This is a genomic window from Streptomyces toyocaensis (genome assembly GCF_000725125.1).
GTDB lineage: Bacteria > Actinomycetota > Actinomycetes > Streptomycetales > Streptomycetaceae > Streptomyces > Streptomyces toyocaensis.
Window position 1 is genome coordinate 1 of the sequence record NZ_JFCB01000017.1, and the last position, 57,671, is coordinate 57,671.

The following is a 57,671-nucleotide window of genomic DNA, read 5'->3' on the forward strand; positions in this document are numbered from 1 at the left end:
GGGCGCGGCGGGCTGGGCCGGCGCGGCCTGCTGGACCGGGGTGGAGGTTCCCGCGGCCCCCGCGGCCGCGGTACCCGCCGGAGCCGAGGTCGCAGGCGCGCCCGGCTTGTAGTCGGCGAAGAAGTCCCACCAGGCTCGGTCCACCGAGTTCGGGTCCTGGAGGTACTGCTGGTAGATCTCGTCGACGAGCCATTCGTTGGCACCGAAGGCCGCAGCGGGGTTCCTACCCGCTTGGTCGGTGTCGGTCGAGATGCTCGAGTTACTGGGGGACTGTGGCGACACGGCGTCAACCGCCCTCTTCCGCTTCGCAAGATGATGGACAGCGGAAATAAAGGCTACGCCCCCCGGAGCGAGAAGGTCAGGCCGGGCCCGTTCATCGTCGTGCAAGTCACATCTGTTCGTGTGTTTCGGCGCATGAAATGGCGGGAAACAAGCGAGGTTCCGGCTCTTCCAGGGGTATGCGGCATCGCTCGGCCCCGACCCGGCACGCAGCTCGCGCGGGCCTGAGCCTGGTCACACGTGTCCGTCAGTGCGAACACCGATGGATCGTGCGGCTCCGCTGCGAACTTTACGTCAACTCGGTACGGACGACGCTCCCGGAAGAGTGATGAGAATCCGGCAGCCCCGCTCGGATTCGGCCACTCCGATCCGGCCGCCGTGCAGATCCACGGCCCAGCGGGCGATCGCCAGTCCGAGACCGGTGCCCCCGTCGCTGCCCGGACCGTGCGGGCGGTTCACATTGCCGCGGTTGAAGCGCTCGAAAACGCGGTGCCACTCGGTGCGCGGAATGCCGGGCCCCTCGTCGAGCACCTCCAGCTCCAGCGACTCCGGCTGGGTCCCGCGCCGCGCCCGGACCGTCACCCGGCCGTGCGGCGGGCTGTGCTTGACCGCGTTGTCGATGAGGTTGGCGACCACCTGGTGGATCCGCTCCGGGTCGGCGTGCGCGACGAGTTCCGGCGGCGACACGTCGAGGTGCAGGTGGACGTCCGTACGGGTGTGGCTGCCCGACCCGGAGGCCATGCCCGCGCGGGCCGAGGCGACCATGTTGGCCTCCTTGAGCACCCCCGACAGGTACGGCCACACCTCGAAGCGGCGCTTCTTCAGCGGGACGACCCCGTTGTCCAGGCGGGACAGGTCCAGGAGGGTCTCCACGAGGCGTCCGAGCCGCTCGGTCTGCTTCAGGGCCGTGCGCATCGTCTCGGGATCGGCCTGCGTGACGCCGTCGACGATGTTCTCCAGCACCGCGCGCAGGCCCGCGATGGGCGTGCGCAGCTCGTGCGAGACGTTGGCCACCAGCTCCTTGCGCTGGCGGTCCTGGGCCTCCAGCTCGTCGGCCATGACGTTGATCGTCTGGGCCAGGTCGCCCAGCTCGTCCCGGCGGTTCTCGCGCACCCGGCGGGTGTAGTCGCCGTGCGAGATGGACCGGGCCACGGCGTTCATGTCGTCCAGTGGGGCGGTGAGCGAGTGCGCCACGAACTGCGTGATGAGCAGGGTGGCGATCATCGAGAAGACCGTGATGAAGCGCAGTTCCGTCTTGGTGTGCACCGCGATCACCGACAGCCCCGTGGTGATCAGGACCGAGACGACGACCAGCGCGCCCAGCTTGGTCTTGATCGAGAACGGGCGCACACCGCCCCAGGGCCGTGATCCCCCGGGGCCCCCGCGTCGGGCCGGCCCCCCGCTCATGGCGTCGGCGTCTCCAGGGCGTAGCCCACGCCGTGCACGGTGCGGATGCGCTCGGCGCCGATCTTCCGGCGCAGCGCCTTGATGTGGCTGTCGACGGTCCGGGTGCCGGAGGCGTCCGCCCAGTCCCAGACCTCGGCCAGCAGCTGCTCACGCGAGAGCACCGCGCGGGGCGTGTTCGCCAGGCACACCAGGAGGTCGAACTCGGTGGGCGTCAGATGGACGTCCTCGCTGCGCACGCGCACCCTGCGCTGGGCGTGGTCGATCTCCAGCTCGCCCAGGCGCAGGATGCCGCTGCGCGGCGTGGTGGCCGCGAGCGCCGCGCGCTCCATGCGGCGCAGCAGCACATGCACCCGGGCCGCCAGCTCCCGCATGGAGAACGGCTTCGTCATGTAGTCGTCGGCGCCGACGCCCAGCCCGACCAGCATGTCGGTCTCGTCGTCCCGCGCGGTGAGCATCAGCACCGGGACCGGCCGCTGGGCCTGCACGCGCCGGCAGACCTCCAGGCCGTCGAAGCCCGGCAGCATGATGTCGAGGATCAGCAGGTCGGGCTGCCAGGCCTCCGCCGTGTCGACCGCCGACGGGCCGTCGCCCGCCGTTTGCACCAGAAATCCCTCGGCGCGAAGGCGGGTCGCGATGGCGTCCACGATCGTCGCGTCGTCCTCGACCACCAGAACCCGGCGCTGCGCGCCGGGGGTGGTCGTCGCCGTGCCGTTGTGGGAGGTGTGTGTCTGCTCCATCGCCCGCCCCTGAGGTGTGCTTTTTCCGGAATCCGTGGGGTGATCCGTCGTCTGCGCATCACTGCGATTGACGCTTGAATGATCCGCGTCAGGGCAGCAGCGTACGGGGATGCACCGCGGCTTTGCTATTCAGGGCGGACGCCGATGTGCACGACGTCCGGAACGCCCCGGGCAACGGGGATCTCTTCGGTACGCACCTGACGGAACCCGGCATTCCGCAAGGTTCCCTCGAATTCCGGGGACGGCTTGGCGGACCAGAGCGCGAGCACCCCGCCCGGACTCAACACCCTTGCGCAGGCCGACAGTCCGGCCGGTGAGTACAGCCCTTCGTTATCCTCGGTGACGGTCCAGTCGGGCCCGTTGTCGATGTCGAGACACAGCGCGTCGAACGTGTCGGACGTCTCATGGAGGTGGCGGACGAGATCCGCCTCGACGATCCGGACGCGGGGGTCGGCGAGCGCCCGGCCGGAGAGCGCGGACAGCGGTCCCGCGCGGTGCCACTCGACGACGGCGGGCTCGCGTTCCACCACGGTGATCCGTCCCCAGCGGGACTGCCCGGCGGCGTGTGCGAGCGAGAAGCCGACCCCCAGGCCGCCGATCAGGACGTGCGGACCGGCCGCGCGCTCTTCGAGGGCGGCCAGGGCGGCGTCGACGAGCCGCCGTTCCGAGCGGCCGTCGGAGGTGTCCATCAGGAAGCAGCCGTTGGCGATGATCTGCAGCAGACCGCCGTGCCTGCGCAGCACCACCTCGCCGTACGGACCCTCGCGGCGGTCCAGGACTTCGGGGGCTTCGGGAATGCCGTACGGGGTGGACATGCGTTCATCCTGACAGCTTCCCTCCCGTGGGATTCCTGCCCTCCGCACCCCCGGTGCCGATGATCGCTGAGAGCGAACGCACCCCCGGGAACATTCGGCGGCTCCCCGACATTGAGTCGGCATAGCTCAACTTGACTGCCGAAGGGGAGATCATGGCTGCTGAGTCCACACCGCTCGCCCTGCCTGTGCTGCCGCTCGACGGCGAGGTCGTGCTGCCCGGGATGGTGGTTCCGCTGGACCTGAGCGATGCCGAGGTGCGCGCCGCGGTGGAGGCCGCCCAGGCCGCCGCCCGCGACGAACCCGGTAAGCCCAGGGTGCTCCTGGTGCCACGCGTCGACGGGACCTACGCCGGTACCGGCGTGCTCGGCACGGTCGAGCAGGTCGGCAGGCTGGCCGACGGCGACCCGGGCGCCCTGATCCGCGGCCGGGGCCGCGTGCGGATCGGCGCCGGGACCACCGGGCCGGGCGCGGCGCTGTGGGTGGAGGGCACCCGCATCGACGAGAGCGTCCCGGAGCCCCTGCCCGGGCACGTGACCGAACTGGTCAAGGAGTACAAGGCACTCGCGACCGCCTGGCTGCGCAAGCGCGGCGCCTGGCAGGTCGTCGACCGCGTCCAGGCCATCGACGACGTCTCCACGCTCGCCGACAACTCCGGCTACTCGCCCTTCCTCACCACCGAGCAGAAGCTCGCCCTGCTGGAGACCACCGACCCGGTGGCCCGGCTGAAGCTCGCCACCCAGCAGCTGCGCGACCACCTTGCCGAGCAGGACGTCGCCGAGACCATCGCGAAGGACGTCCAGGAGGGCGTCGACAAGCAGCAGCGCGAGTTCCTGCTGCGCCGCCAGCTGGAGGCCGTCCGCAAGGAACTGCGCGAGCTGAACGGCGACCAGGAGGGCGAGGAGTCCGACGACTACCGCGCCCGCGTCGAGGCCGCCGACCTGCCGGAGAAGGTCCGCGAGACCGCGCTCAAGGAGGTCGACAAGCTGGAGCGCTCCTCCGACCAGTCGCCCGAGGGCTCCTGGATCCGCACCTGGCTCGACACGGTCCTGGAGATGCCGTGGAACGCGCGCACCGAGGACGCCTACGACATCCGGGGCGCCCAGGCGGTCCTGGACGCCGAGCACGCGGGCCTGCAGGACGTGAAGGAGCGGATCACCGAGTACCTGGCGGTGCGCAAGCGGCGCAGCGACCGGGGACTCGGAGTCGTCGGCGGACGGCGCGGCGGTGCCGTGCTCGCCCTGGTCGGCCCGCCCGGCGTCGGCAAGACCAGCCTCGGCGAGTCCGTCGCCCACGCGATGGGCCGGAAGTTCGTCCGCGTCGCCCTCGGCGGCGTCCGGGACGAGGCCGAGATCCGCGGCCACCGCCGTACGTACGTCGGGGCCCTGCCCGGCCGGATCGTGCGGGCGGTCAAGGAGGCCGGTTCGATGAACCCGGTCGTCCTGCTGGACGAGATCGACAAGGTGGGCTCCGACTTCCGGGGCGACCCGGCCGCCGCCCTGCTGGAGGTCCTCGACCCGGCGCAGAACCACACCTTCCGGGACCACTACCTGGAGGTCGAGCTCGACCTGTCCGACGTCGTGTTCCTCGCGACGGCCAACGTCCTCGAAGCCATCCCGGAGGCCCTGCTCGACCGCATGGAGCTGGTCCGCCTCGACGGCTACACGGAGGACGAGAAGGTCGTCATCGCCCGGGACCACCTGCTCCCGCGGCAGCTGGAGCGCGCCGGTCTCGACCGGGACGAGGTGACGATCGACGAGGGAGCGCTGCGCAGACTGGCCGGCGAGTACACGCGCGAGGCCGGTGTGCGCACCCTGGAGCGGTCCATCGCGCGGCTGCTGCGCAAGGTCGCGGCCCAGCACGAACTGGGCGAGCGGAAGCTGCCCTTCGCGGTGACCGAGGGCGACCTGCGGGACCTGATCGGCAGGCCGCACCACGTGCCCGAGTCCGCCCAGGAACCGGCCGAGCGCCGCACCGCCGTCCCCGGTGTCGCCACCGGACTGGCGGTGACCGGCGCCGGCGGGGACGTGCTCTACGTGGAGGCGTCCCTGGCCGACCCGGAGACGGGCGCGGCGGGGCTCACCCTGACCGGCCAGCTGGGTGACGTGATGAAGGAGTCGGCGCAGATCGCGCTGAGCTTCCTGCGCAGCCACGGCGCCGAACTGGAGCTGCCGGTGGGCGACCTGAAGGACCGGGGCGTGCACATCCACTTCCCGGCGGGCGCGGTGCCCAAGGACGGGCCGAGCGCGGGCGTCACGATGACCACCGCCCTGGCCTCGCTGCTCTCCGGCCGGCTGGTCCGCACCGATGTGGCGATGACCGGCGAGGTCTCGCTGACCGGGCGGGTGCTGCCGATCGGCGGGGTGAAGCAGAAGCTGCTCGCCGCGCACCGGGCGGGGATCACCACCGTCATCATCCCCAAGCGCAACGAGCCCGACCTGGACGACGTGCCGGCTCAGGTGCTGGACAAGCTCGACGTCCACGCCGTCACCGACGTGCGCCAGGTCCTGGAGCTGGCGCTGTCGCCGGCGACGGACGGTGCGGCGCCGGAGGTTCCGGTCGCCGCCTGACAGGGCGGCCGGACGAGGGAAGGCCCGGGTCCCGTGAGGGAGGCCCGGGCCTTCCCCGCGCCCGGGACCGCCCGGTCAGCCGAGGGCGAAGGCCCGCACCCGGTCGAGGGTGCCGTTGAAGCGGTCGTGGTCCCCGACGGTCGGCCCGGTCGAGGTGTACTGCCACATCGTGTACGTGTCCCAGCCGGCGGGCAGTTCGCCCACCGTGGAGGCGTACCGGGCGATCCACAGCGGAGTGGTGGGGGCGAAGCCGGCGTAGTCGCCGGTGCACTGCTTCCACCAGCTGGTGGCCGTGTAGATGACGGCGTCGCGACCGGTGCGGGCGCGGTACCGGTCCAGGAAGTCCCGGATCCAGCTCACCATGGCGCTCGGCGACTTGCCGTAGCAGGCGTCGCCGTACGGGTTCCACTCGATGTCCAGCACGCCAGGCAGGGTCCGGCCGTCGGCGGTCCAGCCGCCGCCGCGGCTGACGAAGTAGTCGGCCTGGGCGGCGCCGCTCGCCGTGTCGGGGGTCGCGAAGTGGTAGGCGCCGCGGATCATGCCGACGTCGTAGGCGCCGTTGTACTGCTGGGAGTGGTACGGGTTGGTGTAGTACGTCCCCTCCGTGGCCTTGGCGTAGGCCCACCGGACCCCGCTCTTCCACAGGGTCGGCCAGGCGACGTCGCCCTGGTGGCTGGAGACGTCCACGCCCTCCGTCTGGGTGGAGCGCGCGGTGGGGACGCCGCCGCGGCCGTCGTGGGCGGCGACGCCCATGCCCATGTGGGCGGAGCCGCGCGGAGGGACGGTGGGAGCGGATTCGGCCGCGCCGGCCGCCCGGGGGAGGGAGAGGACCGCGAGCAGGACCGCCCCGGCGGTCGCGAGCGCGGGTATACGGGTGAGACCGGATCTGTGCACAGGCATGACGCATCTCCGAAAGGTCGGTGGGGACGAACCCGGGATGTGACCCACCGCGCATGTAGTGGGCATGCCACGTAAGCGTCGGGTGGGGGACGTGTGCGCGTGGGCCACGGCGACGGACGGATCAGCCCCGCACTGCCGTTGGTCCACGCCTGCGAAATACTGGTGGAGCTGCGGCGGCGTCGCCACTTGGCGGGACACTTTCAGACCGGGAAACCGAGGCAGGGGCAGACGTGCACGAAGACGGAAACGGCGGCGGAGGACGTGCCGCCTCCCCGGAGCCCGCACCCCAGGTGGAGCAGCCCGGATTCCTCGCGCTGGAACGCGAGTTGACGGTGCTGCTGCGGCGCGCCCGGGCCAGTCAGGGCGAGATGGCCCGCGCGGTCCACCCCGACCTGGAGCCGTCCGCCTACGGGCTGCTGGTCCGTCTGGATGAGTGCGGCCGGCAGCGGGCCACCGAACTCGCCGCCTACATCGGCGTCGGCAAGGCGACGATGTCCCGCCAGCTCCGCGCGCTCGAACAACTCGGTCTCGTCGGCCGCGAGCCGGACCCCGCCGACGGCCGGGCCTGGCTGGTCGCCCTCACCGAGGAGGGGCACGAACGGGTGCGCAGGGTCCGCGAGGCCCGCCGCGCGCGCTACGCCGGCCGGCTGGCCGACTGGGACCCCGACGAGGTCATGGAGCTGGCCCGGCTGCTCAACCAGCTCAACCGGGGGATGGAGAAGTGAGCCGGGGCGGCGCGCGCCGCTACCGGGGTGACAGCTCGACGTAGACCACCGTCGCGTCGTCGTGCGTCTTGCCCGGGCGCCGCGGCACCCGGTCCGCGTCCGCCCGTTCCAGGGCGCGCACCCGGTCCACCAGGGCCCGCGGGCCGTCCTCGCGGATCAGGGCGAGGCAGTCCGCCCAGTCGCCCTCGTGGAACCTCTCCACCCGGCGCGCTGCACCGTCGGTCAGGGCGGCCAGGGCGCGTACCTCACCGCGCGGCAGTGAACCGGTGACCGCGCGGGAGGCCACCGAGGGGTCCGCCGCCGCCGTGAAGAAGCCGCCCTCCTTGTTGCGCAGCGTGGTGTCCACCAGGGCGGCGGTGGCCAGGGCCGAGCGGGGCAGCCGGTCCAGCCGGTCGTCCCGCAGCGCGGTGACCGTGCCGTCGGGGGCCTCGACGAGCAGGGCCGAGTCCGACAGCACCAGGTACTCCACCGAGGCCGGCGACCAACGGGCCAGGACCACGGTCGCCTGAGGCGTACGGGGGTGAGAAAGGTCACAGGTTGCCGCGTGGTTCCCGGCGGTACGCGCGAGGGCGCGGGACAGCAGCTCGACGAGGGGGACATCCTGGAGGGAAACGGTCAGTTCGGTCAGCGCGCCGCCCAGCCGGGCGGTGAACCAGGGCACCGAATGCAGACAGCCGCCCCCGTCACCCGGCGGGGTGACCCCGTCCAGCACCACGAGCGAACCGCCCTGCCCGGAGGCCGGGAGTCCGACGCTCGCGAAGTCCTCGTTGGGGCGGCCCGGATCACCCGGCTCCGAAACAAGCTCCGTACGCATCCGGCCAGTCTGCACGAGCTCTCCACAACGACCGCGAAAGGTGGGCAACGGTCGCCGCATCCCCGCAGTCGTGCAGGTCAGACGCCTGGTTTGGGAGGGATTGAGTTCTCCGGGAAGGCGTGGCGGCGAATACTGCCACCGCCCGCCGCAGACGTCCAACCGGCCTGCCGCACAGGGCGGCTGCCGAACCCCGCGGAACTTGCCCCTCAACTCACGTCCGATGTTCACTCCTTCGAGTGGCGGGTCAGGTGATGCGCATCCACTGTCCACGGGCGCTGGGAGGGTCGGGGAGCGATGGGGGCGCCTCGCTGCCCGAGCGCGGTCAGGAGCTCGGGGTGAACGCCCGCACCCGTTGACGGAGCGTCACCCGGGCCCACGGGTACACGAGTCAGGAATGCGAGCACCGGTGCAGAAGTCGCGGCCTCGTCGCACAGGCAAGCAGACGGCCCCCGCGGGGGACGCGGAGCAGGGGCCCACCGTCGGCAGGGGCCGCCCCACGCATGTGCGCAACCGGCTCATCGTCGCCGTTGCCGTGGTGGCCGCCGCGATCGCCGGGGCCGGGGCGCCCTCCGTGCTCGCCGCCTCCGGGCAGCTCAGCGACTCACAGGAGCTGGTGACGCTCGCCGAGCGGACCCAGGACGCCCTCACCCTCGCCCACTCCCTCGCCGACGAGCGCGACGAGGTCGTCGCGTACATCGCCGCCGGCCGCCCCAAGGACAAGGCGCCCTCCGAGGAGCACAGCGCCCGGGTCGACCGGCAGGTCGAGGAACTGCGCGCCGACACCGACACCTCCCAGGCGCTGCGCGACGAGCTCGACGCCGTCGCCGCCGTCCGCAGAGCGGCGCTCACCGGGAAGAGCAGTGCCCTCGAAGCGCACCAGGCCTACTCCACCGCCATCACCCAACTGCACCGGCTCTCCGAGCGGCTGGCGGACCGGACCCCGCCCCGGGCCGGCTCCGGAGCCCACGCGCTCGCGGAACTGGACGCCGCCGTCCAGCAGGCGGCCGCCACCCGGGGACTGCTGCTCGCCGCGCTGAACGTCCCGCGCACCACGCAGACCGTGATCGACCCGATCACCGGCCTGCCGACCACGTCCACCGGCTCCTCGGACGCCGACAGCAAGCGCCGTGACGCGCTGAGTGCCGCCGCGCTCCAGGCCCGGCTGCGCTCCGAGGCGGCCCTCGCCGACTTCCGCGACGGCGCGCCCGAGGCCGCCCGCGCCTCCTACGACTCCACGGTCACCGGACCCGAGGTCGACTCCGCCGAGAAGTACCTCGCGGGCCTCACCGACGAGCCGTCCCTCTCCGACGACGACCTGGAGACCAGCACCAAGAGGCTCGCGGCCGCCCTCACCGCGCGGATCGACGCGATGCGCGGGGTGGAGTCCGCGCTCTTCGACAAGCGCACCAAGGACCTCGCCCAGCTCCGCGACGACGACGTCACCGAGCTGGAGATCCGGATCGCCGTCCTCGGCGCCCTGATGCTGCTCGCGGTCGGCATCGCCACCGCGATGGCCCGCACGCTCACGCGTCCCCTGTCGGTGCTGCGCCGGGGTTCCGCCCGCCTCGCGCAGGCCGAGGACCCCGCCGCGGAGGAGCCGGTCGCCTTCACCGGCCGCAACGACGAGTTCGCGCAGGTCGTCCGGTCCGTCAACGCCCTGCACGCGCACGCCGCCCAGCTCGCCGAGCGGATCGCCACGCTGGAGGCCGACCGCAAGCATCTCGTGGGCCAGCGGCAGAAGATGGCCGACGCCCGTGAGGAACTCCGCACCGAACTGGCCGAGTCCGCCGCCCACCTGGAGCGCCTGCGCGCCGGCATCGGCGGCACCTTCGTCAACCTCGCCCTGCGCACCCTCGGCCTGGTCGAGCGGCAACTCGGCGTCATCGAGGGACTGGAGGAGAGGGAGGACGACCCGGAGCGCCTGGCCACCCTCTTCAAGCTCGACCACTTCGCCACCGTCATGCGCCGGCACAGCGAGAACCTCCTGGTCCTCGCCGGCACCGAGCACGGCCGGCACACGGCGGGGCCGGTGCCGCTGGTGGACGTCGTACGGGCGGCCGTCAGCGAGATCGAGCGGTACGAGCGGGTGCGGATCGCGGCGCTGCCGCCGCACACGCACATCGCCGGGTTCGCCGCGGACGACCTGTCCCATCTGCTGGCCGAGCTCATGGAGAACGCCACGTCGTTCTCCCCGCCCGACCTGCCCGTCGAGGTCTCCGGCTGGCTCCTGGAGAACGGCGAGGTCATGCTCTCCGTCCAGGACGGGGGCATCGGCATGGCCGCCGAGCGGCTGGAGCGGCTCAACGACCGCCTGGCCGACTTCGACCCGGAGGCCACGTACGACGCGGAGGCCGAGGACGGCCTCGGTCTCGGCCTGTACGTGGTGGCCCGGCTCGCCCACCGGCACGGCGTACGGGTCCAGCTCCGCGAGCAGAAGCAGGGCGGCATCGCCGCGGTCGTCGTGCTCCCCGACGCCATGCTGGCCGCCGCCACCCCGACCGCGGTCCCCACTCCGGTCCCGGGCGCCTCCCACGCCGTCTCCCTCCCGGGCGCGGACGCCGAGGCCAACTCCAACGTCCTGCACGGCCGCACGGAGTCGGGTGACCCGCTGGTCACCCTGGCGGAGAAGGCGGTGCGCGACCGCGAGGCGGCCGGCGACGGCACACCGGACGCCGTACCGCACACCCCTCAGGAACCGGTTCCGGCCTCCCCGGGCGAACGCGCGGCCGAGGCCCCGGCCGCCGGCCCGCAGGAGGCCACGGCGGCCCCCGCTCAGGAGCCCGCGCCCGCCGGGAGCACCGGCGTAAGGGACGCGAAGGCGCCGCCGGAGCGGCTCGCCGAGACCACCATGGAACTGCTGATCCCGGAACAGCCCGCCGGGGCCGTCGAGCCGGAGCCGCCGGCGCCCCCGTCGCAGGCGGTACGTCCGGGGGCCACCGCTCACCACGGGACCGCCCCCGACGCCCAGGACACCGCGACCGCTCCCGGGCCGGCCGACCGCCCGGCGCCGGATGCCGTCCGTCCGGGCGCCGGGCACACGGTCGGCGCCGAGCCGGGCGCCGGGGCCGGTCAGCCGTCCGGCGCGGACAGCGACCGACCGGAGGCCGGTGCCGTGAGCCCCGGTGCGCTGCCGCGCCGGCCGCTCGCCGGGAGCGGCGACGGTGACGAGCACACGCGCGTCGCGGACGGGCCCGGCGACGAGGAGCCGGTCACCGCCAAGGGGCTGCCCAAGCGCACACCGAAGATCACCGCGCCCGCCGCGCCCCCACGCCCGCGCACCGGGGCCGTGGACGCCGAGGCTCTGCGCCGGCGGCTCGGCGGGTTCCGCCGGGGGGCGGACGCCGGCCGCAGGGACGTCGAGGCGGAGATCGCCGAACGCACCGGACACCACCAGGCCCCGCCCGGCACCGGCGCACCGACCGAGGAAGCCACCGGGGGCACCGTCGAGGAGGCAAGCAGTTGACCGCGCCCAGTACCTTCGGACTGAGCAGTGAGGCCCGCAACCTGCACTGGCTGCTGAGCAACCTCGTCGAGGAGGTGCCCGGCATCCTCTCCGTCGCGGTGGTCTCCTCCGACGGGCTGCTGCTCCTCTCCTCCGACGACCAGCACAACACCGACGCCCGCGACGTGCGGACCGCGAAGCGTTCCGGCCCGCGCGGCTCCGCCGCCGACCTCGCCACCGTCGTCTCCGGCATCGGCAGCCTCACCGTCGGCGCCTCCAAGCTGATGGACTTCGGTCCGGTCAAGCACACGATGGTCGCGATGGACGACGGCAGCCTCTTCGTGATGTCGATCAGCGACGGCTCGCTGCTCGGCGTGCACGGTGCCGCGGACTGCGACATGAGTGTCGTGGCCTACCACATGGCCCTGTTCGTCGGCCGCGCCGGCCATGTCCTGACCCCCGAACTCCGCAGCGAACTGCGCAAGAACCTGGAGAACGAGTCCACCGGGAGCCGCCCGTGAGCAGCACGTCCAGGAAACACCTCCCGGTCCGAGGCGGTGACCGCAAGCCCGCCCGGGTCCGCCCGTACTCGCTCACCGGCGGCCGCACCCGCTTCGGCCACGTCCTCCTCGTCGAGACGTTCGTCGGCGCCACCGCCGGCCCCGCCGCGCTCGACGCCGCCGAGGAGCGCAGGGAACTCACCAACGGCGGCCTCACCTCCCGGGTCATGCCGGAGATGCGGGCCATCGTCGAACTGTGCCGCCGCATGCGTACGGTGGCCGAGATCGCCGCGCTGCTGAGGATGCCGCTCGGCGTGGTCCGCGTCCTCCTGAGCGACCTCGCGGACCAGGGAAAGATCCGTGTCTACGGAACGGGGACCGGCCACGGCACGGGCCGCCCCGACCGCGCGTTGCTGGAAAGGGTGCTGAGTGGACTCCGTCGTCTCTGACGCCGCTCATGGCGTCTCCCCGCTCGTCGAAGGAGACGAGCCCCTGCTGCCCTGGCAGACGGACCGCACCCGCGCGCCGATCGCCACGAAGATAGTGGTGGCGGGCGGCTTCGGCGTCGGCAAGACCACGCTCGTCACCACCGTCTCGGAGATCACACCCCTGCAGACCGAGGCGCTGATGACCGAGGCGAGCGAGGAGCACGACGACCTCACCGCCACGCCGGGCAAGCTGACCACCACCGTGGCCATGGACTTCGGCCGCATCACGCTCGACGACGACCTGGTGCTGTACGTCTTCGGCACACCCGGTCAGCAGCGGTTCTGGTTCATGTGGGACGACCTGGTGCGCGGCGCGATCGGTGCCGTCGTGCTGGCCGACACGCGCCGCCTGAAGGACTGCTGGCCGGCGCTGGACTACTTCGAGAGCTGCGGACTGCCGTACGTCGTCGCGGTCAACCACTTCGACGGCAGCGAGCGGTTCGAGCCCGAGGACGTGCGGGAGGCGTTGACGATCCCCGCGCACATACCTGTAATGATCATGGATGCGCGCCGCCGGATCTCGGTCATCGAGACCCTCCTGTCCCTCGTGGGCCACGCGCTCGACGAAACCCCCGAGTAGTCCCCCCTGAGCAGTCCCCCTTAGGAGCGTCCCCCGTATGCGGAAGATACTCGTCGTCGGAGCCGGCCAGTCCGGTCTCCAGCTCGCCCTCGGCCTCCAGTCGCACGGGTACGAGGTCACCCTGATGTCCAACCGGACCGCGGACGAGATCCGCTCCGGGCGGGTCATGTCGACGCAGTGCATGTTCCATACGGCCCTGCAGCACGAGCGTGACCTCCAGCTGAACTTCTGGGAGTCCCAGGCCCCGAAGATCGAGGGACTCGGCGTCTCGGTCGCCGCCCCCGGCTCCTTCGACCCGGGCCCCTCGCAGCGCGCCATCGACTGGCTGGGCCGGCTCGACGGGTTCGCCCAGTCGGTGGACCAGCGGGTGAAGATGGCCGGCTGGATGGAGACCTTCGCCCAGCGCGGCGGCCAGCTCGTCATCCACGGCGCGGCGGTCGGCGACCTGGACTACTTCTCCCGCGCGTACGACCTCGTGCTCGTCTCGGCGGGCAAGGGCGAGCTCGTCCAGATGTTCGCCCGTGATCCGGAGCGCTCCCCGTACAGCGAGCCGCAGCGCGCCCTGGCCGTCGCCTACGTCCACGGGCTCGGCCCGCGCCCGGAACACCCGGACACCGAGGCGGTCCGCTGCAACCTGGTCCCCGGCGTCGGCGAGATGTTCATCATGCCGACCTACACGACCTCGGGCCGCGCCGACATCCTGTTCTGGGAGGGCATACCCGGCGGCCCGCTGGACGCCTTCAAGGACGTCAAGGACCCGGCCGAGCACCTCTCCCTGACCCTGGACCTGATGGAGACGTTCCTCCCCTGGGAGCACGCCCGGGCCACCAAGGCCGAACTGACCGACGCCGGCGGCACCCTCGCGGGCCGCTACGCCCCCACCGTCCGCAACCCCGTCGGCCGGCTGCCCTCCGGCGGGCTCGTCCTCGGCGTCGCCGACGTGGTCGTCGCCAACGACCCGATCACCGGACAGGGTTCCAACTCGGCCTCCAAGTGCGCCGCCTCCTACCTCGCCTCCATCCTCGAGCACGGGGAGAAGGAGTTCGACGAGACCTGGATGCGGCAGACCTTCGACCGCTACTGGGAGACGGCCCAGCACGTCACCAAGTGGACGAACACCATGCTCGCCCCGCCCCCGGAGCACGTCCTGAACCTGATCGGCGCCGCCGGACAGCTCCAGCCGGTCGCCGACCGCTTCGCCAACGGCTTCAACAACCCGGCCGACTTCGAGAACTTCTTCTACGACCCGGAGAGGACGGCCGCCTACCTGGCCTCGGTCGCCGGCACCTGAGCGGCGTCCGGTCCGGGAGCCGACCATCCGCTGAGGGGCGGGTGCGGGTGAGACGGGGCCTCGTGCATCGAATGTCGTAATTGCCTGACAAGGCTATGAATGGTCCACAATCCTGCATACTGGACCCCATCTCGTACGTCTGTACGGGAAGGGAGTGATCCAGTTGACGGCCGGGTGGGACGAGAGCGGCGGCCTCGCCGATGTCCACGAGCGCATCCTCGCGGGCGAGGCCGTCGACGACGTGGCCGGAATCGTCAGGACCCCGATCCTGACCTCCTGGCAGCGGTGCAGGTCGCTGGGGCTCGTCCCGGACCGGCTCACCCTCACCTGCGAGCAGGACCTGGACCTGGACGGACGGCTGCTGACCGCCGCGACCCCGGTCCTCGACCGGCTGGAGGCCGTGCTGGACGGACCGCCGGTGAGCGTGATCCTCACCGACGCGCAGGCACGCGTGCTGGCGCGCCGGGCCGGTGACGCGGAGCTGAACAGGCACCTGGACGCGACGAACATCGTCCAGGGCTACGGTTTCCCCGAGTCCAGCGCCGGCACCAACGCCCTCGGCACCGCGCTGGCCGAGCGCCGCCCGGTCTACGTCCTGGGCCGTGAGCACTTCGCGGACTGCATGCAGCAGCTCGCGTGCGCCGCCGCGCCCATCCGTGATCCGCTCAGTGGCCGTGTCGAGGGGGTCCTGGACCTCACCAGTTTCCGGCGGCACTCGGATCCGGTGATGCTGCCCCTCGCGCAGCAGGCCGCCGACGAGATCGAACAGCGGCTGCTCGAACAGTCCTCGAAGCGCGAGCGGGAACTGCTCGCCGAGTTCCTCCGCACCCGGCAGGCCGCCGGCGATCTCGTCGCACCGTACGGGGAACCCCTGCCCGGCCCGGCACCGGGCGCCGACCCCACCGCCCCCGCCCGTCCCGTCCTCCCCATCGACCCCCTCGACCAGGCCGTCCTCCGGGAGACGGCCCAGGAGCTGATCGCCGCCCCGCACCGGGTGGCCACCGAGGTGGTGCTGTCCGGTGGCCGGACCGCGGTGCTGTTCTGCCGCGAGGTGTGCGCGGCCTCCGGTGAGGCCGGGATCGTCGTGGAAGCCGCCATCGCCGCCGGCCCCCGGTTCCGCCTGCCGGCGCCCCCGGTACCCGAGACCTCCCGCGCGGGTACCCCGGCGATCGAGGTGACGACGCCGTCCCGGGGCTCCGCCGCCGAGGCCGCGACGGGTCCGAAGGAGCTGACGGGTGAGCACCGGAGCGGCATGCCCCGGCCCGGGAGGCGCAAGGCCGGACGGCACGAGGCCGAGGCGGAGATCCGGGGACCGGCCCACCCGCCGGAGGGCGGGACGTCCGCGCAGGCGTCCGGTCAGGCCCCCCACACCCATGCCGGCCTGCTGCTCCTGGGTGAGCCGGGAGTCGGCCGGCTCGCCCTGCTGGCCCGGAAACGGCTGGAACTGCTGTACGACGCCAGCGCGGGCATCGGCCGGACCCTCGACGTGACCCGTACGGCGCAGGAGCTGGTGGAGACGGTGGTGCCGCGGTTCGCCGACCTCGTCGCCGTCGACCTGCCCGACGCGGTGCTGAGCGGCGAGGAACCCGTCGACATCGCCGAGGGACTGCGGCGGGTGGCGCTCGGGGCCGTCCGCGAAGGCTCGCATCTCTACGACGTCGGTGAGAAGGTCGACTGGCTCCCCGCCTCACCGCAGGCGCGCTGCCTGCAGACCGGCGGCCCTGTGCTGGAGCCGGACCTGAGCCGGGCCGTCGGCTGGATCGCCGTCGACCCGGGACGCACCCGGAAGGTCCTCGAGTCCGGAATCCACTCCCTGATCACCGTGCCGTTGCGGGCCCGGGGCGTCATCCTCGGTGTGGTCAGCTTCTACCGCGCCGAGGGCTTCGCCGCCTTCGAGGACGACGACCTGTGGCTCGCCGGCGAGCTGGCCGGCCGGGCCGCGGTCTGCATCGACAACGCGCGCCGCTTCACCCGCGAGCACACCATGGCCCTGGCGGTGCAGCGCAGTCTCCTCCCGCGGGGCGTGCCCGCCCAGGACGCCGTCGAGGTCGCGCACCGCTATCTGCCCGCACAGGCCGGTGTGGGCGGCGACTGGTTCGACGTCATCCCGCTGTCCGGCAGCCGAGTGGCGCTGGTCGTGGGTGACGTCGTCGGCCACGGCGTGCACGCCGCCACCACCATGGGCCGGCTGCGTACGGCCGTGCACAACTTCTCCGCCCTCGACCTGCCGTCCGAGGAACTCCTCACCCACCTCGACGACCTGGTCGGCCGCCTGGACGCGGACAGTGGCCGAATCGGCGGGATCATCGGTGCCACCTGCCTGTACGCGGTGTACGACCCGGTGTCCCGGCGGTGCACGTTCGCCCGGGCCGGCCACCCCCCGCCCGTGCTCGTGCTGCCCGACGGCACCGCCGACTTCGTCGACGTGCCCGCGGGCCCGCCGCTGGGCCTCGGCGGCCTGCCCTTCGAGCCCTGTGAGACCGAGGTGCCCGAGGGCAGCAGGATCGTCCTCTACACCGACGGGCTCATCGAGTCGCGCGGCCAGGACCTCGACACCCGGCTCGGCCTGCTGCGCCGCACACTCGCCACCACCCGGCCGCCCGCCGACTCGCCGGAGGAAACCTGCGGGGCCGTCCTGGACGCCCTGCTCCCCGCCCGCCCCGACGACGACGTCGCCCTGCTCGTCGCCCGGACCCGCGCCCTCGACGCCGAGCGCACGCAACACTGGGACGTGTCGGCCGACCCGGCCGAAGTCCCACGGGTCCGCGCGGCAGTCACCCGCCGGCTGCGGAAGTGGGACCTCGTCGAGCAGGTGCCCACCACCGAGCTGATCGTCAGCGAGTTGGTCACCAACGCCATCCGGTACGGAGGTCCTCCCATCCGGCTGCGGCTGATCCGTGGTCACACGCTGGTCTGCGAGGTGACGGACGGCAGCAGCACCTCTCCGCGCCTGCGGCGTGCCCGCACGACCGACGAGGGTGGCCGAGGCCTCTTCCTCGTGGCCCAGCTCGCGGAACGCTGGGGCACGCGCTGCACGGCCGACGGCAAGGTCATCTGGACCGAACAGCCACTGCCTCCGGACGGGCCGGGCGGCTCGGGCGGTGCGCCTGCTCCTCCGGCCGGCAGCAGCCCGAGGGCTACCTGAGGGAGGTCTCGGGCGCGGCCGGCGCGTAGGCGGCCGAGTACCCCGTGTCGGATCCCTCCGTCGCCCCCTCGGGGAGCTCCGGCGGCACGTACCGCGGCAGGGGCCGCCCGTCCGGGTCGGGGCGTACGGCGCCCAGCACCGGGTTGGCCGCGACGGGGGAGACCTTGACCCGCGCGCCGGGACGCGGTGCCTGCACCACCCTGCCGTCGCCGAGGTAGAGAGCGACGTGCGTGGCCTCCGGGAAGTACACGACCAGGTCCCCCGGCCGCAGCTCCGTCAGCGGCACCCGTTCCAGCCGGGCCCACTGCTCCTGGCTGGTCCGGGGGACCGGCGTCCCCGCCGCGCCCCACGCCTCGGAGGTCAGCCCCGAGCAGTCGTACGCCGCCGGCCCCTCGGCTCCCCACTCGTACGGCTTGCCGAGCTGCTCCACGGCGTAGCGCACCGCCCGTTCGCCGGCCGCGGACGGGGGCGTACCGCCGCTCAGCGCGCCGGAGGCGACCAGCTCCTCCTGCGCCTCGTCGGTCCTGCTGCGCTCCAGTTCCGCCAGGGCGGCGAGCTGTTCGGCGCTGAGCGAGGCGAGCAGTTCCTCGACGTCGTCGAGCCGCTGACGCACCTCGTCCCGCTGCGTCCTGCTCCGCTCCGTGAGGGCCGCCCGGTCGGCGAGTGCCTTGCGCGCCCGGCGGGCCAGTGCGCGGGCCTCCTTCACGTCGCCGGTCAGCCGCCCCACCGTCTCCGCCCGCTCCCGCGCCAACTGGCCGATCACGTGCCCCTGGTCGAGCGCGCGCCGCGGATCGTCCGCCAGCAGCAGGCGCACGTACGGGGAGAGGCCGGTGACGCTCTGGTACTGCTGCCGGGCCAGCCGTCCGGCGGCACCCCGGCTGTCGTGCAGGGAGAGCCGGGTCCGGGCGAGGGCGCGCTCGAGCCGCCCGGTCTCGGCACGCTGCTCCTTCAGCCGCTCCTCGGTGGCGTTGTAGGTCTCGGTGGCCTTCTCCGCCTCCCGGTACAGGGTCTGAAGCTCCGTCAGCAGCTCGGCCACCGAGCGCCCGCCGGCTCCGGCGGCGCCGCCGCCCGGTTCCGGGACGGCCGCCGCGGGCACGGGTGCGAGTACGGTCCCGGCCGCCAGCGCCGCCGTGCACACCAGACGCAGAAGCATTCCTGACACCTCGTCACCTCCGACGCGGGGCGGCTCGTCCGCTCCGCATCGCGAGCATCGGGCGGGTGCGCGCGGTCCGCTCGCCGAGTGTGCGCGGTTCGGCGCAACGGGGTCACCCGCCGGTGTCGTCCGGCTTGCCCTCCGGCGTGGCGTCCGGCCCGGGCGCGGGCTTCGACCACGGCCACCTCGGCCGGCGGCCGGCCTGCCCCGTCGGGTCGTGGAGGTACTTCCACCCCCGGGTCAGCCCGGTCCGCGAGCTCTGCCCCCGGGGCACCCGCCGGTAGACCAGCACGGTGGGCGGGCCGCCGTCCGGGGCCGGGACGGGGATGCGGTACGTCTTGGGCGGGTGCCCGGTGATGCCCAGCAGCACGGGCAGGACGCGCCCGTCCATGGGCCCGCCCTCGAAGGGGGTGTCCTGACTCTTCACCTCACCAGTCTCGGCCATCGCGCGCGCAGCCGGCCGCGGCGCACCCCGCCCGGCCCGTCAGAGGTCCGTGGCCAGCACCCGCACCAGCTCATCGGTCTGCGCGTCGCGCCGCGCGGTCACCGCCAGCACCGCCACGAACTGCTCGACGAGCCAGTCCCGCAGTTCCTCCGGAGGCGGCTGCTTGCCCTCGTCGAGCCAGATCAGCGAGGCCGCCTCCACGGCGGTGATCCACATCCGTATGGTCATCCGGAGGCGGGGGCCGGGCTCGTCGACGTGCAGGTGACTGAGGATGTGCTCGGCCGCGGCCCGGCGCACCCCGTCCACGATGGCGGTCGTACGGGAGGTCTCCACGACGCTGCCGCCCTGCAGCAGCGCGCTGAAGCCGGTGTCGTGCTGGTCCACGAAGGCGAGGTAGCGGTCGAGGGCCCGGGACAGCCGGGGCAGCAGCGGTCCCTCGTGCGGCTCGTCGAAGCAGTGGCGCAGTTCGTCGGCGGCGGACATCAGGGCCGCCTCGTACAGCTGCTGCTTGCCGCCCGGGAAGTACCGGTAGACCAGCGGCCGTGACACGCCGGCCGCCTCCGCCACGTCGTCCAGGGACACGTCCTCCGGGGCGCTGTGGGCGAAGAGGGACAGCGCGGCCTCGAGCAGCTGGCTGCGGCGTTCCTCGACACTGAGCCGCCGGTAGGCGGGGGTGGGGGCCTGCGGGGTCATGCCCGCAGGGTAACCGCCCGCCCGGCGGGCCCGCCTACGCCAGCAGCCCCGAGGACTTCCACAGCCGCCGTCCGACCCCGCGCAGCACGCCGATGTCGTCGAGGAAGTCGGTGAGGCGCCTCGACCCCTGCTGCATCACGTCCCGCCGGTGCGCGCTCGCCCTGACCTGGGCGACCGCCTCCCGCCGGTCGAGACCGACGTTGGTGTACACCTCGGGGTTCACGAAGGCCACCGAGAACACCCGGGCGAACTCCCCGGAGGTGACGCGGGTGAACTCCTGCGACCACTTCGGGGCGGTCACCATCTGGCGCCGCAGCTCCTCGCGGGCGTAGCGCACGTGCCGTGCCTCCTCGACGACATGGATGCGCGTGACGCCCCGGATCAGCGGCTGGACCCGCTCGTCCGGGAAGGTCAGCCGCTGCATCCAGTCCAGGACCTCCTCGCCGAGCAGGGTCGCCGTGAAGGAGCCGGGCGTGGTGGAGATCGTCTTGAACAGCCGTCCCAGGTTCTGGTGGACCCGGCTCACCGGGTAATAGGGGGTGCCGCTCCGGCTGATCACCCGGGCGAACATCTTCGAGTGCCGGCACTCGTCCTCGATCTCGGTGAGGGCGTAGCGCACGTGCGCGCTCGTGGCGGCCTTGTCGTAGATGTGCCGGACGAGCAGCTGCATCAGGATCAGCTCGAACCAGATGCCGAGCGAGGCCAGCGCGGCGGCCTCGTGCCGGGAGAGCAGGATGCGCTGCTCCTCGCTCATCCGCTTCCACAGCGGGGTGTCGTACAGCGACACCAGCTCCGGCGGCCAGAACCACTTGCCCTCCTCGAAGGGCGCCTCCCAGTCGAGCTCCTCGTCGGGATCGAAGGAGTGCTTGGCGGAGGAGTCGAGCAGCCGCTGTGCGACCTGCTCCCGGTCCTTGAGCAGCCCGAGCGCGTCCCGCAGGCCGTCGAGAGCGTCCGCTTCGGTCAGGGTCGTCATGGCGGGTCCACCTCATGGGCGTCTCGGGTTACCGGCTGGTCACCCTTTATGAGACTGCCTGTCAGCAAGCTCGTCAATCCCCTGTGCGGAACTTGCTGACGCCGGGTCCGCCGGACGGGGCGGGTCGACGGCGCGCACCAACCTGCCTCCGCGCGGAGCTGATCGACGGGACGCGGCCTCGCTCATGTACCGAACAGCAGGCGGGAAACGGGGCCTCCGGCAGTCACGTCCCACCAAGTGGGCGGCCGGACTCAGGGCTTCAGCACCGCCTCCATCACCGCCCGGGCGATCGGCGCCGCCGTCCCGCCCCCGCTGATCTCCCGCCGGTTCGCCGCCGCGTCCTCGACCACCACCGCCACGGCCACCTCGGCCTCCATGTCCCCGCCGCCCTGGGCCCAGGAGATGAACCAGGCGTACGGCGTACCGGAGTTGCCCAGCCCGTGCTGCGCGGTGCCGGTCTTGCCGCCGACCACGGCACCGGGGATCGCGGCCTTCCTGCCGGTGCCGTCCCGCACGACACCCCGCATCAGCTCCCGCAGCCGCGTCGCCGTCGCCGGGTGCATGGCGCGCCGTACCGGACGGGAGCCGGCCGTCGACACGGTGGCGCCGCCCGCCCGCGTGGTCCGCTCCACCAGATACGGCTCCCGCACCTGGCCGCCGCCCGCGACGGCCGCCGCGACCATGGCCATCTGCAGCGGTGTGGCCCGGGTGTTGTACTGCCCGATCGACGACAGCGCGAGCTGCGCCCGGTCCACCGAGGTGTCGAAGGTGCTGGGCGCCACCCGGAACGGGATCCGCACGTCCGTGTCGTTGAAACCGAAGCTCTCGGCCGTCGCCTTCATCCGTGCCACGCCCGTGGACACACCCAGCTTGGCGAACACCGTGTTGCACGACCACACGAACGCCTCCCGCAGGGTGGCGTCCTCGCAGCCCTCGGCCCCGTTGGTCAGCCGGGTCGTCGTCCCGGGGAGGGTGTACGGGTCGGGGGAGTCGGTCGGCTCGTCCACATTCCCCACCACGCCCGCGTCCAGCGCCGCGGCCGCCGTGACCACCTTGAACGTCGAGCCCGGCGGATACGTCCGCTGCACCGCCCGGTTCAGCATCGGCCGGTCCGGGTCGGCGTTCAGCCGCACCCAGGCCTCCCGCGCCGTCCTGCCGTTCCCGGACAGCAGGGCGGGGTCGTACGACGGGACCGACACCAGCGCCAGGATCCTCCCCGTCGAGGGCTCCACGGCCGCCACCGCCCCCTTGCGCGAGCGCAGCCCCTCGTACGCCGCGCGCTGTGCCGCCGGGTCGATCGTGGTCACCACGTCGCCGCCCGCGGTGCGGGACCGGGTGAACTCGTTCCACAGCGGCAGCGGCGCCAGCAGCGGGGCGGCGCCGGACAGCAGCCCGTCCTCCGTGCTCTCCAGCAGTGTCGTGCCGTACTCCTGCGAGGCGAAGCCGGTCACCGGCGCGTACAACGGCCCGTCCCGGTACGTCCGTTCGTGGCGCAGATGCTCCCCGGTGTCCCGCGAGCCGGTGACCGGGCGGCCGGCGACCAGGATGTCCCCGCGCGGCTGCTGGTAGCGGGCGATGGTGTCCCGGCGGTTGGCCGGGTTCGCCTGGTAGGCCTCGGCGTTCAGGACCTGCACCCGGGCCACGTTGACCAGCAGCGCGACCAGCAGCAGGGCGCAGAACAGCGCGGCGTTCCGGATGTGCCGGGTCACCGGACGGCACCCTGGTCGCCCTGCCGCCGCGCGGAGTCGCTCAGCCGGACCAGCAGCGCCACGATCGCCCAGTTGGTCACCACCGAGGAACCGCCCTGCGCCAGGAACGGCATCGCCATGCCGGTCAGCGGGATCAGCCCGGTCACCCCGCCCGCGATCACGAACACCTGGAGCGCCACGATCGAGGCGAGACCCACGGCGAGCAGCCGCCCGAACGGATCGCGCAGGGCGAGCCCCGCCCGGTAGCCGCGCTCCACCAGCAGCCCGTACAGCAGGAAGATCGCCGACAGCCCGGCCAGGCCCAGCTCCTCACCGGCCGTCGCCAGGATGAAGTCGGACTTGACCGCGAAGCCGATGAGCACGGAGTGCCCGCGTCCCAGCCCGGTGCCGAGGATGCCGCCCTCCGCGAAGGCGAACAGGGACTGGGCGAGCTGGCTGGGGCCCTCACCCGCCTCGATGGAGGCGAACGGGTGCAGCCAGGTGTCGATCCTGTGGTGCACGTGCGGCTCCAGCCGGCCCACGGCCACCGCGCCCAGGGAGGCCAGCAGCAGGCCGAGGGCGATCCAGCCGGTGCGGCCGGTGGCGACGTAGAGCAGCACCACGAACAGGCCGAAGAACAGCAGCGAGGTGCCGAGGTCCCGTTCCAGGACCAGGACCCCCACGCTGACCAGCCAGACGGCGACGATGGGGCCGAGCACCCGTCCGGTGGGCAGGTGCAGCCACCGGACGCGGCGGCCGGTGTAGGTGAGGGCGCTCCGGTTCGCGGCGAGGTACGCGGCGAAGAAGACCGCCAGCAGCACCTTCGCGAACTCGCCGGGCTGGATGGAGAACCCGGCGATCCGGATCCAGATCCGGGCCCCGTTGACCGCCGGGAAGAGGATCGGGACCGTGAGCAGGACGAGCGCGGCGGTGACGCAGGCGTTGGTGTGGCGCTGGAGCACCCGGTGGTCGCGCAGCACCAGGACGATCGCGGTGAACAGCGCCACGCCGAGGGCCGACCAGACCAGTTGGGTGGGGGCGGCCGGTTCGCCCGGAGCCTCCAGGTCGAGCCGGTAGATCAGCACCAGGCCGAGGCCGTTGAGCAGCACCCCGATCGGCAGCGGCAGCGGGTCGGCGCCCGGGGCGCGCCACCGCACCGCCAGGTGCGCCACCAGGGCCAGCACACCGAGCCCGGCGCCGTAGCCGGCGGCGCCGGGCGGGACGGTGCCGTTCCTGGCGAGGCCGACGGCGCAGTATCCGTACACCGACAGTGCGACGGCCAGGACGATGAGGGTGAGTTCGATGCCGCGACGGCCGGACGGGCGGACGGTGGGCGAGGGCTCGCGCGTGGGCGGATCCGCCGTCGCCAGGGTGCTACCGGCCTTGCTCATGTCCGGAACTTACCCAAATGGTGCGTCTTGTGCGCTTCGCTCATCAGCACCAGCGTGGCGCGGGACCGATGTTGTCGATGTGCGCGGCCGGACCCCAGGCCCAGGTGCCGTCTGTGAGGAGGTACCAGAGGGGATTGCCGTTCACCTTGTCGCCGGGGACCTTGCAGAAGATCGAGACGACATCGCCCTTGTGGGCGTACCGGATGATCTGCGAACCGCGGTTCGGGGCGGAACGCAGGGCCAGTGACTGCGCCGTGACGACACCCTTGTACCGGCCCTGGTTCCCGTGGTTGCCGCCGGCCTGGTTGCTCCAGTCGCCGTTGCCGCCGCCGCCCTGCTGGTTCGAGCCGCTGTCGTAGTCGCCGTTGCCGCCGCCGCCCTGCTGGTCGCCGTTGCCTCCCTGCTGGTAGTCGTCGCCGTTCCCGCCCTGCTGGTTCCAGTTCCCCTGGTCGCCCTGGCCCGGGTCGTCGGCGGCGAAGGCGGGGGAGACGGCGGTCGCGACCGCGAGGGCCCCGGCGGCGAGAGCCATGGGCAGTCGGCGGGCGAAAGGGGGGCGCTGGGCACGCGAAGCCATGGCGGTACCTCCAGGTAGGGGAGAGAACGGTCGAAGGTGACGTGATCGCCACACTAGGAGCGCCCCCCGGCGCCCGCGCGCCCTGCTGAGCCATCGGGGACGGCGCTCCGCCCTCCGGGGTACACGCACCGCCCGGCGGCTACTCCGTCAGCTCCTCCAGCAGCCGCGCCGTGGCCAGTCCCGCCCGCAGGTAGTCGACGAAAAGACCGTTGTGCAGCGCCCAGGGTGAGCGTCGGGAGCGAATCACCCGGATCGCCGCCTCGGCGGTACGGCCCCGGCACATCAGCGCGTGCGCGACCACCAGACCGGACCGGTTGTACCCGTGGTAACAGCGCACGAGGACCGTGCGTCCGCCGTCCAGCGCCTCGCACGCCGCTTCGGCGAGCCGGATCACGCCCGCGAGCTGCGTCCCGTCCAGCGGCCCGTCGGGGATGGGCCACACCTGGTGCTCGATCCCGGGGTCCGGGCCGTGCCCGGGCAGCCGCAGCAGCGTCTGGACAAGATCGAACTGGCGGTTCGCCACGGCGAACTCCAGCTGACCGGAGACACCCCGGAACTCGTGTCCGCCCATCCACAGGCCGGGGACGATCTCGTTCCACGGACTGTCCGGAGCAGGTACGTCGGGTTGCCTCCCGCGGGTACGCAACGGCGCCTCCCCACCCTCACCGCCCAAGTCCCTCCAAGGTAACCGGCTTCTTGCCCCTGGAGCACCCGCCTGTTCCCATGGACGTGGGGTGATGGTGCATGGACGGACTGCGCGTCATACCGACCTGGCGGAACGGCCGGGAAAGGCTGTACGTCTGCCTCCCGGACGGCAGGAACCTCGCCTGGTACGACCGCGAGACGGCCAGGGTGAACCTGCTCGGCGAGGACCACGAGGAGGACGTGCTCACCGCGCTGGGCCCCTTCCTCACCGGCCCGGTCTCGGTCGGCCCGCCGCCGGTCCCCACCCCCGCCGAGCTGGCACGCCTCTCCCTGCACCCCGACGACGACCTCGCGCCGAACCGTCCGGGCGAGGCCCTGCTGATCGCCCTCGACCGCGACCCGGGCCCGGCCCACCGGCTCCGCCCGGACCCCCGCCGCAGGGCCCTCACCGCGGAGCGGACGGTGGGCGAGGCCCTGGACCGCATGGACGGGGCCGGCTGGCACACCCTGCACTCGGTCCCGCTCCCCGGCGGCGACCGCATCCACCACCTGCTGATCGGCCCCGGCGGGCTGTACGCCGTCCACTCCCTGTACGCCCACAGGCAGCGGGTGACGGTCGCCGCCCCCCGGGTCGCGCTGGGCCGCCGCGCACCGCTGCCCCTCCTGCCCCGCGTCCGCTCCGACGCCGACCGCGCCTCCTACGCGCTGACGGCCGAGGTCCGCCCCGTGCTGGTCCTGGTCGGCGCGACGGCCGTGACGACCGTGGACCCGCCCCACGAGGTGCGCGTCCTGACGGACGCCGGACTGGAGGACCTGACCCGCGCGGGCGGTGTCCTGAAACCGGCCGACGTGGAGGCCCTGCACGCCATGGCCCGGGACCGGAACACCTGGTCCCGGCTGTGAGCGGCGTCCCTCACGGCAGCTCACCCGCGTGCCGCGGATCGAGCAGCGGCGCCAGCAGATCACCGTGGTCCCGCACCCGCGGGCCGATGTCCGGGGCACGGAGCGCCATCCGTTCCGGCGCCCGGCACCCCTCGACCTCGTCCCAGGTCACCGGCGCCGACACCAGCGGCTCGGCCCGCGCCCGCAGGGTGTACGGGGCGGCCGTGGTCTTCCGGGCCGCGTTCTGGCTCCAGTCGACGAACACCTTCCCCGGCCGCAGGCTCCTGGTCATCCGGTGCAGCACCAGCCGGGGCATGGCCTTCTCCGCCTCCACGGCCAGCGCCTTGGCGTACTCGGAGACCCGTTCGGACGAAGCCCCCCGTACCGCCGCCAGCAGATGAAGCCCCTTGGACCCGGACGTCTTGGCGTACGCCTCGATCCCGTCCGCCGCCAGGCGCTCCCGCAGCCACAGCGCGACCTCGCAGCAGTGCACGATCGTCGCCGGCGCCCCCGGGTCCAGGTCGAACACGATGCGGTCGGCCTGTCCCGGGTCGCCGACGAGCCACTGGTGCGTGTGGAACTCGGCGACCAGGTTCGCCGCCCACATCAGGCTCGGCAGGTCCTGCACCAGCACCATCCGGGCCGGCCCCTCGGACCTCGGCACCTCGGCGGTGGTGACCCAGTCGGGCGTACCCGGCGGCACGTTCTTGGTGAAGAACACCTGGCCGTCCGGCCCGTCCGGATACCGCAGGAACGACACCGGCCGGTCCCGCAGATGGGGCAGCAGGACGTCGGCGACGGTCGCGTAGTAGTGCAGTACCTCCGCCTTGGTGAAGCCGGTGGCGGGATAGAGCACCTTCTCCAGGTTGCTGAGCGCGAGCCGTCGCCCCTCCACCTCGGTGATGGGCGCCATAAGATGAGAATCCCACGCAAACCGGCACAAACACCCCGACAGTGATCGGCGGACGACCGGAAAGGTGCTGCACGTGAGATCCATCTGGAACGGCGCGATCTCGTTCGGCCTGGTCAGCATCCCGATCAAACTGGTGAACGCCACAGAGAACCACGCGATCTCCTTCCGGCAGATCCACACGGAGGACGGCGGCCGCATCCGGTACCGCAAGTTCTGCGAACTGGAGGACCGCGAGGTCACCGGCCAGGAGATCGGCAAGGGGTACGAGGACGCGGACGGCACGATCATCCCGATCACCGACGAGGACCTCGCCGGCCTGCCGATCCCCACCGCGAAGACGATCGAGATCGTCGCCTTCGTCCCCGAGGAGCGGATCGACCCGCTCCAGATGGACGCGGCGTACTACCTCGCGGCGGGCGGGGCGCCGGCGGCCAAGCCCTACACGCTCTTGCGCGAGGCGCTGAAGCGCAGCAACAAGGTGGCCATCGCGAAGTACGCCCTGCGCGGACGGGAGCGCCTGGGCATGCTCCGCGTGGTCGGCGACGCCATCGCCATGCACGGCCTGCTCTGGCCGGACGAGGTCCGCGCCCCCGAGGGGGTGGCGCCCGACACAAGCGTCACCGTCCGGGACAAGGAGCTGGACCTGGCGGACGCCCTGATGGACACCCTCGGCGAGGTCGACCTGCAGGACCTGCACGACGAGTACCGCGAGGCGGTGGAGGAGGTCATCGCAGCCAAGGCCTCCGGGGAGGCCCTGCCGGAGGCCCCCGAGCCGGAGCGGGGCGGCAAGGTCCTGGACCTGATGGCGGCGCTGGAGAACAGCGTCCGGGCGGCCCGCGAGTCCCGCGGCGAGGAGGCCGAGGTCAAGGACCTCCCGCAGCGCAAGACGTCCTCCCGCTCGACGCCCAAGGAGACCGGAGGGAAGAAGTCGACGTCGACGGCGAAGAAGAAGACGGCGTCCTCGACCCGCAAGTCGACGTCGAAGGCGACCCAGACCGAGAAGAAGACGACGGCGAAGAAGACGCCCGCGAAGAAGACCACGGCGAAGAAGACGGCGTCCCGCAAACGCTCGGCGTGATCCCTCCGGCCGCCGGACCGGCCGTGCGGGGCGCGGTGGGCGTGGGACAGGCGCCTACGGCGGGAAGGGGGCGGGGCGGGGGTGTGCGCCCGCAGCGGCTGGTGCGAACAAGCCCCCGCACCTCCACCGGCCGACCCGGTCGCGCCAGTCCGAGGACGGACACCCCCGACCCGACCCCGACCCACCTACCGACCACAGGCGCTACGCGCGCCCCCACCGCACAGCCCGCTGCGCCGCAGGCATCCCCCCGCAGGCCCCCCTCCTCGCCTACGCCACGCGCCTCAGCGCCAGCACCGCGTTGTGCCCACCGAACCCGAACGAGTTGCTCAGCACCAGGTCACCGGTGTCCGGCAGCGCGCGTGGCCCGCCACGCACCACGTCCAGCCCGATCGCGTCGTCGACCTCCGCGCAGCCGACCGTCGGCGGCACCACCCCGTGGTGCAGCGTGAGCACCGCGGCGACCGCCTCCACCCCGCCCGCGGCCCCCTGGAGATGCCCCAGATGCCCCTTCAGGGCCGTCACCGGCACCCCGCGCCCCCCGAGCACACCCCGCAGGGCCCGCGCCTCCGCCAGGTCACCGTCCACCGTGGCGGTGGCGTGCGCGTTGACGTGCACCACGTCCGCCACCCGGCCGCCCGCGTCCCGCACGGCCCGCCGCAGGGCGAGCGCGATGCCGTCACCGGAGGGGTCCGGCGCGGCGACGTGATGGGCGTCGGCGGACAGCCCCCACCCCGCGGCCTCGCAGTAGATCCGCGCCCCACGGGCACGCGCGTGCTCCTCGGACTCCAGGACGAGCACCCCCGCGCCCTCCCCGTTGACGAACCCGTCCCGGTCCCTGGCGAAGGGGCGCGACGGCGAGCCGGCCGCCGGGTCACCCTCGGCCAGCGCCCGCATCGCGGCGAAGGACGCCATGATCGCGGGCGTGACGACCGCCTCGGCACCGCCCGCGAGGGCGACGTCGACCCGGCCGTACCGGATACGGTCGACCGCCTGCCCGATCGCCTCGGTGCCGGAGGCGCAGGCGCTGGTCACGGTGCGCGCCTCACCGGTGATGTGCAGGTCCAGGGAGACCTGAGAGGCCGCCTGCGAGGGCACCGTCATCGGGGTGGTGAGCGGTGAGACACCGCGCGGCCCCCTCTCCCGCAGCCGCCGGTCCCCGCCGACGAGCACGGACGCGTCCCCGAGGATGGAGCCGAGGCTCACCCCGACCCGCTCCGGGTCCAGCCCGCTCTCGCGGGTGCCGCCACCCGCGTACCCGGCATCGGCCCACGCCTCCCGCGCCGCGACCACCGCGAACTGCGCGGCCCGGTTCATCCGCCGCGCCGCCTGGCGGGACAGCAGCCCGGCCGGGTCCACCGGCACCGTCCCGGCGACCCGCACCGGCAGCCCGTCGAACTCCTCGTCCGTCAACTCCCTTATGCCGTGCCGCCCTTCGAGCAGCCCCTGCCACAACTCACCCGTACCCACGCCCAGCGGGGTGACGGCACCGAGCCCGGTGACCACGACGCGCCGTGCCCCGGCCGCCTCCGCCACCCGCTCGGGACGCGGTTCGTGCCGTACGACGTTGCCCTCCCGGTCCGCCCCGGCGGCCCAGCGGCGCACGTCGTCGTCGGTCACCCGGCCCGCGGCCGGGTCCTCGTCGCAGTGCCAGGCGCCCCAGCGGCGGACGTACACCACCTCCGAGGCCAGCGGATCGACCGCCCGCAGGAAGCACACCCGGTCCCCGTCGCGGAACCCCACGCCGTCCAGGGCGGGCGAACTCACCCGCGGCACCGCGGCCACGTCCAGCCGCCGCCCGGCCACGACCACCCGCTGCTCGCGCCGCAGCGCCTCCTCGTGGTCCACCCCGCCCAGCGGCGGACGCAGCGTGACCCGGATCACCTCCGGTGACTCCGGCAGCGTGTGCGTGACGACGTGCCACCTGTCCCGCGCCGCGTCCTCGCGCGACAGCGCGAACAGATCACCGGGGACGACCTCGGCTGCGGTCACCGTGTGCGGACGTATGGGTACTTCAGGGGTCTCGGGGGAGTGCGTCATGGCCGCAAATACTCTCTTTGGTCCGAACTGCCGTACTGAGGGCGATTCCGAGTGTTCTGTACGCACCGCGGCCCCACCATTGTTGAACCCCGGACATGCCCGATTTGCCCCGCTCTACCATGAAGGTGACGCGAGACACATGAACCAAATCGCCTGCCACACGCAGGACTTACTCAAACGTACGAACGATGTGCAAAACGTCACGAACGCCCCGCGAGATCCCGCACCAGCCGCGTGAGTCGCTCCGCGTGCCCTTCCGCACCGGGCGCCGCGCCCCGGAAAGGCGCCCCGCACGGCACCATGGGACACATGGCCGATGACAACCGGATCGTGAACACCCACCAGTTCGAGGCGTGGAACGGCTACGAGGGCCGGCACTGGGCCGAACACCAGGCGCGTTACGACGCGCTCAACGACCCCGCCAACACCCCGCTCCTGGACGCGGCACGCATCGAGCCCACGGACAGCGTCCTGGACATCGGCTGCGGCAACGGCCGCCTGACCAGGCTGGCCGCCCGCACCGCCCGCCGGGCCGTCGGCGTCGACCTGTCCGCACCCATGCTGGAACGGGCCCGCGCGAGCGCCGCCGCCGAACACCTCACCAACGTCACCCACCTCCAGGCCGACGCCCAGGTGCACCCGTTTGAGGAAGCCTCCTTCGACGTCGCGCTGAGCCGCTTCGGCATCATGTTCTTCGCCGACCCGGTCGCCGCGTTCGCCAACATCGGACGCGCCCTGCGGCCGGGCGGACGGCTGGCCTTCGTCTGCCCGCAGACCGTCGACCGACTGGACCAGTCAGTGATCTTCGCCGCCGTGGCCGAGCACGTGACCCTGCCGGACTTCTCCCAGAAGACGGAGACGGGCCCCGCATCGTTCGCGGACCCCGACCGCACCACACACGTCCTTGCCGGGGCCGGGTTCGACGCGATCACCGTGAACCCGCTGGAAGTGGTGCAGGCGTGGGGCACCGACCCGGCGGACGCCGCCGACTTCCTCTTCGGCTGGGGCCCGATGCGCCACTGGCTACGCGACGCCGCGCCCGGGAACGTCGACCGCGCCCGGCAGGCCGCGGCGGACGCCTTCCGCACCTACACGACGGCGAAGGGCGTCCACCTCACGGCCCGCTACTGGCTCGTGACCGCCACCTGGCCGGCCTGACCCCGACCCGGCGACACGTCAGCGCCGCACCACGGGCACACGCTCCTCGGCGGCCGGCGCGTACTCCTCGGCGGCCGGCGTCGTCGTACTGCCCAGGAGCCGCAGCGCCGCATCCGACGGCGAACCGTGCTCGGCCGTGTAGGCGATCAGGCGCTGCCCGGACGTGCCGGGGATGACGAGGGTCTCGAAGCCGAGGTCCATCACGCCGACCAGCGGATGACGCAGATGCTTCACCCCCGAGGTACAGGTGCGCACCGGATGCCGGGCCCACCGGCGGGCGAACTCCTGACTGTTGATGATCATGTGCCCCACGAGCTCGGACAGGGAACGGTCGTCGGGGTGACGCCCGGCGACCAGCCGAAGGGAGGCCACCGCGAGGTGCGCCTCCGCCTCCCAGTCCGGGAACAACTGCCGGTACTCGGGGTCCAGGAAGAGCATCCGGGTCAGATTGGGCCGGGCGGCGGGCCGGTCGGGACTCCCGGCCGGCAGATGCCCGGCCAGCAGCGCGTGCCCCATCCGGTTCCACGCGAGGACGTCGTTGCGCCGGTCCAGCACGAGGGCCGGTACACCGCTCATGGCCGTCAGCAACTGCCGCGCCGAGGCGCTGGCGTACTCCGCGCGCGGCGGGGCGGGGCGGCGGGACGACGCCGTGGTCGGGCGGGCCAGGTCCTTCAAATGCGCCGTCTCGTCCTCGGAGAGCCGCAGGGTGCGCGCGATCGCCTCCAGCACACTGTCCGAGACACCGGTGGCACGGCCCTGCTCGAGGCGGGTGTAGTGGGTGACGCTGACACCCGCGAGCGTCGCCAACTCCTCGCGGCGCAGCCCTGCGACACGGCGGCGGGCCGGGTGCGCCGTGATACCGACGTCCTCGGGCCGCAGGGACGCGCGACGGGACTTGAGGAAGTCCCCCAGCTCCAACAGGCCGTCCATGCATACCTCCCGGTTCCCGGGGCGCGAAGGCGCCGACGTCCCATGATGCCCGCCGTGCCTGCCCCTCGGGGTCCGTGAGGGTGGTCCTGTGATGACCAGCCTCGCCCTGGCTGTGCCACGCGCGGTTCTGGCTGCGCCTCCCCGGGCCGACGAGCCTTTCCCCGTCACGACACGCGACGTGATCACGCGCACCGCACGTGACGACACACGAGGGAAAGGAACCCGACGCCATGCCCGTCACCGAAGTGGAGCCAGCGGCCCGAACCACCCCTGCCGCGCTCACCCCCCGCCTCCGGCTGGTGCTGGTGCTGCTCCTCGCGGCCCAGTTCATGCTGGCCGTGGACTTCTCCATCCTGAACGTGGCACTACCTGTGATCGGCGAAGGACTGGGCTTCCCCTTGGGGCACCTGCAGTGGATCGCCACCTCGTTCGCGCTCTGCGCGGCCGGCTTCACCCTGCTCTTCGGCCGGATCGCGGACCTGTTCGGCCGCCGCCGGCTGTTCCTCGGCGGCCTCGCCGTCCTGGGCGTCGCCTCGCTGGCCGGCGGGCTGGCACAGACCCCGGAGGTGCTGATCGCGGCCCGCGTCCTCCAGGGCCTGGCCACCGCCGCTGTGACTCCGGCGGGACTCTCCCTGCTGACGACATCCTTCCCGGAAGGCCCGCTGCGCGAGAGGGCCCTCGGCCTCAACGGGGCCCTGATGTCCGCCGGTTTCACCACCGGCGCCATTCTCGGCGGCCTGCTGACCGACCTGCTGTCCTGGCGCTGGGCGTTCTTCGTCAACGTGCCTGTCGCCCTCGCCGTCCTGGTGGTCGCCCCGACGGTCATCAAGGAGTCCCGGCGCGAGGACCACCCCAAGCTGGACGTCCCGGGCGCCGTCACCGTCACGCTCGGCCTACTGGCCGTCGTCCTCGGGCTCACCCGGGCCGGCGAGAAGGGCTGGGGCTCCCCGGACGCGCTGCTTCCGCTGACCGCGGGCCTCGCGCTGCTGCTCGCGTTCCACGCCGTGGAGCGCAGGGCACCCGCACCGCTGGTCCCCCTCGGCGTGCTGAACAAGCGGTCGGTGGCCTGGGGCAACGTCGCCGGCCTGATCGCGTTCCTCACCGAGACCTCCCTGGTCTTCCTGCTGACCCTCTACCTCCAGGAAGTGCTCGGCTTCTCACCGCTCGCCGCCGGCCTGTCCTTCGGCGTGCTCGGCATCGGCACCGTCATCGGCGGCAGCACGGCCCCGAAGGTCATCGGAAGGCTCGGCACCCGGCGCACACTGATCACCGGAGGCCTCCTCCAGACCGTGTCCACCGCGTCCCTGCTCGGCCTCGGCGACACCCGCTCCTGGCTGTGGCTGCTGCTTCTCGCCACCTTCACCGGCGGTATCGGCAACATGCTGGTCATCGTCGCCTTCATGGTCACCGCGACCTCCGGCCTCGCCGACCACGAACAGGGCCTGGCCACCGGCCTCGCCACCATGACCCAGCAGATCGGCATCACCATGGGCACACCGATCATGAGCGCAGTAGCCACCGCCGCGATGACCGGCACGGGAACCGCGGCGGTCCTGGGCGGCCTCAAGACAGCGATCACGGTGAACGCGGCCATAGTCCTCCTCGGCACCCTCACCAGCGCCGTGTTCCTGCGCGGGAGCCGACCGGGCACGCGCTGAGGAGCGACCGGCTGGAGCCACCGTGACGGGACCGGTCGCGGTGTCGAGGGCGTACGCCTGGCCGTGAACGCCGGCCGTCGGAAGGGAGCGCGGAAGCGTGCCGGGCGATCGGCTCGGTGACCGGTTAGACGACGAGGTGGTTGGAGCGCCACTCCGGCGCCGGGCGGTCGATCCGAGGACGGACAGAGTGATCCAGCCGGTCACTGCGGCGGTCCCGCAGGACGGCCTCGGCCAGCCCTTCGCCGGCGAGGTCGCCAGGACGATCTCCGAACTCAAGAATCTCACCCCGAACCCATTGACTCGGTGCATATAGCGCCTAATCTGGTTCATAAGCCACAACACCGAAAGAGTCACAAAGTCGACGAGGACGTCTAGTCGGCGGAGTGGCTGGGACAGGATGTGGTGTAGGCCCCCGGCAAGCCGGCGCGATACCGGAGTGACAGTGACGACTGAAGCTCCAGGACACGTGCAGTACTACCGGGGACTGTTTTTGCCCTCACAGCCTTCGCGCGGCCTGGTCGCAGCGCGAAGGCCGTGTCATGACCACGAAGCCCGGACCTCCGGCTCACAGGCGCGACTGGTGTGTGCGTCTCACGACCCCCATCGGGTGGCGATGGCTTCCTCCACGCTGAAGATGCGTAGCAATCGGCGCACTGCGCTGCGTCGAAGACGTAGGTCAGCTTGTGTGCGACGTCGGGATGCCCGTCTGCGAGTGCACGGATGTGAAGTCTCCTGGCCAGTCCCTTTGACGATGAGGGGGCGCAGTTCGTACCTGTCGACGTGGCTCAATGCCGGAGCCGACCCCACCGAGGTTGCCAAACGCGCCGGCAACAGCGTTGAGGTCCTGCTGATCCGCTACGCGAAGTGCCCCGACGGACGGCAGGGTGTCGCCGACCGACGCATCGAGGACCTGCTCCGCGAGTACGAGTGACCCCCTGCCACCGGACCGAGGCCCCTGGAGTCTTCTCCAGGGGTCTACTGCTTCACGGAGCCGTGCGTGAATGCCGTTGGGTCGCGTGAGACAAGATCGACGCGTCGGTTCACTCTGTGGCGGTGTGGGGCAGATCGGTGCGGTCGAGTAGTTCGTGGAGGCGTTCGGCGGACAGGCTCGGGTTGGTCGTCGCTCCTTCCGCGGTTTCAGGGTCGTCCAGAAGCGTCGCGATCAGATCTAGAGGCAGGAGCGGGTTTCCGGCGGCGGCTCGACGTACGTCGGTGTCGGTGAGCAGGTGGATGGGTGGTCGGTCCAGTGTGAGGTCGGCGGCTGCCAATCTGCGCACATCCGGATCCTCATAGTCGAGGAGATGCTGCAGACCGGTGCGCGGCAGATGGGGCAGCGTCAGGAGATACGGGCGCTGCCGCGGAGTGGCGATGAAGGCGTCGAGCACGGTTCTGGGCGGCGCGAGCGGGTGGTTGTACGCGATCAGGTACCGGACCTGTGGGTCGGGGTCGTCAGCCAGGCGATGCACCAGTTGCCGAGGAAGCCTCGGGCAAGTCGCGGCGACTCGGCGGAGCAGGGATTGCGTGGATATGGCGCATGCGCTGTACCAATCGGTGTCCGGCTCCACTTGCATCTCACCAACCGGCCCGATGTCCTCTGCGGTGCGGCCGACGACCCGGTCAAGGGCCTGACGCTCGGCCCAGGTGCGTGGCAGGGGGTGCACCAGTGCCCGGGTTCGCACGGTGTCGTCCAGGGACCATAGGTCCCGTCCATCGGCGAGGCACGCTTCGGCCACGGTGCGGGAGACGGCGTAGTTGACGAGCAGGAGCGACCGGTGGTGGCAGTCGGCTTCCGGCAGGTCGGCCTCCATGGCCGCTGGGTCCAGGATCAGGCTGTGCTTGCGCGCGGCGTCGCGTACGGCAGGGTCCGGATCGGCCAGTAGGGCATTGCGTTGCTCGGCGGTGAGCCAGAGCCACCAGCTGGCTCCCTGCTTCCGTGGTTCGGGGTTCTTGTGAGCCCACATCTCACGGTAGAAGGACATGGGTATCTGTCCGGAGAACGCCAGCTCCTGGCTGATCTCGTCAGCCGCGACCAGCTGACCGTGATCAGAGGTGTCCTGCCTGGTAAGCAGGGTTTCGATGACGTCGTCGGGGAGCGCCGCAACTCGCCCCAGCCGTGGGTGGGGGCCGGAGGCGAGGTCAGCGCGTACGAGAGCGTTGGGGTCATCGAGCAGTCGGCTCCGCTGCGCCGGGGTGGCGTAGCGATTGCGGGCGAAGGCCCGGCGGACAGACTGCTCGGGATGTGCGATCACCGCGTCGACTACGTCCGCGGGAAGGGGTCGCTCCTGGCACAGGACCTTCCAGGCTGCGCGTGCAGCTGCGTGCAGCAGGCGTAACAAAACGTCGGACGACGCAACTGAGTTGGCGGCGACGCCGCGAAACCACAGCTCCGCGAGGGGAGAGGGCATCAAAGCATCGTGGCAGTGATCACCCGACCTGTCGACGCACTTAGAGGTCGTTCTGTTTCCGAACCTCATGTGTGGTTTCTACTGGTCAGGCATGAGGTCACGGTTGCAGCGGGAGTCTCGCTCCATTGCTGGCCGAGATGTCGTGGGGTGGCGGGTGCCGTCGATGCGAGCGGTTCTGGAAGTGCGACGGAAGGCCGCGGCGGTGCGTGTGGAGGAACTCGAGGCCGAGCTGGACCGGGTGCGGCCGGCTCTGGCGGAGGCAGAAGAAATGCTCCGGTGCCGAGTGATTGGCCTGGAGCAGTATCTGGAGGCGCTGGCCGAGACGGATGCGCCCGCCGTGGTGGCCGATGGGGTGTCGCAGAAGAAGCCGGTGGGGCCGCGGCGGGCGGTGCCTCACCACCAGGACGCGCCCGGAGTCGACGTGCTGTCGGTGGACTACCAGGTGTTGATGACCGCTGCCGCGGAGGCGGGAGCCGACGGGCTCGGTGCCCGGCGGGCAGCGGTGGTGCTGGGCTGGGACAGCGCGTCAGCATCCCGGGTCGAAGGCGCAAGGGCTCGGTTGAAACGACTGTGCTGGCGGTGGGGCCTTCGCAGCGGACACCTCTCTCGGAGCCTGAACCGGTCGACGTGCCGCCGGTGCCGGATGGCCTGCCCGAGGTGGTGCCGGGTGGGCCGGTGGAGTTCGAGAGGGTGGTACCGGCGAGTGGGAATCTGCAGGTCGCGGGCAAGCAGTTCTGGCTCGGGACGGCCCGTTCGGGGCTGACGGTGACGTTCGGGGCCGAGAGGTGGGTGATCCATCTGCTGATCGCCGGGGCGCGGATCAAGACGGTGCGGTCGCATCTGTCGGTGGCGGATCTGGGTCGGCTGGCGGCCCGGTGCGGTCGCGCGGCCGGACCACCGCCGCTTCCGGCCGGTGACGGGGTCGCGTTCGAGGTGGACCTGGTGGTGAACAACAGCGGCCTGGTGGGCCTGGGCGGGCACCAGGTGCTGGCGGCGGGGATCCTCGGCGGCCTCCAGATGGGCATCCAGATCGACGACGAGACGCTGTCGTTCTTCGACCCGTCCTCACGGGAACTGTGCGAGTGCGGACCAACCCGCTGACCCGTGAGGAAGTCCTCGGGCTGCGGGGTCTGCGGCCGGCCGGGCCGCCGCCACGGCCCCGTGCCGAGCCGGTTCGGGTGCAGCGGCGGGTCAGCGCGGTCGGCACGGTCATGGTCTGCCGCCAGACCGTGTCCCTCGGCCGCCCCTATGCAGGCCAGACCGTGACCGTGCACGTGTCGGACACGACGATCACCGTCGATCTGGACGGCCAGATCCGGGTCATCCGCCGCACGACCGACGTCCCGGTCCGTAACGTGAAAGCCCACAGACCCCGTGAAGTTTCCGATGTTGTCCAGGCCCACCGTCAAACATCACCTGATACCAAACCGTCAGGCATCACCTGGGACCCGACATCGGGACCCTTGGTGTGTCCGGTCCCGGGCTACGCTTGACACTTTGGTCTTCAGGAGATCTGCCGAGCCATGAGTGCTGGGATCGTGGCGATCTTCTCCGTCGTGAGGGCCGACCAGTCGACCCCTGACGGTCGATGGGGGTTCGGGCAGGTGATGGTCTCCTCGGGGGTCACGATCAGGTCGACGTCGACGTCGTGCTCGGTGGTGGGGATCGGGGTTTCGGTCACCTGGAGTGGGTGGACGGTGGTGACTACGACGGTTTCCGGTGTCACCAGGCCAGCCTCGGTGAGTAGGGCGAACTCGATGTCGGAGTAGCCGGCGCCCTTGCCGATGCGGGCGCCGTCGCGGTTGACGGCGACGCTGCCGAGGATGATCAGGTCCAGTGGGCGCAGGGCGTCGACCTCGACGGTGGGGGCGATGGCGGCAGCGGTGCGGCTGGCTGCGGCCACGGCGGGTGGGACGGTGAGGGCGGCCGGGTCGAGGAGGTAGAAGGGCTTGAGGGTGGCCAGTTTCGGTACCGCCATGTAGACGGTTTTGCCCTCCTCCAGGGCCCTTGCCCGGACGTGGAGTTGGGCCTTGTCCGGTACTGCCTTGACGACGCTCGCGTGCTGCCAGGCAGGGAGTGCCGCGAGTCGGGCTGCCGCTTCCTCGGCGCCCTTGAAGTTGGGGATGCGGCCGTGAACGGAAGGGCCGTGGACGGCGTCCGCGGCGGTCAGGGCGTCCCAGACCTGTGTGCGTACCGCCTGCTTGGCGCGGTCCAGGGAGTTGGCTGCCACCGGGTGTCTCCTTCGCTCTTCTACGCTGCCGTCATCAGGCCGAGTAGTCTGTCGTGAACCTCCGCGACGAGGGGTTCCTGTCGCCAGGGGCGTAGTTCGCGGGCAGCTCCGAAGACGATGTTCATGCCTCCGCCTCCCCGTGTGGTCTCCAGCTCGGTGATGGCTTCGGTGAGGCTGGCCACCCCCGCCTCGACGTCGCGTTGACGGATACGGGCGAGCGTAAGGTTCCCCAGCACGATCGCGCGTGACTTTCGCCTGTCCCGTAACTGCTCCGCCGTGCTGGTCAGCAAGGTTTCAGCGCGTCGGTGATCACCGAGGGAGAGGTAGCAGGAACCCGCGAGGCGGCCGAACTGTGTGGGTGATACCAGGTCGGCGGCGGCGTCGCCGGCTTCCACGTGGGCGAGTTGACGTTCAGCGCTGGAGAGTGCACGTTCGCAGTTCGAGGTCGATCCCAGCATGGCGTGTGCTTCGGCAACGTGAAGGAGTGCCAGCCCGGCGAGGGCGGGACTTGTGCGGGCGGCGATGTCGGCTGCTTGTTCCGCGAGCGCGAGACCGGTACGGGCATCGTGTGCACCGTACAGCGCGACGTAGCAGGTGCGCAGTAAGGCGTGGGCTTCGAGAGTGGTGTCCCGCAGGTGACGGGCAAGGTCGGCGCTCTGTTCGTAGTACGTCTTCGCGGTGGCGTGGTCGCGGCGCTGGGAGGCGTCCCAGATCAACTGCCCCATGAGGGTGCACGCGTCGGCGTGCAGAGCGTGCAGCTCCCTTTGAACGCGTCCGCGGGAGGAGCCGGCGGCGAGCTGGTCGATGCGGTTGAGCTGCGCTGCCGCCTCCGCGATGAGGCCGGCTGAAGGCACACGGTCATAACGAGCGGCGCAGTCGTCGAAGCGCGTGCGGAGTGTCGCTACGGCGAGTAGATCGATGCGGTCCGGGTGAAGGATTGCGTAATCAAGGGCGTCCAGCCCCTGCGCGCCATGCGGTGTCTGTGCCGTCAGCAGGTCATTGAGGCACTCGGCGTTGACGCGCAGAAGGCGGGCCAGTCGTGGACGCATCCATGGCTGCGGGGCGGTGCGGCCTGATTCCCAGCGGGTGATGGTGGAACGGTCCACCTGCATGTGCTCGGCGAGGGCCTCTTGGGTGAGGCCCACGGTTCGGCGGCGCGCTGCCAGGCCGTTGCGATGGTGCGTCATGAGGCTGTCTCCCGTTTTGCCTGTCCTGCAGCGGACTTGCGGCTGCGCGACTTCCCAGGTGAGGCACGGGAGTGACGCACGGATGCCGCATCGGTGCGTCCATTGTGCTCTGGGCGTTGTCCGTTGTGGGCGGTTGTGTGGAACTCCGACGCACACCGCCAGGAAGGTCCGCCCTCAATGACGTTCCGAACACCCGCCCCGAAGTCCTCGTCCTTCCGTGTCCCGTCCGACACCGGCGCCGTGTCGTCCGCTCGTCGCCGGGTTGTCGCGATCGTCCATGACTGGGACTTGCCGCTCGTGGAGGGCACGGTTGAGACGCTGGAGTTGCTGGCCGGTGAGGTGATCGCGAACGCCGTGGTGCACACGGGGGAGAGTTGCCAGGTCACGGTGAGCTGGGACGGGCTCCGTGTGCGGCTGGAGGCCGAGGACACGAAGGGCGGTCACCTCCCGGAGTGGGTGCCGGCCGGCCTGGATGGGGAGAGCGGGCGCGGACTGCAGTTGGTTGACGGCCTTGCCCAGGCGTGGGGCTGTCGGCCGACTACGGGCGGAAAGGCGGTCTGGTTCGAGATCGCCGGCTGTTCAGCCTCGACCTCCCGTCCGTCGTCCGCCGCATCCGAAAGGGATTCTTCGTTCGGGGGCGGAGACGCACAGCGGCTGGTTGCCATGGCTGAACAGAGAAGCCGCGTGTCCCGTGGCTCCCGTACGCCCGTTGCCATCACCTGACCAATTGGACCGCCTGACTTGGGAGGCGCAAGTCCCGAGGCAGGTGCCGGCGCCCCTGACCTGCCTTCCACCGCTGGTGGAGCAACTGGGGGCGCCACAACCAGGGAGCAGGTGACCTGCTCGCTTCTGCCAACACCGAAGGAGATACGCCCATGTCCGAGCAGAACATGACCACGAGCGGTGGTCAGGAGGGCCACGGCCTGCTGGTAGCCCGACGCCGGATCGCCGCCGCCCGTTCGCGGGCCGAGCAGCCCTCGGACGGCGGTTCCACCGGTCGTTCCGACGGCAACGACTGAGAAGGGCCGTAACCGATGACCACCGATGTACCCGCGGTGGTCGCGCGCCTGGGCGAGGACTTCCTCGCCCAGGTGTACGGCCGCACCTACCGCCACTTTCCAGGTGAGCCGGACCGCTTCACCGGCCTGCTGGGCTGGGACGACCTGAACGCCCTGCTTACCCACCACCGGCTCGAACCTCCTCGCCTGCGCCTTTCGGCCAGCGGCGAGACCCTGCCCCAGCACGCCTACTCGGTGCCGGTCACCACTCGTCGCAGTACCGTGTGGCACCGGCTCAAGCCCGCCGAACTGCACCGCCACCTCGCCGAGGGCGCCACCCTCGTCCTGGACGCGATCGACGAGCTGCACCCGGGCATCGGCCACCTCGCCCAGGTGCTGGAACGGCACCTGCGCACCGGCATCCAGGTCAACGCCTATGCCTCATGGACGCCCGAGGAAGGTTTCGGGGTCCACTGGGATGACCACGACGTTCTCGTCCTCCAACTGGACGGCGCCAAACGATGGCGTATTTACGGCCCTACGAGGCAGGCTCCGTTGCACCGGGACACGGATGTCCCCGAGCCGCCACTGGACGAGCCGCTCGCCGAACTGGTTCTCAACGCGGGGGACATGCTGTACCTGCCGCGCGGCTGGTGGCACGCGGTCGCCGCGTCCGAAGGCGTCCACTCCCTCCACCTCACCTGCGGCATGCAGACGACGACCGGCGCCGACCTCCTCCAGTGGCTCTCCGAGGACCTGCGCCGCGAGACGACCGTGCGCAGCGACCTGCCACGCTTCGGGACCGAGGAAGAGAAGGCGGACTTCCTCCGCTCCCTCGGTGACCTGGTCATGAAGCAATTCGAGAACGGGACGCTGCTCGACCGCTTCCTCGCCATCCGGGACGCCACCGACCGGGCCCGCCTCGTGCCCTCACTCCCGTACGTCGAGGGCGTGCCGCCCGACCCCGCTATCGCCGTACACCTGGTGACCGCTCGCGCCCGGCTGCACAGTGACAGAGAGGGCAACGCGGTACTAACAGCAGGAGGAGAGGAATGGACCTTCTCCACGCAGGCCGCACCCCTGCTGTCCCTCCTCGTGGACGGTGGCCGTCACCGCCTGGACACACTCGCCCGAGCGGCCGGACTTCGCGTCGGGCAGGTGGCGCAACTCGTGAGCGAACTGGTGGACGGCGAGGTCGCGGCCGTAAGGCGGGAAGGGTGAGCGCCCGGCTCGCTGCCGGGACGTACCGGTGCCGTGACGTGTCGCAGTCGGTGGCCGCTGCCGTGGACGCCGGGGTGTCATGGGTCGACACAGCACCGAACTACGCGTTCGGTACGGCTGAGACCTCGTTGCGACCGGTCCTCGATGCGTGTCCTCACGTACGCGTCTCGACCAAGGTCGGCTTCGTCCCCGACTCCGACTGGCGCGCCGTGCGGGCCGCCGGGGTGTTGCCGTACGACCACGATCAAGGCCACTGTCTGGCACATACCTACATCGCCTGGCAGCTCGCCCGCAGCCGTGCCCGCCTCGGCCGCACCCCGGACCTGGTCTTCGTCCACAACCCGGAACACGGCCGGACGGACCGGACCGATCTGTCGCGGACGCTGACCGAGGCATTCGAGGGACTGGAGGGCGCGGCGGACGCCGGCGAGATCAGCGGCTATGGCGTCGCCACATGGGCAGGCCTGTCGAGCGGCATGTTCACCATCCCTGGACTCACGGAACTCGCCGAAACCGTGGGCGGGCCGGACCACCACTTCCGAGCTGTGCAGTTCCCGGTCTCCCTCATTCACCTCGCCGTGGTGGCGGACGCGCTCGACGGGCGCGGAGCACTGGCAGAAGCACGGGAAGCGGGACTCGACGTCTTCGCATCGGCTCCGCTCGGAGGCGGTGAACTGCTCGGCGCGATGACGGAAGAGCTGGTGCGCATCATCGATTCCGAGGCGTCCCCGGCGCAAGCCGCGCTCTTGGTCGCTCTGTCGGCTCCGGGGGTGTCACATGTCCTGCTGTCGGCTGGCACACCGGCACACTGGGCCGATGCCCGTGGCGCTGCGGCCCGCGAGCTCTTGTCGCCCGATCGTCTGAGAAAGGTCGTCGATGTCCTCGGAACCTGACGACCCCGAGGTGGCCGCGCGTATGCGGAGTGCCCATACCGCGGCGTGCGGCTTCCTCGGGGCGGCCCCTGATACTCAGCCGCCCGGCGGAAAGACGCGAGAGGCATGGGGGTGGAGGGGGCGCACACTGGGCCGCCCCGTTACCGGCGCTTACGGGCCAGGGTGGCTGCGTATCGTTCACAGCCCGTTGGACAAGGCGGCCGGCAAGTTGTGGACGGGACCGGAAGACGCCGAACAGCTGGTGCCCCGGCAGGTGCCGCGCCCTCGCCTACATCTCGTACGGCAGTGGACGGAGGGAGAGAACGCATACAAGGCAGAGCTGTACGACCGCGCCGTCGGTGAAACCGTCTCGCCCACCCCCGCGCCCGTCACCGCCGTACCGTCCCTGACGGCAGCCTGGTGGAGCGACCTGCGCACGGCCCTAGCCTGTCTCTCGCCGGTCCACACCGACCGTACGGCCGTACGTCAGGCATACCTGGACCGCGCCATGCCGAAGTACCTCGCCTTCCTCGACGGGCCCGTCCCCACGATGCCACGCGCGTGGTCCACCGCACACGGCGACCTGCACTGGGCCAACCTGACCGGCCCTGAGCTCGGCATTCTGGACTGGGAGGGCTGGGGCATCGCCCCGGCCGGCTACGACGCCGCCCTGCTGCACGCCTACAGCATCGGCGTGCCGGAGACCGCAGAGCGGGTACGCCAGGAACTTTCCATTCTTCTCGACAGCGAGGACGGTCGCTTCGCGGAGCTGGTGGTTATCACCGAACTTCTGCAGAGCGTCGAACGCGGGGACAACGTGGAACTCGTTCCCGCTCTGCGGCAACGTGCGAAAGAGGTCTGGTGCCGGACGACGGCCGACGGCGTGGAGGTCCTGCTTCGCAAGTACGACTGAGAGAGCACGTGACCATGCCCGAGGCCCCTGGCATCCGCGGGGGCCTCGGTGTTTTCCAGGTGTGGTCGCTCAGGACGCCGGTTCCCCGGTGTCCTCGGTCGGGAGTTGCTGTGCGCGGGTGCCGAAGGGGTTGTCGATGACATACCGCCAACGGCCGTCCGGACCCAGCCGGGCGATGTCGGTGGCGGTGCCCTCGACGTGCACGGCCTGCCCCTCCCGACCGGTCCCGCTGATGGCCCAGTCGACTATCAGCAGCGCCACGTCTCCGCTGCGGTACACATGCCGCGGACGGACCACGATGGGAACCCCGAACTTTTGCAGGCGGCCGTTTGCGGCGTGCAGGTCCGGGCCGGTCGTCGGTGTTCCCGGCTGCGGCACCAGCACTGCGGCGTCCTCGTAGACCTGCCCTAACGCGGCGGCGTCGCCGCTGTTGAACCGCTCGGCGAACACCGCGGGCACATCTTCGGGCCGATCGGCCAAGGCTCGCATGATCGACAGACATCCTTCCGGGCCGGGAGAATCGAAGTGCCCACACGTTAGGAGGCGATCTCGTGACTCACCGAACGGTTGGTTATCAGGCAGGGCTCCCCGACGACCCGCGTGCGAACGTCACCGCACCCGCCCCCGAGTGCCCGGTGGAGATCACGCTGGCGGCCCTGCACGGCCGCTGGACGACGCTGGTGGTTCGCGAACTGCTGCGTGGCGACCTCTCATACAGCGAACTGCGCGCGGTCCTGCCCGCACTGTCGGACAAGGTGCTGTCCGATCGCCTGGCACAGCTCGCCGAGGCCGGAGTCGTCGAGCGCGACCGTCGACCGGGCTGGCCGCCGCGAGTGCGCTACGCACTCACCCCCAGTGGCCACCGCCTCGGCCCCGTCCTTCAGGCTCTGTGGGACTGGGGAGCGGAGGCGTCCGGACGAGACAGCGGGGCTGAGAGTGGCCATGAGACGAACCCTGTTCACTGATCGGCCGGATGAGCCGTCCCACCTGTGGCGACGCTCCAATATTCCGTCTACGCCTCTTCCGCGGACGCCGACATACGCCCGCTTCGGGCGGCACACGCCTGCATATACGCGAAGACCCGTTCTCAGCGTTTCCGCTGGTGACGGGGCCTTGGACACACTTTCACAGTGTGCCCCCGGCAGGATTCGAACCTGCGCACACGGCTTCCGGAGGGGGATTGCCTTCCAGGCATCGTCGCAGGCCGCGCGGTTGTGCGGAGAAGCACCTGCAGACCTATACAGATCCTCGGGGGCCCGGAGCCTTCCGCACGTATGACTGGCAGGGCGATCCGGAACGGCTGAGCCAGTTGGGCTGTCTGGCCCCAGCCCTGCTGAGCGTTCGCATCGGCTACAAGCAGGTAGTGCCATTGTTCCACCCTGACGGCCCCGGAGCTGAAGTACTGCATTCCATGGAAGCGGTGCTTGCGAACGAGGCGTGTGCGACAGCGGACTTCTTGGACGTGACGCTGGATCCTTTGATGGGACCCTGGTCTCTGGTCGATCGAGCACTAGTAGCTACAGGTGAAGCCGGAGGTACGGGGCTGCCCGACTTCAAGGCCGTTGCCGTCACCAAGATCCTCCACCGCAAGCGGCCTAACCTAGTGCCGATTTTCGACAGCAGCATCTACCAGTTCTACCTCGGCCAAAAGCCAGTTCCCGGAGCCTACAAGGACACCCCTCGGCGCTTGTGGCCGCTCCTGCAAGCAGACCTACGCCGTCATCAGGGTTGGATCCAAAACCTCATCGTCCCCATTCGTACGCCTGACGAGAGGCCTCTCAGCCTTCTTCGAGCGGCAGACATCATAATTTGGGGACACACGGCCAGCGGATGCGCCGCGTGACGGTGCCCTGCTGACACTTGAGGGGCATGTTCGCCGTTGCGAGAGCACGCCGGACGCCTGTCTTCTACCCTGCTGATCGTGTCGTTACATGGATGCAGGTGCCTGTGAGGCAGCAGATGTGGGGTAGTGAGCGTCGCCGAACGGCGATTGGGCGGATGGCGTTGTCGGTGCCCGCGCGTCAGGCGCTGGCGGACCGCCAGTTGCTACCTGGGCGGACGATCCTCGACTACGGCTGTGGCCGTGGTGACGATGTCAGGGCCCTGGAGCAATTGGACTGCCAGGTGGCTGGGTGGGATCCGTATTACCGCTCCGACATTCAGCTGGTCGCCAGCGACGTCGTGTTGCTGACCTACGTGTTGAACGTGATCGAGGATCCGGTAGAGCGTCGGCAGACCTTGGAGCAGGCGTGGGAGCTGACCTCGACGCTGCTGGTTGTCTCAGCCCGGCTGACCTGGGAGAAGTCAAAGGTCCACGGTCGGAAGTTCGGTGACGGTCTACTGACCAGTCGGCAGACGTTCCAGCATCTCTACGCCGCGAGTGAGCTTCGGGAGTACGTGGAGCAGGTGACCGGCGCGCGAGTGGTTGCCGCCGCGCCCGGAGTCGTCTACGTGTTCCGGGACGAGGGCGCCCGTCTAAGCTATCTGGCGCAGCGTGTGATCCCGGATGCCGAGTGGCTTGCTTCCGAGGACACTGCCTCAGCGGTGAGTGCGGTGGTGGACTTTTTCGAGCGCAGGGGACGTCCGCCGCGGATTGAGGAGATGCCGCGGACCGTTGCGGAGCTCCTGGCTCATCTGCGGCCTGGCGACGTCAAGCGTCTGGTGCGGGATGGTGCTGATCCTGAGCGTGCCACCGCGGGGGTTAAGCGATCGACGTTGAACACGTTGCTCTACCTGGCGGTGGAGCTGTTCAACGGTCGTGGACCGTTCGGGAGTCTGCCAGTGGGCTTGCAACAGGACGTGCGCACGTTCTTCAGTTCCTACAAGGAGGCGTGTCAGCGGGCTGACCGACTGTTGTTGAAGCTCCGCGACGACGGCTATGTGCGTAGTGCCATGAACGCCTCCGTTGTTGGCAAGGTGACACCGACGGCGCTGTACGTGCATCGACGCGCGCTGGAGCGGATCCCGACGGTATTGCGCTTGTACGAGCACTGCGCGTCGATCGCTGCCGGTCGCCCGGAGCAGTGGACCGTGGCCAAGCTCAGGCACCAAGGGCGAGCGGTGTCGTGGCTGGACTACCCGGACTTTGACAAAGACCCGCATCCGCGGATCCGGTCCTCCTACATGGTGGACCTGCAGACGCTTGAAGCTTCCCATCTCTCATACGAGAGCTCGGCCAACCGGCCGCTGCTGCATCGCAAGCACGAGTTCCTGGCACCGGATGATCCGGACGTGCCGCGATACCGCCGGTTGACCGAGTCTGAGATGCGGGCGGGGTTGTATGAACGGCCGCACCTGATCGGGACCGAGAACGGCTGGGAGGCCGAGCTCGTCAGATGCGGCCGGCAGCTGCGCGGGCACCGGCTGGTGAGCCGCTCGGAGGCGTAGGGCTGGTCAACCTTCCTTAGGCTGCATGCTGGCGATGATCTCGGCGAGCGCAAGGGGATCGAAATCGGCTGCCTGGGAAGGAAACCAGGAAAGACGCAGCCCGTTGGCAGCCACGGCGTTGTCCAGGCCCATCGCCTGAAGGACATGGCTGGGGGTGTAAGAGGCGCTGGTGCAGGCCGAGCCGGTGGCGATCGCGACCTGGTCTTTGAGGCGGACGATGAGTGCTTCGGCATTCAGCTCATCGAAGCTGACGTTGAGGATGTGGGGGACGCTGTGCTCCGGGTCTCCGTTGAGGCGGAAGCGCGTCGCGCTGAGCGCAGCAAGGATCCGCTCGCGCATCGCCTTCGCCTCCCGCTCCCACGTCGCCCGGCTCTCGGTGAAGATCTTCGCGGCCTCGTACAGGCCCATGATCAATGGAACAGCGAGGGTGCCGGGGCGCAGTTTGCGCTCCTGCCCGCCGCCGAACATGATCGGCTCCAGCGGCACCTTGTCCCATCCCCGCCGGCGGGTGATCAGAGCGCCGACGCCCTTCGGGGCGCCGATCTTGTGGCCGGAGATGCTGATCAGGTCGATAGGCGCCATCAAGTCGGCGGGGACCTTGCCGTAGCCCTGAGCTGCGTCGACGTGCAGATAGGTGGGCGTGACGCGCAGCTTCTCGGCGAGTTCGGCGACCGGCTGGATGACGCCGGTTTCGTTGTTGACGTGCATCAGCGACACCGCCAGGGTGTCCGGACGCAGCCGCTCCAACACGGCGTCGGCGGTGATGCGGCCGCTGGGGCCGGGGGAGAGGAAGTCGACCTCGAAGCCGCGGGTGTCGCGTAGGTGTGTTAGTGGCTCCAGTACAGCCTTGTGCTCGATGGCGGAGGTGATGATGTGCTTGCGCCCCGTGAGCTCGCCGTGCGGTGCCAGTCCGAGCAGAGCAATGTTGTTGGCCTCCGTCGCCCCGCTGGTGAAGATTACTTCTTCCGTTTTGGCGCCGACGGTGCCGGCGATGAAGGAACGCGCCTGTTGCACCGCCTTCTTGGCGCGTGCACCGTACTCGTGGGTGCGGCTGCCGGCGTTGCCGAAGTCTTCGGTCATCCAGTGCAGCACTACCTCGGCAACCCGCGGGTCCACCCGCGTCGTCGCTGCCACATCCAGATACGCCACCACGGCGCTCACCCGCCTCTTTGCACGCTTCCACAACAGTCGTACGTCAAGTGATTAACGTACACGCTGGGACCGCAGCGCACGAAGCCACCACCCCAGTACGTCAACATCATCCTCGCGGCGCTTGTTCCTGTGTCGCTTCGCCGCCTGCAGGCGCATGGTCGAAGGGCTGGTACGTCATTTTGTGCATCTGAGTACGTTGAGACGAAAGCGACGTACGTTTCTCGTGACACGTACGCGCACGCTAGAGTGCACGGGTGCAGACTGAAGCGGCGAGCAAAGCTGCGGGGCGGGCTGCCTCGCGAGCGTCCAATGGCTTTGAATACACCTTCCCCGCGATCCGCGGGGTGCAGGCGGGGCGGGAGTTCTATGCGTCGATGTGCCCACTGCGGCTCATCCCGAAGATCTTCCTCTTCGACGAAGATGATCTCTCCGCCGAGCTGAGAGCCCAGCGCGTCCTGAACAAGGGACGCCTGCCGGCGCTCGCCCGCTACATCCTGGACAACCCCGAGGACTACGTCTTCAGTGCCCTGACCGCCTCCGTTGACGGAGACATGGTCTTCGATAGCCAGGGAGCCGAGGGAGCCGCGCACCGCACCGGGCAGCTGCGCATCCCCATGGACGCACGCTTCCTCATCAACGATGGGCAGCACCGCCGCGCCGCCATCGAGCTGGCGTTGAAGGAAAACCCCGACCTGGGGGACGAGACCATTGCCGTGGTCTTCTTCCATGACACCGGACTCGCCCGCTCCCAGCAGATGTTCGCCGACCTCAACCGGCACGCCGTCCGTCCGGCCCGCTCGATCGGCGTCCTCTACGACCACCGCGACCTCAACGCACAGATCACCCGGACCCTCACTGAACGCTCGGCCGTCTTCAAGGGCTTTGTGGAGATGGAGAAGAGCACCCTGTCCGCCCGCTCCCGGAAGCTGTTCACCCTCAGCGCCTTGTACTTCGGCAACCAGTCTCTGCTCCAGGGCCTCGCGCTGAAGCAGGAGGAGGCTGGCCGGCTGGCGCAGTCGTTCTGGGAGGCCATGGATGCGGCGCTGCCCGAGTGGGCGATGGTGCGTGACAAGCAGCTGTCCGCGCAGGAGATGCGCCGGGACTTCATTCACAGCCACGGCATCGCTCTGCATGCGCTGGGCCGTATCGGCAACTCGCTCTTGCGGGAGTCCACCAAGACGACCGTGTGGAAGAAGCGTTTGGCTCCGTTGAAGCACGTGGACTGGAGCCGGGCCAACGCCGACTGGGAGGGGCGCGCCATCGTCGGCGGTCGCGTTTCCAAAAGCCATCAAAACGTGACACTTACCGTTAATTACCTGCGTAAGCATCTGGGCCTGGAGTTGAGCCCGGAAGAACAACGTGTGGAAGACGCATACCTGCGAGGCGAGGCATGACCACCATCCCCCTCAATCTCGGGCTCACCCCCGTACGCCGCAAGCCCTTCAACGGGCGTTCGCTGGACGAGGTTGTCACCGAGCTCACCGAGGAGATCCGCGAGCTCTACACCGCTGACCAGGTGCCCTGGGTTATCGGTTACAGCGGAGGCAAGGACTCCACCGCCGTCCTGCAGCTGGTGTGGATGGCCCTCGCAGACCTGCCCGCCGAGCAGCGCACCAAGGCCGTGCACGTCATCTCCACCGACACCCTCGTGGAGAACCCAGTCGTCGCCGCTTGGGTCTCCGCCTCCCTGGGCACCATGCAGGACGCGGCACAGGCACAAAGCCTGCCGATCGAACCACACCGCCTCACGCCGGAGATAAAGGACACCTTCTGGGTGAACCTCATCGGCCGCGGCTATCCCGCCCCGCGCCCGAAGTTCCGCTGGTGCACCGAACGACTAAAGATCAAGCCGTCGAACAGCTTCATCCGCAGCGTGGTCGCTGCCCACGGCGAAGCGATCATGGTGCTGGGCATTCGCAAGGCAGAAAGCCAAGCCCGCGCTCGCGCCATGGAAAAGCACGAGAAGCGACGCGTGCGCGACCGCCTCTCACCCAACGCCAACCTGCCCAACTCCCTCGTCTACAGCCCCGTTGAGGACTGGACCAACGACGATGTGTGGGAGTTCCTGATGCAGAAGCCCAACCCCTGGGGCTACAACAATCAGGACCTGCTCACCATGTACCAGGGCGCCTCCGGGGACGGCGAATGCCCCCTCGTGGTCGACTCCACCACCCCCTCCTGCGGCTCCAGCCGCTTCGGCTGCTGGACCTGCACCCTCGTCGAGCAGGACAAGTCTATGTCCGCCATGATCCAGAATGACGAGGAAAAGGAGTGGATGCTCCCCCTCCTGGATCTGCGCAACAAGCTCGATGCCCCCTTCGGCCACTACCAGGAGGGCGACCCCGACCTCCCGCCCGGTCGTAAGGCACCCTTCCCGCGCCCCGACAAGCCGGCCCGTGACTTCCGCCGGATGAACGGCAAGGTGATGCTGTTCAACGACGGCGCCATCCACGGCCCCTATCTGCAGTCCTACCGCGAAGAGTGGCTCAAGGAGCTGCTCCAGGCGCAAACATGGATCCGTGCCCACGCCCCCGAGCACGTGCAGAACATTGAACTCATCACGCTTGACGAACTCCATGAGATCCGCCGGATCTGGGTGTTCGACAAGCATGAGGTCGAGGACAGCCTGCCGCAGATCTATCAGGACGCCACCGGCGAACCGTTCCCGGGCGGCCCGCTGGATGAGCAGCTTGTCATGGGCTCCGACGAGATGGATGTCCTCAAGCAGGTCTGCGACGGCGACGACCTGCACTACAACATGGTCCGCGAACTCCTCGCCGTCGAGCGGAAGTACCGCACCATGGCTCGCCGGTCCGGCCTCTTCCAGGCCCTTGAGCAAGCCGTGCAAAAGGGCTACTACGACAACCACGAAGACGCTGTGGAATTCGCTACGCGCAAGAAAAAGTGGCGTGACGACATCGCCGAGAACCTGACCTTCGACGACGAAAACGAACTCGATGCTCCTGCGTAAGATCACCCTCGAAGAATTCGGGGCCTACCGCGGCAAGCAGTCTCTTGATCTCACCCCCAAGAAGAACAAGCCGATCATCCTGATCGGCGGGTTGAACGGGTGCGGCAAGACGACCTTGCTCGACGCCATCCAGCTGGCGCTTTACGGCAACCGCGCCCGCTGCAGCGGCCGCGGCACCAAGGCTTACGACGCCTACCTGCGCGAGAGCATCAACCGCAAGGCCGACCCCACCCGCGGCTCTGCCATCACTCTCGAGTTCACCGTCATGACCGGCGGGCACGAGCACTACTACCGCGTCGTTCGCAGCTGGCACATCAGCGGCAAAACCCTCAAGGAATTCCTCAACGTCTACGTCGACGACACCTACGGCGCACGCGCAAAGACGCAACGCAACGTCACGCCCGAGGGCAAGTTCAATCGGCTGTTGAGTGAGGGCTGGGCCGACCACGTCGAATCCCTCCTCCCCTTGGAGATTGCCTCCCTTGCCTTCTTCGACGGTGAGAAGATCGAGTCACTGGCCGACCCCGAACGAGCCGCCTCTGTCATCGAGTCCGCCGTCCACTCCCTCCTAGGCGTGAGCACCGTCCAGCAGCTGCGCAACGATTTGCTGGCCCTGCAGCGTCGCCAGAAGTTGTCCGACGAGGAACAGCACCTGCTGGACAACATCCGCGCCCAGGAAGCCGAACGCGAAGCGGTGCTCTCCCAGTACGACATCGCCCATCAGGAACTCGCCCACTCCCGCACCGAGCTCGGTAAGGCGCAGCGCAAGCTGGACAGCCTGGAGAAGGCGTTCGCCGACGAGGGCGGCGATCTGTTCACCAGGCGCATCGAGCTGGAGAACGACAAAAAGCAGACCGCCGCCCGCCTGGCCCAGGTGCGCGGCGAGCTGATCCAGCTTGCCGCGGGTCCGCTGCCCCTGCTGATGGCCCAACCGCTCCTGCAGGACGTGCGCCGGCAGGCCGAAAGGGAGCGTGAAGCCCAGCAATCGGCACAGGTTCTGGAGGTACTCGAAGCGCGTGACCAATGGTTGCTGGATCTGGTGCCCGACACCGTCCGCGCCGATGTGCTCAAGCAACTGGATGCCGACCGCGCCGAGCGTGCCGACAAGACGCAGCTGCCGGTGGACCTACGCTTGCCGCACGACGCACTGGCCCAGCTCACCGTCTTGAATGAACTCCTGCAACGGGACCAAGAGCGCTCACAGCAACTACTGCATAACGCCGCAGAACTGACAGAACAACTTGACCAACTGGACCGACAGCTCGCCGGCGTCCCCGCCCAGGACAAGGTCGAAGCCCTGCAAGTTGCTCGGGACGAGCAGATCGTGGAAGTCGCCCGCAGCCAAGCTGCCTGCGACCGCGCCACGGCCAAGCTGGAGGACCTCAAGCGACGCCGTGAGCACGTCACCACCCTACTCGAACGGGCCCACAAGGAGTTCGTCCGCACCAAGGTCAAAGCAGAAGAAGTCGAGCGGATTATCAAATACTCCGAAAAGGCCCGCGACACTCTCGAACGCTTCGGCTCCGCACTCCTCAAGCGGCACATCAGCCGCCTCGAAGTGGCCGTCCTGCAGAGCTTCAAGGTCCTCATGCGCAAGCAAGGACTCGTGCACGACCTGCGCATCGACACCGACAAGTTCACCCTCACCCTCGCCGATGCCGACGGCGAGCCCATCGACCCCGCGCGGCTGAGCGCCGGCGAGCGCCAACTCCTGGCCGTCTCCCTGCTGTGGGGCCTGATGCGGGTCGCCGGCAACCGCCTGCCCAGCGTTATCGACACCCCCCTGGGCCGTCTCGACAGCCGTCACCGCGAGCACCTCGTCGACCGCTACTTCCCCAACGCCAGCAACCAGGTCCTCCTGCTGTCCACCGACGAGGAGATCGATGAGTACCTGCTGGGCCGCTTGAAGAAGTCCGTCGCCCAGACCTACACCCTCGTCCACGACGACACCGAGTTCACCACCGCTGTCGTCGAAGGCTACTGGTGGAACGCAGGAGCACAGCATGCCGGTTGACAACGTCCGCCTGTCCCAGCCAGCTAAGGATCGGCTGACCTACCTCAAGCGCACCACCGGCATCACCCAGTGGAACGTACTGTGCCGCTGGGCGCTGCTGCTGTCCCTCAAAGACCCCTCGACTCCGCTGGTCAAGGACATCGTCACCGACTCCAACGTGGAGATGACCTGGAAGACCTTCGCCGGCCAGCACGGTGACGTCTATCTGGCCCTGCTCAAGCAGCGCTGCGCGGCGGTTGGGCAGGAGGTATCCGATGAGAACGTCGCTCGCATGCTGACCGTGCACCTGCACCGCGGCATCGGATATCTGGGCGCGGACAAGCAAATGGCCACCATCGAAGGGCTAGTTGACGCCGTCGTCGCCCTCTGACGCGACCCTACTGATCCCCCAGGCAGGCCCCCTGGGGGATCGGTGTATCTGAGCCCCGTGGAGGACCAGAGGGTTGCCTTGTAGGGCTACTGAACTTGATTGGGTGATGTCGGTGCCGTTCGCCTGACAGCCGGCCGTCGGCACCGATAGCCGTTGGGTGTGAGGTATGCGCAGGGCGGCGGGCTGACCGACGCCGAGAGGACCACGCGGGAGCGGTTACGGCTCCAGGCCGTGGAGCGTTTCGAGGGCGGGCAGAAGAACGCGGAGATCGCCGCTGCCCTGCGGATCAGCTTGCGGTCGGTCGAGCGGTGGCGCCGGGCCTGGCGCGAGAGCGGCGAGGCGGGAGTCCTGTCGAAGGGGTCGCCGGGAAGACCTCGACTCAGTGAAGCCCAGTTCGACAGGCTGGAGCAGGAGTTGGAGCGTGGTCCACTGGCTCACGGCTGGGCGGACCAGCGGTGGACCCTGGCATGGATCAAGACGCTGATCGGCCGGCTCTTCCACGTCTCCTACACGGTCGAGGGCACCTGGCGGCTGCTGAAGCGCCACGGGTGGAGCTGGCAGCAGCCCACTCGACGGGCGATCGAGCGCGATGAAGACACGGTCGAGGTGTGGAAGAAGGAGACCTGGCCGCGGGTAAGAGCACCGCGGCGGAGCGCAACGCCTGGATCGTCTTCGAGGATGAGGCCGGGCAGTCGATGACTCCGCCGCGCGCCAGGACCTGGGGCCGGATCGGCCAGACCCCGGTCGTGAGGGTGAGGAGCCGAGGCTCGGGGCGCGTGTCGATGGCTAGCTACAAGCCGGGCCAGCGGTCCCGGCTGATCTACGCGATCCGCGAGTACCAAGGCCGCAAGGACGAACCGAAGGGCTTTGGCTGGCGCGACTTCCGCGACCTGATCGTCCGCGCTCGCATCCAGCTCGGCGGACCGATCGTGCTGGTCTGGGACAACGTCCGCCTGCACTGACGGCCGGCATGCGCGAGTTCATCGACGCGAACGCCGAGTGGCTCACTGTGTTCCAGCTGCCTACCTATGCCCCGGACCTCAACCCGACCGAGGGCGTCTGGTCGCTGGTCAAGCGGGACATCGGCAACCTCGCCGCGGCCGACCTCGGCCAGATCACCCGCGCAGTGAAGCGCAAACTGAAGATGCTGCAGTACCGACCGGAGGCCATCGACGGTTGCCTCGCCGGCACCGACCTGGCCCTGGACCTGTGAGCGTGGGGTCGACCGACCCGTAATTGGTCGAAGCCCAAAGCTGCTGGTCAGCTACGGTGGCGGCATGACTGACAGCATGCCCGAGGACGTAGCCGACGTGCTTGACCTCGTCCTGAACCGGGACGAGCCCGTTCACGTCGCCCTCCGACGGCAGGTGCCCCAACTCAGGGTGCAATCCCGCTGTGAGTGCGGTTGCGGCACTGCCTACTTCGACCTCGACGCTGACGCGGTGGAGCCCGCGCCAACGGGCCCCTGCACCGTCGTGGCTGCCGAGGTGCAACTGTCCACCGAAACCGGCGAGTGCCCTGGCGAGGTCCTGGTCTTCGCGCAAGGCGGCTACCTCTTATGGCTGGAGGTCTGCTCTTGGAGCGATGACGTCGAGGTGAATCTCGCCGCGGCGCGGCGCTGGCTACAGCCATCGTCCTGAACCCGAGCGGGTAACAGCCGGCGGTCTCGGATCCTGACGCCGTCACCACGAGTCGACCGACGTCACGAGTTCAAGTTCAGTAGCTAGCCCTACGGGTGAGCCAGTCCCGGACAGTTTCGCCTGGGGTACCAGACGGTTGGCCGGCGCTCCTATCTCGCGCCCACAAGTCATCATGACTCGTCCACTATGTCGCTTTCGCCGCGTGTGGTCGCAGGTCATGCCCTTCCAAGCAAGTCATCCCCTGCGCTGGTCCTGACTTGGTCGCGTGTGCTTGCAAAGGTGTGACCGCCAAGTTGATCTCGGCGCCGTCAACTCCCTGCCGTGGACGGCCCACGTGCGAGCCTCATGGCTACACAATAGGAATCCTGTTGAGCCGGGCTGGGCGGCTGGCACCCTGAACGTCTGGTGACCGATGACCGCCATCTTGAAGTGTGCCCTGACCGGGATGGAGGCTGCTGGTGTTGTCCCGGTGGCGATGGTGTTGTTTGGGCCGCGTGGGGACGCCAGGCAGGCTGGTTCACAGACCAGTGCTGAAGGGCAACCTTCCGCGGAGTCTGCGTGTCACAGTGATCGCTGCGCTATTTTTTCACGCATGACTGGCGCAACCCGTGGACGTGGTTGTCGTGTCCGGGGGAGAGGATCGACGTATCACTCGCCAGGGTGTTGGTGACATGGCGACAGACTGAGAACAATGGTGGGTTCAGGGATCGTGGGGAGTGAGGCGAGAACGTGGAGTATGAGCAGGCGGTCGTCGACGTGGACGCGGCTCCTGCCGGCACGATGCGCGTGGCGACAGCACGGGCATGGGCTCGGATCCTCGTGGGCGTCGACTCCCCCAACGACCTAGGCACGTTGTTGGGGCGCTCGACGGCCGCAGGCGACGAGGTTGACGTCCGTTGCCATACCCAGCGAGCACGAAACCTGCTACGCAAGAATCATCTTAGGCGCCTCGATCAGTTGCTCGGGATCACCATCGCTGATTTGCGTAATATACGACAGTGCGGCAGAGAGAGCGCCGTAGATATTTTGACCGCTCTGTTGCTAACACTAGTTGGCGATTCAGGCATGCCGCCTCAAAGATCCGACGTTCCGTTGCCGGGGATAGACGCTCATCTGGATTCTCCCAAGCCTCAGAGGTCTGGCGGCGACGGCAGAGAACGCGATCCTGTGAAGGATCCTTTGCTTGACCTCCTGAAAGGCGCGTGATGACCGACGACTTGCCCTCTTGGGAACCGAGGTGGAAGCGCCGGTACAACTCGCCGCCAGATGACCTAATCAAAGACTTCTATGTCCCTGCCTTCGCCCGGTCGCGAAATTACGATCGGGCCGTTGGGTTTTTCTCCGCGGGCATTCTGGCGGCAATTGCGCCCTCTCTTGACAGGTTCGTTCTCAACGGCGGCATGATGCGGCTCATTACGTCTCCGGCCCACCTAAGCGACGATGAGCTGGCGGCAATGGGTAAGGGCGAGGAACTCAAGAACTACCTCAAGGAGGGGCTTCGACGCGCCATCTTGCAGCCGATTCCCAGCCCTGTGCTAGCTGACCGGCTGAAGCTGCTGACATGGATGGTCGCCTCTGGTCGGCTGGATGTCCGTATCGCACTGCGAGAGCATACGCACAGTTACGCACTGTTCCATGAGAAGATCGGAGTCTTCTCTGACCAGCCCGGTAACTGGATGACGTTCACCGGCAGTCCGAATGAAACCATCGGTGGGGCTAGGCTTCATTCGGAGTCGTTTCCGCTGCATCGTAGTTGGGTGAACGAGGAGCAGCGCGCGTATGCCCGCGAAGAACGAGACCGGTTCGAGCAGCTATGGGGCGAGCGCGTTGATGGCGTAGCTTTGTGGCGGGTAAACGACTGGATTGAACATCCTATGCGGTCCAACTTCGGCATCCGCGAGCCGTCTGCAGGGCGGACAATAACCGAAACTGGCCAACCAGTCTCATCGATCGCCCCTTCTTTGGAAGGCGTGTCGCTTGTCCCGTCGCTACCTGACGACCTTACACTGCACGAGTTTCAACAAGATGCGGTGAACGACTGGCTTCGGGCTGGTGGACGCGGCACTTTCGCTATGGCAACAGGCACTGGTAAGACCATCACCGCCCTGACAGCCGCGACGCAAGCCTCCGTATCCTCCTCTAACGCCAACAAGCCACTGCTTGTGCTGGTGATCGTGCCACTGATCGATCTAGTGGACCAATGGCGTCAGGAGGCCGAGCGGTTCGGCTTTCGTCCCGCTGTCTGTCACGGCACCCTCACCAGCAGACAGCGGGAGCATCTGAAATCTGTATTCTCAGCTGCCCGATCAAGTCAAGGACGCCGAGCTGAGATGGTAATCACCACAGCGGGCAGCCTCACGCCGCGTGGGGAGGACGTCGCTGATGACGAACATTTTGTGCAGC

The 57,671-nt window shown here is 70.0% G+C and carries 48 protein-coding genes and 3 pseudogenes (1 of these 51 running past the window's edge); 29 read left to right on the top strand and 22 right to left on the bottom strand.

Annotation, left to right across the window (positions count from 1 at the left end):
• The 4 genes from BU52_RS18850 to BU52_RS18865 form a co-directional block, all read right to left on the bottom strand.
• Positions 1–282: 2-oxoglutarate dehydrogenase E1 subunit family protein (locus BU52_RS18850; RefSeq protein ID WP_037935864.1), on the bottom strand; the 282-nt coding region annotated here is incomplete at its 3' end.
• Positions 283–573: 291 nt separating this feature from the next.
• Positions 574–1,686 carry a HAMP domain-containing sensor histidine kinase gene (locus tag BU52_RS18855; protein WP_037935866.1) on the bottom strand — a complete coding sequence of 371 codons (1,113 nt, stop codon included), beginning with the start codon at positions 1,684–1,686 and terminating at the stop codon, positions 574–576.
• Entirely contained in the window at positions 1,683–2,423 is a 741-nt protein-coding gene (locus BU52_RS18860; RefSeq protein WP_019522934.1) for a response regulator transcription factor, read from the bottom strand. Before BU52_RS18860 ends, BU52_RS18855 begins: the two co-directional genes overlap by 4 nt.
• A 125-nt stretch (positions 2,424–2,548) precedes the next feature.
• On the bottom strand, positions 2,549–3,238 hold the full coding sequence (locus tag BU52_RS18865) for a spermine/spermidine synthase domain-containing protein (protein ID WP_037935867.1): 690 nt from the start codon (positions 3,236–3,238) through the stop codon (positions 2,549–2,551).
• A 152-nt stretch (positions 3,239–3,390) separates the two neighbouring features.
• Between BU52_RS18865 and lon the strand changes: the two genes are divergently transcribed.
• Positions 3,391–5,805: an endopeptidase La gene (gene lon / locus BU52_RS18870; protein ID WP_037935869.1), complete on the top strand. Its 2,415-nt coding sequence runs from the start codon at positions 3,391–3,393 to the stop codon at positions 5,803–5,805.
• A gap of 75 nt (positions 5,806–5,880) precedes the next feature.
• Here lon and BU52_RS18875 read toward each other — a convergent pair whose 3' ends face one another.
• Positions 5,881–6,705 carry a lysozyme gene (locus BU52_RS18875; RefSeq protein ID WP_037935870.1) on the bottom strand — a complete coding sequence of 275 codons (825 nt, stop codon included), beginning with the start codon at positions 6,703–6,705 and terminating at the stop codon, positions 5,881–5,883.
• A gap of 230 nt (positions 6,706–6,935) precedes the next feature.
• Here BU52_RS18875 and BU52_RS18880 point away from each other — a divergent pair, with 230 nt between their 5' ends.
• The gene (locus BU52_RS18880) at positions 6,936–7,430 is read left to right on the top strand and encodes a MarR family winged helix-turn-helix transcriptional regulator (protein ID WP_037935872.1); all 495 of its coding nucleotides are present in this window, start codon (positions 6,936–6,938) and stop codon (positions 7,428–7,430) included.
• A 19-nt stretch (positions 7,431–7,449) separates the two neighbouring features.
• Here BU52_RS18880 and BU52_RS18885 read toward each other — a convergent pair whose 3' ends face one another.
• Complete coding sequence (locus BU52_RS18885; RefSeq protein ID WP_037935873.1) at positions 7,450–8,244, bottom strand: protein phosphatase 2C domain-containing protein; 795 nt, start codon at positions 8,242–8,244, stop codon at positions 7,450–7,452.
• Positions 8,245–8,650: 406 nt separating this feature from the next.
• Between BU52_RS18885 and BU52_RS18890 the strand changes: the two genes are divergently transcribed.
• The 6 genes from BU52_RS18890 to BU52_RS18915 all read left to right on the top strand — a co-directional run bounded on the left by BU52_RS18890 (position 8,651) and on the right by BU52_RS18915 (position 17,690).
• Positions 8,651–11,707, top strand: a complete 3,057-nt coding sequence (locus tag BU52_RS18890) for a sensor histidine kinase (protein WP_107061206.1) — start codon at positions 8,651–8,653, stop codon at positions 11,705–11,707.
• Entirely contained in the window at positions 11,704–12,207 is a 504-nt protein-coding gene (locus tag BU52_RS18895) for a roadblock/LC7 domain-containing protein (RefSeq protein ID WP_037935874.1), read from the top strand. The genes BU52_RS18890 and BU52_RS18895 overlap by 4 nt, the downstream gene beginning before the upstream one ends.
• A complete protein-coding gene (locus tag BU52_RS18900; RefSeq protein WP_037935876.1) occupies positions 12,204–12,635 on the top strand; it encodes a DUF742 domain-containing protein in 432 nt (143 codons plus the stop codon). The genes BU52_RS18895 and BU52_RS18900 overlap by 4 nt, the downstream gene beginning before the upstream one ends.
• Positions 12,616–13,254 (top strand): GTP-binding protein, encoded by a 639-nt coding sequence (locus BU52_RS18905; protein WP_037935877.1) that lies wholly within the window; start codon positions 12,616–12,618, stop codon positions 13,252–13,254. Before BU52_RS18900 ends, BU52_RS18905 begins: the two co-directional genes overlap by 20 nt.
• Before the next feature lie 37 nt (positions 13,255–13,291).
• Complete coding sequence (locus BU52_RS18910; RefSeq protein ID WP_037935879.1) at positions 13,292–14,545, top strand: styrene monooxygenase/indole monooxygenase family protein; 1,254 nt, start codon at positions 13,292–13,294, stop codon at positions 14,543–14,545.
• Between the two features lie 154 nt (positions 14,546–14,699).
• Positions 14,700–17,690, top strand: a complete 2,991-nt coding sequence (locus BU52_RS18915; RefSeq protein ID WP_051858375.1) for a SpoIIE family protein phosphatase — start codon at positions 14,700–14,702, stop codon at positions 17,688–17,690.
• Here BU52_RS18915 and BU52_RS18920 read toward each other — a convergent pair.
• The 8 genes from BU52_RS18920 to BU52_RS18955 all read right to left on the bottom strand — a co-directional run bounded on the left by BU52_RS18920 (position 17,683) and on the right by BU52_RS18955 (position 25,253).
• Positions 17,683–18,852 (bottom strand): C40 family peptidase, encoded by a 1,170-nt coding sequence (locus tag BU52_RS18920; RefSeq protein WP_037935880.1) that lies wholly within the window; start codon positions 18,850–18,852, stop codon positions 17,683–17,685. The two genes, BU52_RS18915 and BU52_RS18920, sit on opposite strands and share 8 nt — an antisense overlap.
• Positions 18,853–18,955: 103 nt before the next feature.
• Positions 18,956–19,270, bottom strand: a complete 315-nt coding sequence (locus BU52_RS18925; RefSeq protein ID WP_037936063.1) for a hypothetical protein — start codon at positions 19,268–19,270, stop codon at positions 18,956–18,958.
• Positions 19,271–19,327: 57 nt separating this feature from the next.
• The gene (locus BU52_RS18930) at positions 19,328–19,981 is read right to left on the bottom strand and encodes a TetR/AcrR family transcriptional regulator (RefSeq protein ID WP_037935881.1); all 654 of its coding nucleotides are present in this window, start codon (positions 19,979–19,981) and stop codon (positions 19,328–19,330) included.
• Positions 19,982–20,015: 34 nt separating this feature from the next.
• A complete protein-coding gene (locus tag BU52_RS18935) occupies positions 20,016–20,954 on the bottom strand; it encodes an AurF N-oxygenase family protein (protein WP_037935883.1) in 939 nt (312 codons plus the stop codon).
• A 251-nt stretch (positions 20,955–21,205) separates the two neighbouring features.
• The gene (locus BU52_RS18940) at positions 21,206–22,663 is read right to left on the bottom strand and encodes a penicillin-binding transpeptidase domain-containing protein (RefSeq protein WP_037935884.1); all 1,458 of its coding nucleotides are present in this window, start codon (positions 22,661–22,663) and stop codon (positions 21,206–21,208) included.
• Entirely contained in the window at positions 22,660–24,033 is a 1,374-nt protein-coding gene (locus BU52_RS18945) for an FtsW/RodA/SpoVE family cell cycle protein (protein ID WP_037935887.1), read from the bottom strand. The genes BU52_RS18940 and BU52_RS18945 overlap by 4 nt, the downstream gene beginning before the upstream one ends.
• Before the next feature lie 43 nt (positions 24,034–24,076).
• Entirely contained in the window at positions 24,077–24,607 is a 531-nt protein-coding gene (locus BU52_RS18950; RefSeq protein ID WP_037935888.1) for an SH3 domain-containing protein, read from the bottom strand.
• Between the two features lie 139 nt (positions 24,608–24,746).
• Positions 24,747–25,253 carry a protein-tyrosine phosphatase family protein gene (locus tag BU52_RS18955; RefSeq protein ID WP_037935891.1) on the bottom strand — a complete coding sequence of 169 codons (507 nt, stop codon included), beginning with the start codon at positions 25,251–25,253 and terminating at the stop codon, positions 24,747–24,749.
• Positions 25,254–25,351: 98 nt separating this feature from the next.
• On the opposite strand from BU52_RS18955, the gene BU52_RS18960 reads away from it, so the two are divergent.
• On the top strand, positions 25,352–26,155 hold the full coding sequence (locus tag BU52_RS18960) for a nuclease-related domain-containing protein (RefSeq protein WP_037935893.1): 804 nt from the start codon (positions 25,352–25,354) through the stop codon (positions 26,153–26,155).
• Between the two features lie 10 nt (positions 26,156–26,165).
• Here BU52_RS18960 and ligD read toward each other — a convergent pair whose 3' ends face one another.
• Complete coding sequence (gene ligD, locus BU52_RS18965; protein WP_037935894.1) at positions 26,166–27,047, bottom strand: non-homologous end-joining DNA ligase; 882 nt, start codon at positions 27,045–27,047, stop codon at positions 26,166–26,168.
• Positions 27,048–27,120: 73 nt separating this feature from the next.
• Here ligD and ku point away from each other — a divergent pair, with 73 nt between their 5' ends.
• Positions 27,121–28,125, top strand: a complete 1,005-nt coding sequence (gene ku, locus BU52_RS18970; RefSeq protein WP_456154827.1) for a non-homologous end joining protein Ku — start codon at positions 27,121–27,123, stop codon at positions 28,123–28,125.
• A gap of 267 nt (positions 28,126–28,392) precedes the next feature.
• Here the strand turns inward: ku and BU52_RS18975 are convergent, their stop codons facing one another.
• Complete coding sequence (locus tag BU52_RS18975; RefSeq protein ID WP_037935898.1) at positions 28,393–30,162, bottom strand: beta-ketoacyl-[acyl-carrier-protein] synthase family protein; 1,770 nt, start codon at positions 30,160–30,162, stop codon at positions 28,393–28,395.
• Between the two features lie 309 nt (positions 30,163–30,471).
• Between BU52_RS18975 and BU52_RS18980 the strand changes: the two genes are divergently transcribed.
• The gene (locus BU52_RS18980; RefSeq protein ID WP_037935899.1) at positions 30,472–31,320 is read left to right on the top strand and encodes a class I SAM-dependent methyltransferase; all 849 of its coding nucleotides are present in this window, start codon (positions 30,472–30,474) and stop codon (positions 31,318–31,320) included.
• A gap of 18 nt (positions 31,321–31,338) precedes the next feature.
• On the opposite strand, the gene BU52_RS18985 is transcribed toward BU52_RS18980, so the two are convergent.
• The gene (locus tag BU52_RS18985; protein WP_037935900.1) at positions 31,339–32,250 is read right to left on the bottom strand and encodes a helix-turn-helix transcriptional regulator; all 912 of its coding nucleotides are present in this window, start codon (positions 32,248–32,250) and stop codon (positions 31,339–31,341) included.
• Between the two features lie 230 nt (positions 32,251–32,480).
• On the opposite strand from BU52_RS18985, the gene BU52_RS18990 reads away from it, so the two are divergent.
• Positions 32,481–33,908, top strand: coding sequence for an MFS transporter (locus BU52_RS18990; RefSeq protein WP_037935901.1), 1,428 nt, complete (start codon positions 32,481–32,483; stop codon positions 33,906–33,908).
• 760 nt (positions 33,909–34,668) lie between these two features.
• Positions 34,669–34,839: pseudogene (locus tag BU52_RS18995) on the top strand (tyrosine-type recombinase/integrase); the annotation flags it as partial.
• Between the two features lie 109 nt (positions 34,840–34,948).
• On the opposite strand, the gene BU52_RS19000 reads toward BU52_RS18995, so the two are convergent.
• Entirely contained in the window at positions 34,949–36,313 is a 1,365-nt protein-coding gene (locus tag BU52_RS19000; RefSeq protein ID WP_037935903.1) for a hypothetical protein, read from the bottom strand.
• A gap of 570 nt (positions 36,314–36,883) precedes the next feature.
• On the opposite strand from BU52_RS19000, the pseudogene BU52_RS37285 reads away from it, so the two are divergent.
• A pseudogene (locus BU52_RS37285) lies at positions 36,884–37,707 on the top strand (IS481 family transposase); the annotation flags it as partial.
• A gap of 110 nt (positions 37,708–37,817) precedes the next feature.
• On the opposite strand, the gene BU52_RS19010 reads toward BU52_RS37285, so the two are convergent.
• Together BU52_RS19010 and BU52_RS19015 are read right to left on the bottom strand one after the other, a co-directional pair.
• Positions 37,818–38,543, bottom strand: coding sequence for a 5-formyltetrahydrofolate cyclo-ligase (locus BU52_RS19010; RefSeq protein WP_037935904.1), 726 nt, complete (start codon positions 38,541–38,543; stop codon positions 37,818–37,820).
• Between the two features lie 20 nt (positions 38,544–38,563).
• On the bottom strand, positions 38,564–39,730 hold the full coding sequence (locus BU52_RS19015; RefSeq protein WP_037935905.1) for a helix-turn-helix transcriptional regulator: 1,167 nt from the start codon (positions 39,728–39,730) through the stop codon (positions 38,564–38,566).
• 177 nt (positions 39,731–39,907) lie between these two features.
• Here BU52_RS19015 and BU52_RS19020 point away from each other — a divergent pair, with 177 nt between their 5' ends.
• From BU52_RS19020 to BU52_RS19035, 5 genes are all read left to right on the top strand, one after another.
• A complete protein-coding gene (locus tag BU52_RS19020; RefSeq protein ID WP_051858380.1) occupies positions 39,908–40,453 on the top strand; it encodes an ATP-binding protein in 546 nt (181 codons plus the stop codon).
• Positions 40,454–40,605: 152 nt separating this feature from the next.
• Entirely contained in the window at positions 40,606–40,749 is a 144-nt protein-coding gene (locus BU52_RS35705) for a hypothetical protein (protein WP_167343528.1), read from the top strand.
• 15 nt (positions 40,750–40,764) lie between these two features.
• On the top strand, positions 40,765–41,949 hold the full coding sequence (locus tag BU52_RS19025; RefSeq protein ID WP_037935907.1) for a cupin domain-containing protein: 1,185 nt from the start codon (positions 40,765–40,767) through the stop codon (positions 41,947–41,949).
• Positions 41,946–42,842 (top strand): aldo/keto reductase, encoded by an 897-nt coding sequence (locus BU52_RS19030; RefSeq protein WP_037935908.1) that lies wholly within the window; start codon positions 41,946–41,948, stop codon positions 42,840–42,842. Before BU52_RS19025 ends, BU52_RS19030 begins: the two co-directional genes overlap by 4 nt.
• A 187-nt stretch (positions 42,843–43,029) precedes the next feature.
• Positions 43,030–43,734, top strand: a complete 705-nt coding sequence (locus BU52_RS19035) for a phosphotransferase (protein WP_235216379.1) — start codon at positions 43,030–43,032, stop codon at positions 43,732–43,734.
• A 69-nt stretch (positions 43,735–43,803) separates the two neighbouring features.
• Here BU52_RS19035 and BU52_RS19040 read toward each other — a convergent pair whose 3' ends face one another.
• Entirely contained in the window at positions 43,804–44,223 is a 420-nt protein-coding gene (locus BU52_RS19040; RefSeq protein WP_037935909.1) for a YybH family protein, read from the bottom strand.
• Between the two features lie 62 nt (positions 44,224–44,285).
• Here BU52_RS19040 and BU52_RS19045 point away from each other — a divergent pair, with 62 nt between their 5' ends.
• The 3 genes from BU52_RS19045 to BU52_RS19050 all read left to right on the top strand — a co-directional run bounded on the left by BU52_RS19045 (position 44,286) and on the right by BU52_RS19050 (position 47,121).
• On the top strand, positions 44,286–44,699 hold the full coding sequence (locus BU52_RS19045) for a winged helix-turn-helix transcriptional regulator (protein ID WP_078903323.1): 414 nt from the start codon (positions 44,286–44,288) through the stop codon (positions 44,697–44,699).
• 8 nt (positions 44,700–44,707) lie between these two features.
• A complete protein-coding gene (locus BU52_RS37165) occupies positions 44,708–45,577 on the top strand; it encodes a DUF6308 family protein (protein ID WP_362264869.1) in 870 nt (289 codons plus the stop codon).
• A gap of 104 nt (positions 45,578–45,681) precedes the next feature.
• Positions 45,682–47,121 (top strand): DNA phosphorothioation-associated putative methyltransferase, encoded by a 1,440-nt coding sequence (locus BU52_RS19050; protein WP_037935910.1) that lies wholly within the window; start codon positions 45,682–45,684, stop codon positions 47,119–47,121.
• Positions 47,122–47,127: 6 nt separating this feature from the next.
• Here the strand turns inward: BU52_RS19050 and dndA are convergent, their stop codons facing one another.
• Positions 47,128–48,282 (bottom strand): cysteine desulfurase DndA, encoded by a 1,155-nt coding sequence (gene dndA / locus BU52_RS19055; RefSeq protein ID WP_078903324.1) that lies wholly within the window; start codon positions 48,280–48,282, stop codon positions 47,128–47,130.
• 245 nt (positions 48,283–48,527) lie between these two features.
• Between dndA and dndB the strand changes: the two genes are divergently transcribed.
• The 7 genes and pseudogenes from dndB to BU52_RS33775 all read left to right on the top strand — a co-directional run.
• Positions 48,528–49,667 (top strand): DNA sulfur modification protein DndB, encoded by a 1,140-nt coding sequence (gene dndB / locus BU52_RS19060; RefSeq protein ID WP_037935911.1) that lies wholly within the window; start codon positions 48,528–48,530, stop codon positions 49,665–49,667.
• A complete protein-coding gene (gene dndC, locus BU52_RS19065) occupies positions 49,664–51,244 on the top strand; it encodes a DNA phosphorothioation system sulfurtransferase DndC (protein WP_037935913.1) in 1,581 nt (526 codons plus the stop codon). The genes dndB and dndC overlap by 4 nt, the downstream gene beginning before the upstream one ends.
• Positions 51,231–53,258, top strand: coding sequence for a DNA sulfur modification protein DndD (dndD, locus tag BU52_RS19070; RefSeq protein WP_037935915.1), 2,028 nt, complete (start codon positions 51,231–51,233; stop codon positions 53,256–53,258). The genes dndC and dndD overlap by 14 nt, the downstream gene beginning before the upstream one ends.
• On the top strand, positions 53,248–53,628 hold the full coding sequence (gene dndE, locus BU52_RS19075) for a DNA sulfur modification protein DndE (RefSeq protein ID WP_037935917.1): 381 nt from the start codon (positions 53,248–53,250) through the stop codon (positions 53,626–53,628). Before dndD ends, dndE begins: the two co-directional genes overlap by 11 nt.
• A gap of 159 nt (positions 53,629–53,787) precedes the next feature.
• Positions 53,788–54,841 (top strand): annotated as a pseudogene (locus tag BU52_RS37290) (IS630 family transposase).
• 64 nt (positions 54,842–54,905) lie between these two features.
• On the top strand, positions 54,906–55,268 hold the full coding sequence (locus BU52_RS19090; protein WP_037935920.1) for a hypothetical protein: 363 nt from the start codon (positions 54,906–54,908) through the stop codon (positions 55,266–55,268).
• 1,205 nt (positions 55,269–56,473) lie between these two features.
• Positions 56,474–57,671: the 5' portion of a helicase-related protein gene (locus BU52_RS33775; protein WP_157847893.1), read on the top strand. It continues 1,010 nt past the right edge of the window; 1,198 of the gene's 2,208 nt are visible here — the first part of the coding sequence; it begins with the start codon at positions 56,474–56,476; its stop codon lies beyond the right edge, outside the window.

What these genes read in the sequence shown, in the direction of transcription:
- BU52_RS18960 (WP_037935893.1), top strand. Translation starts at nt 25,352, where the DNA reads ATGGACGGACTGCGCGTCATACCGACCTGGCGGAACGGCCGGGAAAGG.
- BU52_RS19000 (WP_037935903.1), bottom strand. Translation starts at nt 36,313, where the DNA reads ATGCCCTCTCCCCTCGCGGAGCTGTGGTTTCGCGGCGTCGCCGCCAAC.
- ligD (WP_037935894.1), bottom strand. Translation starts at nt 27,047, where the DNA reads ATGGCGCCCATCACCGAGGTGGAGGGGCGACGGCTCGCGCTCAGCAAC.
- dndC (WP_037935913.1), top strand. Translation starts at nt 49,664, where the DNA reads ATGACCACCATCCCCCTCAATCTCGGGCTCACCCCCGTACGCCGCAAG.
- BU52_RS19025 (WP_037935907.1), top strand. Translation starts at nt 40,765, where the DNA reads ATGACCACCGATGTACCCGCGGTGGTCGCGCGCCTGGGCGAGGACTTC.
- BU52_RS19090 (WP_037935920.1), top strand. Translation starts at nt 54,906, where the DNA reads ATGACTGACAGCATGCCCGAGGACGTAGCCGACGTGCTTGACCTCGTC.
- BU52_RS18935 (WP_037935883.1), bottom strand. Translation starts at nt 20,954, where the DNA reads ATGACGACCCTGACCGAAGCGGACGCTCTCGACGGCCTGCGGGACGCG.
- BU52_RS35705 (WP_167343528.1), top strand. Translation starts at nt 40,606, where the DNA reads ATGTCCGAGCAGAACATGACCACGAGCGGTGGTCAGGAGGGCCACGGC.
- BU52_RS18885 (WP_037935873.1), bottom strand. Translation starts at nt 8,244, where the DNA reads ATGCGTACGGAGCTTGTTTCGGAGCCGGGTGATCCGGGCCGCCCCAAC.
- BU52_RS18860 (WP_019522934.1), bottom strand. Translation starts at nt 2,423, where the DNA reads ATGGAGCAGACACACACCTCCCACAACGGCACGGCGACGACCACCCCC.
- dndE (WP_037935917.1), top strand. Translation starts at nt 53,248, where the DNA reads ATGCCGGTTGACAACGTCCGCCTGTCCCAGCCAGCTAAGGATCGGCTG.
- BU52_RS18910 (WP_037935879.1), top strand. Translation starts at nt 13,292, where the DNA reads ATGCGGAAGATACTCGTCGTCGGAGCCGGCCAGTCCGGTCTCCAGCTC.
- BU52_RS19015 (WP_037935905.1), bottom strand. Translation starts at nt 39,730, where the DNA reads ATGACGCACCATCGCAACGGCCTGGCAGCGCGCCGCCGAACCGTGGGC.
- dndD (WP_037935915.1), top strand. Translation starts at nt 51,231, where the DNA reads ATGCTCCTGCGTAAGATCACCCTCGAAGAATTCGGGGCCTACCGCGGC.
- BU52_RS18875 (WP_037935870.1), bottom strand. Translation starts at nt 6,705, where the DNA reads ATGCCTGTGCACAGATCCGGTCTCACCCGTATACCCGCGCTCGCGACC.
- BU52_RS18945 (WP_037935887.1), bottom strand. Translation starts at nt 24,033, where the DNA reads ATGAGCAAGGCCGGTAGCACCCTGGCGACGGCGGATCCGCCCACGCGC.
- BU52_RS37165 (WP_362264869.1), top strand. Translation starts at nt 44,708, where the DNA reads ATGAGCCGTCCCACCTGTGGCGACGCTCCAATATTCCGTCTACGCCTC.
- BU52_RS18985 (WP_037935900.1), bottom strand. Translation starts at nt 32,250, where the DNA reads ATGGACGGCCTGTTGGAGCTGGGGGACTTCCTCAAGTCCCGTCGCGCG.
- BU52_RS18855 (WP_037935866.1), bottom strand. Translation starts at nt 1,686, where the DNA reads ATGAGCGGGGGGCCGGCCCGACGCGGGGGCCCCGGGGGATCACGGCCC.
- BU52_RS18930 (WP_037935881.1), bottom strand. Translation starts at nt 19,981, where the DNA reads ATGACCCCGCAGGCCCCCACCCCCGCCTACCGGCGGCTCAGTGTCGAG.
- BU52_RS18865 (WP_037935867.1), bottom strand. Translation starts at nt 3,238, where the DNA reads ATGTCCACCCCGTACGGCATTCCCGAAGCCCCCGAAGTCCTGGACCGC.
- BU52_RS18950 (WP_037935888.1), bottom strand. Translation starts at nt 24,607, where the DNA reads ATGGCTTCGCGTGCCCAGCGCCCCCCTTTCGCCCGCCGACTGCCCATG.
- BU52_RS19020 (WP_051858380.1), top strand. Translation starts at nt 39,908, where the DNA reads ATGACGTTCCGAACACCCGCCCCGAAGTCCTCGTCCTTCCGTGTCCCG.
- BU52_RS19040 (WP_037935909.1), bottom strand. Translation starts at nt 44,223, where the DNA reads ATGCGAGCCTTGGCCGATCGGCCCGAAGATGTGCCCGCGGTGTTCGCC.
- BU52_RS18990 (WP_037935901.1), top strand. Translation starts at nt 32,481, where the DNA reads ATGCCCGTCACCGAAGTGGAGCCAGCGGCCCGAACCACCCCTGCCGCG.
- BU52_RS18980 (WP_037935899.1), top strand. Translation starts at nt 30,472, where the DNA reads ATGGCCGATGACAACCGGATCGTGAACACCCACCAGTTCGAGGCGTGG.
- lon (WP_037935869.1), top strand. Translation starts at nt 3,391, where the DNA reads ATGGCTGCTGAGTCCACACCGCTCGCCCTGCCTGTGCTGCCGCTCGAC.
- BU52_RS18975 (WP_037935898.1), bottom strand. Translation starts at nt 30,162, where the DNA reads ATGACGCACTCCCCCGAGACCCCTGAAGTACCCATACGTCCGCACACG.